Genomic DNA, 57,671 nt, shown 5'->3' with positions numbered 1-57,671 from the left:
AGTAATTGTACGTATATTTGTTCTGCACTTAAATCCTTTGGTAATTTTATCAATTCCTGGTTAAGTTCATTCATTTCCTCTGATGAGAGTGCCCTTTCCTTTGCGTATTTACCTGGTCCTTCTTGTGTCATTAACGGGGCATTTGTAGCAAATAACGATTCATATGTCTTGATATCCTCTTTTTCAAGTTCTTTTTTGCTGCTTTCCTTTTCAACTACTTCACTTTTTGGTTCATTAGATTTAGAAGACGTAGTATCTGATTTTGAACACGCAGTAATAAATACACAGAACCCCAGTGTTATTCCAATTACATTAAATAATGCTTTACCCACTATAAAACCTCATTTCTTCCCTTGAACCACTAATTTCACTACTACATCCTGAAATTATAATAAAACAGGCGATTAGAACCCAAACTAATTTCTTCCCCATATTTTCCCCTCACCTCATATTATCTATCTTTCATATTTTAACATCACAAACGATGTTATTTAAGATTTCAGGTAGGGAGTACACGTATTACGCCCTTGTATGAAGAATCTGCATTTATTAAGCTAGGTAAGCGATACACTAAGGCGTAGCTCCAACAAAACGCGAATTTCGTACGCTAAGCAAAATTTTATAAAGAAATAGCCAATTTCCTATACGTTAAGAAATTGACTTTTGGGATTTCTTTTAAATTAGAATTCTACAATTAGTAAAATAATCATTATTTACCCAATGGTTTGAATTGGTTTTCAGCTACATCAATAAAGTTAGTTTTAGCACGTTCAAACAATTCTTGGTTTCCATTCGAAATGTTTTCAGATAATGTTTGTGAGCAGTAATAAAGCTTTTCCATGATGTTGTAATAACGGTTATAATCATTTTGCTTACCTTCAGCTACACCCCCATTAGGCATATCAACAACTAATCTTTTAAGGCTAGCTAAATTGGCGTGCATACCTTGTCTCCAAGCTGAGTCTTTTAAATCTGCACGTGTAAATTCGTCTTCAATATATCCAACAATTACAGCTACTTTTGATTTATGAATATTCAATGAATCATCTAAAGCAATAGCACTTGTTTTTACGTCTTCTTTTTGTTGCTTTTGTGCTTCTTGTTGTTGTTTAGCTTTTTCCGCTTCAGCTTTCTTTGCTTCTGCTTCTTGTTGTTGTTTAGCTTTTTCCGCTTCAGCTTTTTTTACTTCTGCTTCTTGTTGTTGTTTAGCTTTTTCCGCTTCAGCTTTTTTTGCTTCTGCTTCTTGTTGTTGTTTAGCTTTTTCCGCTTCAGCTTTTTTTGCTTCTGCTTCTTGTTGTTGTTTAGCTTCTTCCTGTTGTTTATCCACTTCTTCTGATTCTTTAACTTCTTTCTTAACTTCTTGGGATTGTTTAGTCTCTTCCTTCTTAACTGGTTCTTCACTACTACAACCAACTAATCCAACAGATAACACTGCAACAAATCCGAATCCTTTAACTGCTTTAACTGCTACTTCTTTAACTGTATGTAATTCCTTTTTCATTAATGGCTCCTCCTAGATTGGGTTACTTAACCTTTTTTTTAAGTAAGGCGGTTCCTTACTCAATAGAATTTGATACAATTTTTTCACTTTATCTTTTGGAAGTGTTTTAGAAAGTAATTTGATATTGTTTTGCGCTCCGTAAATCCTCTTTGCATCTTCGAACTCGACTTCGAAGTTCTTTTTTTATCTCCTGAAAAGTGTGGCACCATACGCCCATTCAAAAACAAAAAGCTACCATCGAATTAAGATAGCTCATCCATTTCTACATTCTGATTTTAGCCGAACGTAACGCCTACAGCTGGTAAGAAGTTTATTTAAATGGTCTTAATCATATCCCAAGCTAAATTTTTTTACCGCAAAACATAATGCTATAAAAATAGCCAAGTTACCGGAGCGATTATGTTGGAACCCGCTAACGCCGGGCTAAAATCAGAATTGTTTTGCCATATTTTTATTATGCCATTAAATAATCAGATTTTTCTAAATAACATACTATATACTTCTCTTATTTTTATAGTTTCCTATATATCTGTGAATGTATACCTTTATAAACACCAATTTACTTTCCATAATTTTAAATAAGCATTTCTTCAATTAGCGGGCGCAATTATTGAACAACATAAGTAAAAAAGGATCAATCTTTTTTATAAAAACCAATCTTAAATCTACTAGAAAAGCATCCGTTTTGATTAATCTTTTTTCAAAATGGATGCTTTTTATTTATTGTAAAGTGCTGGCTTGTGGGGTATTTTTGATCAAACTTTATTTTAAAGCTACACTCGCCACATAATAAAAAGGTAGGAACATTTTGTACATATCAAATATGTTCCTACCTTTGATTTTATTGAGTTTAACATCTATGACCTAAATATAAAATGATTAACTCCTTTAAATAATGGTGAGCCTTGTCAAAAGTGCGCCAACTGTAGTGATATCAACAATATTGAACTCCCCCCACTTTCACTTCGTTTAGAAGTGAAAGTGGGGGATTCCTAAGTAAAGAGTTCTATCGAACTCTAATTTATTAGGCTAACCCCGCAGTCCTTGCGGTTAGAAGCCTTATCGCTTCATTCTTTAGATTGATACTTGCGTTAATATCCCTATCATGGTGTGTATGGCAAGAAGGGCAATCCCATTTACGTAGGTTCAGATTTTTAACGTCTTTGTTTTGATATCCACAACAAGAACATAATTGGCTTGAAGCAAATGTTTTCGATACGACAATGACTTGTTTACCGTACCATTTTGCCTTATATTCCAACATAGTTCGAAACTGTGACCATGATACCTCACTAATCGCTTTTGCTAACTTATGATTCTTTAACATATTAGATACTTGCAAATCTTCTATACCGATAACATCGTGGTTTTTGATGATTTCAGTTGAGATTTTGTCCAAGTAATCTTTTCTAGCATTTGCCATGTATTCATGAATTCTAGCTACCTTTACTCGTTGTTTATTCCAGCGAGAAGATCCTTTCATTCTTCTAGAAAGAACACGCTGTGCTTTTACCAACTTCTCTTCTAACAATCGAAAAAACTTCGGATTTTTATAGGTTGTTCCATCTGACAAAATGGCGAAATCTTTTAGTCCTACATCTATTCCAATGTAAGAATTTGTTTTCGGAAGTTCTTGCACTTCTGTTCCAACTAACAATGAAACAAAGTATCTACCAGAAGGGTTCCGTCTAACCGTAGCATTTAAAATACGTCCTTTTACTTCACGACTTTTGGCAAATCGAACAAGACCTAGTTTTGGCAATTTAATTTTGTTTCCTATAACGGCAATATTTTCATTTGTTTGTTTTGTGGTATAAGATTGTACGTTGTTTTTCTTAGATTTGAAACGCGGGGCATTGTTTTGTTTTTTGAAAAAGCGTGTATACGCATCCGCAAGGTTGCGAACAGACGACTGAATCGCAATACTATCCACTTCTTTTAGCCAAACAAACTCTTTCTTCATGGCAGGAAGTTTGGCAGAGCATGTACCATATGCCAGACCTTTTCCTGTTTCTCTGTATGCATGACCCCATAGAGATAGGAAGTGATTGAATACAAAACGAGAACAGCCAATCGTTTTATTGATTAGGGTCGCTTGTGCTTTATTTGGATAGATACGAAATTTATATGCTTTATTGATCATCATTCATTTCATCTCCATTTCGATATGTATCTATTATATAACAAACATACATTCGATAGGTAGTGAAGTAACAATTTATATATATCGAACAATTAAGATGGCTTCCTGCCATCCCTTGTCCGAAGCCAATTCATCTCCCACATACTCACTTAGCATTCCTTGAGGAAGGAGTCCTCTTGGCTAAAATGATAAATTCGCGGACATTCTAGAATTTGATGCTGCAAGTAATAATGGAGTGGAAGAAATACGGCAGATACAAGATCAGGTACATTTAACACCGGTTACAGGAAAATATAAAGTGTACATTATCGATGAAGTGCATATGCTTTCAAATTCTGCATTTAATGCTCTATTAAAGACATTAGAAGAGCCGCCAGCACATGTTATTTTCATACTGGCTACAACAGATCCACAAAAAGCACCTAAAACTATCATTTCTAGATGCCAACAATTTGAATTTTGAAATATACCTCTTCAAGCAATGATTGAAAGGTTAAAATTCATCTCCCATGATCAAGGGATTCGGATTACAGACGAGGCATTACATTTAATATCTCAATTAGCTGAAGGTGGTTTAAGAAATGCTCTTAGCATAATGGACCAAGTAATCGCATACGCAACATATAATGTAATCCCCCTAAATATTTAAATGTTATCCGATTTTTTTGCTACCTGCTCTAAATTCACTTTTAAATGTAACCCAATTTTTCGTTATCTATTACTCTTTATTTTATATATACTGTTCTTTAGCTTAGGCTTCTTGTGTAACCGTACTTTGGTCCCATTAATATCTAAGTCAATTTTTTCTTCCTCTAAAGCCTCAATTTTCTCTTTATGTTCCTTTTCAATTCTATCTCTTTCTTCTTTTCTCTTAGTCGCTTTTGGACCAATTACGAACAGAATTAAGAATATACTCACCATGACAACAAAAGTAGTCACTAGTACCTCTCCCCCTTTGCCAAAACTTCGTACCATATATTTTTTTAATCTATTAGATTTAACCTTGAAATCTAGTGGAGAACGAGCACTAGCATAATTACACAGAAATATTATAGAAATTACTTGCACTATTCCTCCTTCTCCTTTTATAAATCGAAATTATAAATGACGCAGTAAGGCCGGTACTAGCAATGTCATTACAAATATAAAAATGGAACTATATCTCAAACTTGAACTCCATTTTCCATATTTGGGATGTTCAAATTTCTTATAAAGCATACCTAATGCTAAAGATATCAAAAACATTAATACAGCTGTTCCTAAAATTATAGAAGTAATTAAGCCCACCATATTACTCATAAAGGTTTGAAAATCAAAAGAACGTGTCGTCAACATTAACACTGGTAGAACCCTTATTAAAAGTATGAGAATAAATGAACCTACTCCAAAATAAATAGATCTTTTTTTCCACTTTATATGTTTAAACCATAACGAAGCCCCAAAAACTAATAATGATATTAAAATTACTACAGAAAGAATAAGGAAAATAACATCAAAAAATGCAGGCACACTCGCATGAATTGCACCATCTACTTTATTTCCCCCATCTTTTATTACATCACTGCTGCCATTAAACAAAGAACCAAACCAGTCTACAATCCAATCAGTCATCCACGAAATATCGAATGGTAAATCTTCGGTTTTTGTTTGCGTAGGAGCAACTGAGTTGAAAATTTTCAAATTCTCCTCCCCCTTCATTAAAAATTACCCCCTTTACTTTAAGTATATAAGTTTCCTTAACCAAAACTAAGAAAGTATTAAATCATCCTTGATTAAATAGAAGAACCACACTTATGAATAGAAATTTCATTTGTTACATTTGTACACTCGCTTTTTTATAACTATCCATTGCATTTAGCTTTGTCCCTATTTTGGAATAAGTAAAAAAGTACCCATCCAATTGTGAGACACATAATAATTGGATGAGTACTTCATTACACATTCTTTATTCTATTTTTATTGATATAGAAGAGGTTTATACATTTCATGGTGATACAAACTATAGTAACCAATTAAATAATTTTTAAATATTACTACGTAATTCAATCGATTTAAGAAAATAAAATTTCACAAACCTTTGATGATAGCTTCTTGGTTTATCGGATAGAACATATGTATGAAAAACGCAGCATAATATCGGTTTTTCTAACCTTGTAAATGACTTAATATATATCTTTGCGTATTTATGTCTTGGCGTTTTAATGCCGTTACTAATTCTCGATTAACATCTGATACAGGTAATGGTTCTCCATATATATCAAATAATCTTATACCGAACTTACTTAAAATCCGTATATTATTAAGATTCCTACTCTCTTGTGTATAACTAATAATATGGCGTAAATTAATCCCAAAACTTATCATAAACTAACGCTCCCTCTTCAATGTAAATAGATATGGATATACTTCTATTTATTCTCGAGGAATCCCTTGAAGCTTAATAAGCCCTATATATTTCTCAATACCATAACAGTATTAGCTCTCTCTTTTTCTACTATAGTGCTACGCCACTTCTTATAAGAAGTATTCAATAGACAACAGTTAATAAATCAAAATCAAAAAAAGCATTAACGAAACTTGTACTGTCTTAACTATACTTTTTCAAATTTAAAAGCATGTACATTATTATAATTCAGAATATTCTGTATATTAGTGAAAAAAATCGTAGTTAAATTTAATTTATCTAATTCCTGTTATTATCAGAATAAGCCTTTACAGAGAAATGGGGGATATTATGACTGTTCAAGAAAAAAGTAATAAGCAATTGATGGAATTATTACATGAATGGTATGAAGAAATTCGTTTATATCATGTAAAAGAAGCAAAACAGACATATCTACAAGTAAAAGAACTTTTAAAGGAAATAGAAACAGACCAATATGTATCATTCTATTATTCCCTACTGAATTTTAGATATAAAGTCTTGGTAGATGGAATGAGTATTACAAAAGATTCTTTTAATCAAATAGAAAAACTCCCTAATATCAAAGAAGAATTTTCATTATTAGCTTACTATTATTATTTCTTTAAGGCAATCCACTCTACAATTTTAGCAAATTATACTGAAGCGAAAACACACTATGAAAAGGCAAAAGAACTTTTAATTGATATACATGATGAAGTAGAAAAAGCCGAGTTTGAGTATAGATTTTCAACTTACTGTTATCAATCTTATCAACCATTTGAAGCGATTCAACATGTAGTAAAAGCCAAAGAAATATACCGGAATCATGTAGGCTATGAAATTAATATTGCTTTATGCGACAATGTATATGGGCTGGCTTGTATAGATCTAAGAGAATTTGAAAGAGCGGAAGAATGTCTCAATACGGTTATTGATGTTTGTAAGAAGTATGATGAAGAACAATTATTATTACGAGTACGATCTAATTTAGGCTGGTTATATAATATTCAAGATTTATATCCATTGGCGATTAGACAGAGTTCTGAAATTATAAATACCATACCGAACCATTTTAAAGCATTATTTGTCTTAGCAAGAGCATATTATAAATTAGAAGGCGTTGAAACAGCAAAAGCATATATCGAGCAAGGAATAAAGTATTCAAATAAATCAGGAAATGAGGAATATAAGCATCGTTTCGCAGTTTTAAATGAACTAATCACAGAACTACCTAGAATTAAACTAGAAAAAGTAGTTACTGATGCAATTTCTTATTTTGAAAAAGAGGACATGTGGGATTGTGTAAAAGAATATGCAGAGATTTTAGCACTCCAATTTTACGAAGCAAATAATCATGTTAAAGCGAGCAAATATTTCTATATTAGTAATAATGCTGATAAGAAACATTTGAGAAAAGGAGCGTTAAAGTAATGAAAAAAATAAAAAAAGTGTTATTGAGTATGGTAGTAGTAAGTGCATTAGCATGTAGCATGATTAGTTTAAATGTATCACAACACTCTTCGTTTAATGGTGGAGATACGCCAGCACCAACAAAACCGATTGTCTCTAGTGGCGTATCTATTGATTAATGTAATACATTTTTCTCGCTTTAAAAATCAGAAAATTCAGCCTCTTAATCTTTAAAAAATGTTAAATAAATAGATAAAATATAGAATCTCTAGTCCGAAACATATTTGTTTCGGACTATTCACGTTCTTCTTTCAACTTTTCTATATAATTAGTTGATTGTGAAAAAGCACTGCTAAAATCTTCAGCAATGCTTTACGATTAGACGTAATATGATAATGAACGTCTAATTTTTTCTACTCATGAGTTCTGTAGACACATATATTTTTATTTTAACTTCAAGATACGCTCTATTTCCTTCAGACTTAACTTACTTGCTTTTGCAATAGTTTCAAGCGGTACACCAATTTCATGTATCCCTCGAATCATTTGCATCTTACCTCGCTCAATACCTTTTTCCATACCCTCTTGTTCTGCATTCGCTAGCTTTGCTTGTTCATCTAGAAGTAGGTTCTCTCGAGCTTCATATGCTGTTCGGAAAGAAGAATCATGGCTCATGTTTTCCCCATCTCCTTTTCAAAATAAAGAGGACACCAATTCTTAAAACACCTTTTATGGCTGCTTTAATGAATTAGTGTCCTCTAGTTTTTTAGCCAGACTATATCTTATTTCTTTTTTTCAAAAATTAAAATTTTCAAAAACACCCCTACACATTTTTAACTTTTAATTAACTTGAAACATGTATTTTTTATAATTTTTATGCACCGATAAAATAAGCCCCATCATTATCATATTTGAAAATAGCGAACTCCCTCCATATGATAGAAAAGGTAGTGCAATTCCTTTTACCGGCATTATCCCAACAATCATACCAATGTTTTGGAAGATTTGTAGTGTTAAAACACTACTTGTCCCAGCACATAATAATGTACCAAACAGATTCTCTGCTGAATAAGCAATTATAGTTATTCGATATATAAGAAGTAACAAGACCAATACAACGATAGCTGCTATTATAAATCCACCTTCTTCAGCGATAGTAGCAAAAATAAAATCAGTATGTTTTTCAGGAATATATACACTACCTTGACCGAATCCTTTTCCATGTAATTCACCACTTCCAACAGCTAAAAGAGATTGTTGCGTTTGATATCCTTGATCTGCATTTTCAGCTGGATTTAGCCAACCTATAATGCGTAATTGTTGGTGCGGTTTTAACCTAGTAACTAATTCTTTAAAGAAAAAATCTGGATATTTTTTATATATAAATATTAATGTAGATAATATAGTTACCGGGATGACTGTACAAAATGCAATTAATTTCTTTTGAATCCCTGACATAAATAAAATACATGCTATAGATGCTGCGTATAAGAACACCATACCTGTATCTGGCTGACTGTATACTAAAGCAATAGGAGGAATTGAAACTAACATAATTTTTCCGACCAATATGAAATCAGTTTTGTATGTCCGAATCATATATTTGGCGTTATGATTCACTACTAAATTGGCGACAAATATAATTAGTGCAATTTTGAAAAACTCCGATGGTTGAATTTGACCGATAACAGGAAATTGAAACCATCTTTTTGCTCCTAATTTAACGGGAGTAAACGTTGACTCCGGTAGTATTTTTAAAATAACAATTGCCACAGAACCAACAATATACAATGGCCAAGAGAACTTTTGCCATTGATCCCAATCAATACTTGCAACAAATATTAACAGTACAAAACCAATTATATAGTTCCTACCTTGCTGCAATGCAAAGTTTGTGTTTCCATACTGACCAGTTTGTTGACTACTATAAATTGCAGCGGTACTAATAATACAAAACATGCATAAAATTAAAATTAGTTTTGTATCTAGACTCCTTAATAATACTATTATTTTACTCATGAAACCCTCCTGTAGTACTCAATATATTCCACGCTCCATAATAATTACTAGTACCCTTTTTATAAGATTTTTTGTTATTCAAATAAAAATTACATTATTATGTTATAACGCGAAATTTTATTTTATCTAAACTTTCTCTTAAGGTTTCACTTTAAATAGTTAAAGTAATAATAAGTAAATCTTAATTTTTCCTAAACTAAAATGAACAAGCCCTTTTTATCCCGAATTACTTTTCTTCTTTAAAACTTCCTCATTTCTTTTCGTTCCAAAGAACTGTTTAAAAGCAAAATCAATACGTAAATTTACTAATTTAGTGGACATGGATTTTCTCTCCCTGTCTATATCATTTCTTATTGTACATAAAAAAAGGTAGTACATTTAAACAGGCTCTTACGTTACCTCACATAAGAGCCTGCCTACATTGACAAAAAATTAATGGTTCTGAGCAAAAACAATTGCAAGTGACATCGTTTTTGTCCAGAACCTTTATGTTCATCTATTCTTTTTCTGGCCAAATTTTCGCATTTGGTTCTAATAACCACTTGTGTTCTTCCTCCATGATACGATCATTCCATGGGTTATTCTCAAGATGTCGAATCATCCAACAAAAATACATTGCATATCCAGGTGCCGTTGCTTGCGGGTGGTCTAGCTCACCTGGAATTGTAATAAAACTATTATGTATAACGCGATAAGCATCCTCACCTACCATTGCACATCCAAATCCCTGTGGCTTGTTAAAGCGATAATAATATACCTCCGGTTGATCATGGTGATGCGGTGGGTAACTCGACCATCGCCCGGGATAAGAAATAACTTCTCCTACTACCATGTTAGAATATGCTGCATTATTATAGTCAAAAATTGTACGAATAACACGCTGCGCTGTTCCCTCCCATACTCCATCTCCAGCTACAACACTTTGACACTCATTTGGAGTATACAACTTTGACGCAAATTCTTGGTCATTATCTGTTTTTTGAACAAGCACTTCACTATCTGAAAGAGCAGTAATTGTAACCTTCACATTTTTAGCCACATGTAAACACCAAGGGTTTTCTTCAAAAACAGACTGCCTTTGAATAACTTTTTCCATTCCATCCCACTCTAAACGTATTGCCCCTTCTAGTAAAAGTACTGCCGTTTCATTCTTATTATCAAATAGCACCTCTTCTTTTCCATTAGACATCTTATATATGCCTATATCCATTAACATATCACTGCATTGACCGTTCATTTCTGTTAATACATTATACCCTTCATTTAATTCACCTAATTTTCCTAACACGGCTTTCTCCCCCTTTTAATTAATGGCTACTCTATCATTCTCTATCTTTGTCAGCTAACTAAATTATGAGTTCCTTCTATTATTTAATGAAGAAAGCTTTTCTGGTTATGCTTTGTTTTCACTTCCGAATATACGCATATGATTTTTAACGTTTTCGTACGCGGCCTCAATTACATCTTGATGGTACGTAAAGTAATCTGAATAAGGAGTATTTAAGGCCGCAGTGTTAATTCTAGTAATTACATTCTGAAACGTGGCTGTTGCTACATTAATTTTTCGAACACCATGTTGAATACATTGCTTGAAATCCTCTGGGCTAATGCCAGACCCACCATGTAATACTAAAGGAATATCGACTATCCCATTAATCTCCTGCAAGCGGTCTAATCGTAAATCAGGGTCTCCATCGTACATCCCGTGCGCATTTCCAATCGCAACAGCTAACGCATCAACATCTGTTTCTTCTGCAAATCTTTTTGCTTCTTTAGTACTTGTCAGCATCATTTCAATATCTTCTGATCCGTCCTCACTACCACCTACTCTGCCAATCTCAGCCTCTACTGTCGCTCCGTACTGTTTCGCAAGCTCCACAACTTCTTTTGTCCTTTGGATATTCTCTTCTAACGGATAGTGAGATCCATCAAACATAACCGAACTAAAACCAATTTCTAATGTCTCTTTAATTTTTTCAAACGTCATACCGTGATCAAAGTGAACTGCTACTGGAACAGTTGCTTTTTTCGCTGCAGCTACCATCAAAGGACCAATCATATGAATGGGCGAATGATTCAAACGAACTTCCGCAATTTGTAGAATGAGCGGGGAACGTAACTCTTCAGCTGCTTGAATAGCTCCCATTACCATTTCCATATTAGCGACACTAAAAGCTCCAACCCCATAATTCTCTTGATTTGCTTTAATTAAAATATCTTTCATTTGAACTAATGGCATTACATACTCCCCTATTTCAATATTATTTATTAAATGTAAAATCAACCGTCACGTCTTTTAACCCCTTTTGTAAGAAGACATGTTGATTACCATACCATTTACTTAGGGATAATCTTAAAATGCTTAAATTACAAACCTGCTTTTTCTTGTATAAATTTTCGAGCTTTTAATGCGTATTCAAAAGGATTCGCTAAAGCTGGGTCTTGCTCTGCTTCTACCACAAACCACCCCTTATATTCAGAGTTTGCAAGAATAGTAAACACTTCATCAAATACAATTACACCATCCCCGGGAACTGTAAATGCACCACTCTTCACTGCCTGTAAGAAGCTTAAATCGTTATCCTTTACAGCATCTACTACTTCCTCACGAATATCTTTTAAATGTACATGTTTAATGCGAGGTAAATATTTTTTTAAAATATAAAGCGGCTCTTCTCCTGAAAAAACAAGATGACCTGTATCAAAAAGCAGGGATACAAGCTTTGGATCAGTCATATCCATTAACTTTTCAATTTCTGCCGTTGTTTGAACACCCGTACCCATATGATGATGGTATACAATATGTAGCCCCTTTTCCTGAGCTAATTTACCAAGGTGATGTAACCCATCCGCAAGCTTATCCCACTCTTTTTCTGTAAAAATAGGCTTGTTTTGAAATAGCGGTACATCCATTAAACCTTGAATACTATGTCCTTGCTCTGATACAACAATGACTTTTGCACCCATTTCATACAAGAAATCTCTATGTTTAATAAATGCTTGTACCGTCTCTTCAAGCGGCTTCGTTGTCAAGAACGCACTAAACCATGCGCTAGCAATCTCCAGGTTTCGTAATTCCAATGATTTTTTCAATACAACTGTATTTCTCGGATATTTATTACCTACTTCACTTCCATTAAATCCAGCTAGTGCCATCTCACTAATACATTGTTCAAACGTATTTTCTGCTCCTAGCTCGGGCATATCATCATTTGTCCAAGCAATTGGTGCAATCCCAAGCTTAATCGTGTTTTCTTTGAACATCCCCTTGTCTCTCCTTTTTGTAAAATATTATAGAATTTCGCCAACTTCTCTTATCTGTTCGTTAAAAAGAGAGCTTCCTAAACAATATGCATGTAGATAAAAAACTCTCTTTGTGCCCTAATCTAATAAGATCTTGCCTTTTGCAAGTAACGTACTTTACTCTCATACGAAGCTTGTACACTTGGACTATTAGATACTTCTGCAACACCTACATGCCACCATGAATCGTATCCATTTGTCATTGTTTTTGGTAATACTTTAATATCAATCAATGTAGAAACTGTTTGTTTTTTCGCATCCTTAAGCGCTTCCTGTAATTGTTCTATTGATGTAACGCGATACGTTTTTACACCATATCCAGCCGCACTGGCTGCAAAATCGATTTTCATAATAGCCCCGTTTAATTTACGAGTTTTCTGGTTTCGGTAGCGAAACTCTGTTCCAAAGCTCCCCATTCCATTGCCCATTTGTAAGTTATTAATGCAGCCAAATCCGGAGTTATCAAATAATAAGACGTTAATTTTTTTGTTTTCTTGAAGACTTGTGACAAGCTCCGAATGAAGCATCTGGTAACTACCATCCCCTACCATTGCATATACTTCCTTCGATGGTTCAGCTAGCTTTGCCCCCAGTGCGCCGGCAACCTCATAACCCATGCAAGAGTAACCATACTCCATGTGATATGTATTAGGTTTTTTTGCTGCCCACATTCTTTGTAAATCACCAGGAAGACTTCCTGCCGCACCAACGATAATTGCATCTTCATCAAGTAATGTATTGATTTGTCCAATGACTGCGGTCTGTGTTAATTGTGTACCAAGTGCGTCTACATACTCATTTAAATTCTCATCGAAATGACCTTCAACTTCTGGTTTAAAATCTTGATCTGTAAAGCAAACATTATGTAGACGTGCTAATTCTTTTTCCCAAGCCTCTTTTGCATCAGCGATTTCTACTGTGTAACTAGATTGATAATCAATTGCTTGCAGTTCATCTATTAGAGCAAGAAGTGCTTCTTTTGCATCTGCTATAATCTTTAATGCATCAAGCTTATTCGCATGGAATTCTGAAATGTTAATGTTTAAAAACTCAACCTCTTCATTCTGAAACAATTGTTTAGATGCAGTTGTAAAATCAGTAAATCTTGTTCCGATTCCAATAACAAGATCCGCTTCCTTTGCAATTGTATTAGCTGCTAAATTCCCAGTTACCCCAATGCCGCCCAGATTATATGGATGGCTACTTTCAATCGCACTTTTCCCAGCTTGTGTTTCTCCAAATGGAATGCGGAATGTCTCAGCAAACTGTTTAAGTTCCTCTGCTGCTTCTGCGTACCTTACACCACCACCGCAAATCATAACTGGCTTTTTCTTTTTCTTAATCATTTCTACCGCATCCGCTAAACTGGCTTTTGTAGGTAGACGACGTTCAATACGATGAACACGCTTTTGGAAGAAGTAACTTGGAAAATCCCAAGCTTCCCCTTGGACATCTTGTGGTAAACAAATTGTTACAGCTCCTGTATCTGCCGGATTCGTTAAAACACGCATGGCTTGAATCATAGCTGTCATCAACTGTTCAGGACGATTTATCCGATCCCAATACTTACTTACCGCACGAAAAGCATCATTCGTAGAAATAGATAAGTCATGCGTTTGTTCAATTTGTTGAAGAACAGGATCAGGTTGCCTCGTTGCAAATACATCACCTGGAAGTAGTAAAACGGGAATATTATTTGCAGAAGCTGTTGCAGCAGAAGTAAGCATATTTGCTGATCCAGGACCAATAGAAGACGTACATGCCATAATTTGTTTTCTATGTTTTTGTTTTGCAAAGGCCATCGCAGCATTTGCCATTCCTTGTTCATTTCTCCCTTGATATACTTCTAATTCCCCTGCGTCTTCTTCTAAAGCTTGACCTAGGCCAACTACATTTCCATGACCAAAAATCGTAAAGATTCCCTTAATAAACTTTTGTTGCTTTCCATCAAACTCTACGTATTGCTGATTCAAAAATTTCACCAAAGCTTGTGCCGTCGTCATTCTAATAGTTTGCATATTGTTTGCTCCTTTCTATCTCTATCAGTCATTCTGCATATGAAAAAGGAGTATCAGGAATTTGGTAGACTCCTAATACTTCCTTCTTATGTTTGACTACTTCCGTTACCTTCGCTTACAAGCAACTAGAGAGATTCTACTTCTCTCTTAATGATTATTTTTCCCAGCGAGATGTAAGCATTTTCTTTCTTGTATAAAACTCAACGCCGTCAGTACCATTCGCATGAAGATCACCATAGAAAGAGTCTTTCCAGCCAGAGAACGGGAAGAATGCCATTGGCGCTGGTACCCCAACATTCACACCTAACATGCCTGATTCAATTGTTTCACGGAATTGACGTACACTTGCCCCGCTATCTGTATAGATGCAAGCTCCATTTGCAAAGCGAGACTCATTCGCAATTTCAATTGCTTCATCTAATGATTTCACACGAACAATGGATAAAACAGGAGCAAAAATCTCATCTTGCCAGATTTTCATTTCTTTTGTCACATGGTCAAAAATTGTTGGACCAACGAAGTATCCGGCTCCTTTTACAGCTGTATCTTCGCGTCCATCACGAACTAATGTAGCGCCCTGCTCTACACCTGAATCGATGTAACCAATTGTGCGCTCTTTATGGTTATCACGAATAACTGGTCCTAAAAATACATCTTCATCAAGACCATTTCCGATTACAATTTTATTTGCTTCTTCTACGAGTCTTCCAACTAATTGATCTGCAATTTCTTCTTCTACTGTAACAACAGAAGCAGCCATACAACGTTCACCAGCTGAGCCGAATGCTGCACTAATAATTTGCTTTGTAGCTAGTTCAAGATTCGCATCATTTAATACAATGGAATGGTTTTTCGCACCTGCTAATGCTTGCACGCGTTTTAAGTTTTCTGTTCCTTTTTTATATACATATTCTGCAACTGGCTGGGAACCTACAAATGAAATTGCCTTCACTAATTTGTGTTCAAGAAGACCGTTTACTACATCGTGTGCGCCATTAACGATATTTAATACACCTTTAGGTAAACCAGCTCCTGCAGCTAATTCAGCTAATTTTGCTGCTAGAAGTGGTGTACGCTCTGAAGGTTTTAACACAAATGTATTACCGCAAGCAATCGCAAGTGGGAACATCCAGCATGGAACCATCATCGGGAAGTTAAACGGTGTAATCCCGCCTATAACACCAATTGGGTAACGATACATACCAGATTCAATACCTGTCGCAATATCAGGAAGCTGTTTTCCCATCATTAATGTAGGAGCACCCGCTGCAAACTCCACGCACTCAATACCACGAAGAACTTCACCGTAAGCTTCGTTATAGCTTTTTCCGTTTTCAATCGTAATAAGTTTCGCCAACTCTTCCCAGTTATCTACTAATAATTGTTGATATTTAAATAGAATACGAGCACGTTTTGGCACAGCTGTTTTAGACCAAGATTTGAAAGCTTCATTTGCTGCTAATACAGCTTGTTCAACATCTACTTTTGTTGAAAGAGGTACCTGGGCGATTACTTCTCCTGTTGCTGGATTGTATACCGCTTCCATCTTAGTTGAAATAGATTCTACCCATTCGCCGCCAATGTAGTTTTTTACAATTTGTGCTGTTTGTACTGTCATATTCATTCTCTCCCTTTTATGTAATGTAGAAGCGTATATAAGATACGCACTTACTTGATTACTCATTTATGATATTTCTATACAATTTCCTCAGCCGTTTCCATGAATGCAGAAATCTCTGCCCTTGTTGGCATTGCATCTGAACAGCTATGTTTAGAAATAACAATCGAAGCAGAAGCACCACCTAATCGCATCGCCTGAGGAATTTCAAGCCCTTGCATTAAGCCATAAATAAACGCAGATGCATACGAGTCGCCCGCGCCAAACGTCTTTAACACCTTTGTTTTAAAGATACCTCCGCGGTGAGATTGACCGTCTCTCGTATAAGCGATTGAACCCTCCCCGCCGTGCTTAATTACGACGATTTTCGCATGATGTGAAAACCATCTTTCAGCCGTAACTTGATCATTAGATTGTTCGTAGTTTAATAGTTTTTCCATCATATCGAATTCTTCACGCGTTCCAATAATGACATCAGACTTTTCAGCCGCTAGATTATAATACACAGCCGTTTCAGCTTCTGACTGCCATGTATAAGGACGGTAATCAACATCAAAAAATACGACTACATCATGCTTACGCGCATATTCTAGCGCTAAAAATACCGCCTCGCGAGAAGGACTTTTCGCTAAAGCTGTTCCTGAAATTAAGAGAGCTTTTGATTGTTTAATATAGTCCTCAGATACTTCTGTTGGATCAAGATTTAAATCTGCGACATTGTCGCGGTACATTAAAATACTGCAATCTTCAGGGCTTTTAATTTCTGTAAAAGCTAGACCTGTCACTGCACCAGTGCGATCAATACATATCTGATCCGTATTAATATTGTTGTCCTTTAGGTACCCTGTAATAAAGCGGCCCATTTGATCATCGGACACCTTACCGATAAACCCTGTTTGTAAACCAAGACGTGCCGCACCAATCGCGATATTCGCAGGAGATCCCCCCACATACTTAGTAAATGTTCTTGTTTCTTCCATAGGACGTTGTGTTTCATTGGCATTTAAATCAACGCATAAACGTCCAACTGCAATTAGATCTAATGGACAATTTTCTTTAAAAACAAGTGGATTCATTGTTACTACCTCCCGTGCTATATGTAAAAGGTAAATGATATGGTTCAGAAATTTTATGGCCATACGATTCACCACTCTTTAACTATCTAGAAGTAAGCGTTCTCTTTATTGGTTTAATGCAGGCTGTTTATGTTCAATTTGAACAGGTTTTCCAGTTAGTAACGATTCCTTCGCAGCTTTCGCAATTCGTTCCGCTTGTAACCCATCATTACCACTGCAAATAACAGCTTGTCCTTCTATAATTGACTTTGTAAATTGTGTTACTTCTTCAATGTAAGCCTGCGTATAGCGCTCTAAGAAGAAATAAAGTGGCTTGTCTTTTACAACACCTTCTGTTTTTGAAACTTGTACTGTTGTCGGGCAACAATTATCCGCAGCGACCGCTCCTTTTTCACCAAACACTTCAAGACGCTGATCATATCCATAAACCGCTTGGCGGCTATTATCAATTACCCCTAAAGCTCCATTCGCAAATTTCAATGTGACAATTGCTGTATCAACATCATTTACTTCCTGAATGGACGGATCAATTAATGTTGTTCCATATGCAAATACTTCAACAACTTCACTATTCATCACATACCTAGCCATATCAAAATCATGAATCATCATATCCATAAACAATCCACCTGAAGAACGAACATATTCTATACTTGGCGGTTGTGGATCTCTAGACGTAATTTTTAAAATATGTGGGTGTCCCACTTCTCCTTGTTGAATAAGATCATAGACTTTTCTGAAGTTAGGATCGAAACGGCGGTTAAAGCCTACTTGAAGAGATACTCCTTGTTCCTTTACTACTTCTAATGCATCTAATGTTTCTTCTACCGAGAAACTAACAGGCTTTTCGCAGAAAATATGTTTTTTCGCAAGTGCCGCTTCTTTAATAATTTGCGCATGTGTATTTGTTGGTGAACATATAAAGACAGCATCAATTTCTGGATCTGCTAATAAATCCTGATAGTTTGTAGTCAGAGTGGAAATCCCTTTGTCCTCAGCCCACTTTTCTAGATGACCAATCACTACATCTGAAACCGCTTTAATTTTTACTTGTGGCATCAGCTGCAAATTATCAACATGCAGTTTCCCAATTCGTCCAGCACCAATAATCCCAATCGTTAAAACATTCATATGATTTCTCCCTCTTTATTAAAATTTAAGAAACGAAATGAAAGTCTATAAGGTTTAGCGTAATAAATTTAGTTAAGCGCTTTCCCTATTTTTCTTCATTATACACACTTGATTCTAAATTGAAAACATTTTTATTTTTTTGAATACTTTTCTTTTTACTCGAATTCCAAATTTCGTAAGTAAACGTACTACGTCCATATACAAATTAATAATTAGAAACAAATAATCTAAACAGCTACAAAAATAATCTTTTAAAATACTGATATAACAAAGAAAACGAAGCCTTTTAAATACTAAGCTCCCATCTATAAGGTATTTCTTTGTTTTCATATTCATTATTATTTTATTGTCCGATAAGTAAATAGAATGCTCCTATAAATGAAAGTTGTAAATTGTCAAAAAATTTCATTGACGACCTTATTATGTAAGCGTATACTTTTTTTATCGAAAAGAATTAAGCGCTTAACCAAAAAACTTATCGGTGGTGGGAGAATGAACGCAATGAGTTCAAACAAAACATTTATGGACAAGATTGGTATCCCTTCTAATTTAACTTGGGGATACATAGGGATTATTGTTTTTATGATTGGAGATGGTTTAGAACAAGGATGGTTATCCCCTTATCTCGTTGAAAAAGGACTAACGCTAGAACACGCTGCTTTTCTGTTTACGATTTACGGAATTACTGTATCTGCTTCTTCCTGGTTTTCGGGGGTATTTGTACAAATGTGGGGACCAAGAAAAGTAATGACGTTTGGTTTAGTATCATTCATTCTAGGCTCCATTGGGTTCATCGGTATAGGAATTCAACATATGAATTATTCGGTAATAATAATTTGCTACGCTCTACGAGGATTTGGTTATCCCTTATTTGCTTATTCCTTCCTAGTTTGGGTATCTTACAGCACTCCTCAGCAAATGCTTTCAAGAGCAGTTGGCTGGTTCTGGTTTGTATTCCAGCTTGGGCTTAGTGTTATCGGGGCCTTTTATTCTAGTTATATGGTTCCTAAAATCGGAGAAATCGCCACTTTATGGAGTGCTTTAATTTTTGTTGTCGTCGGGGGATTATTCTCAATTGTTGTAAATAAGGACAGATTTAAAGCACAAACCGTAAGTGCTAACAAATCAAGTGAATTACTAAAAGGCATTACCATCGCATTTGAAAATCCTAAAGTTGGTATAGGTGGTATTGTTAAAATTATAAACTCGGCAGCTCAGTTTGGGTTTGTTGTTTTCCTGCCTACTTATATGATGAAATATAATTTTACGATGACTGAATGGCTTCAAATTTGGGGCACTCTATTCTTTGTAAATATGGTGTTTAATATTATTTTTGGTATTGTTGGAGACAAGTTTGGTTGGGTAAATACGATAAAATGGTTCGGAGGAGTCGGTTGCGGAATTGTAACTCTTGCACTCTATTATGTACCACAAATGGTAGGACATAATTATTGGGCAATATTATTTGTTGCATGTTGCTACGGAGCAACACTTGCCGGTTATGTACCTCTTACAGCATTAGTCCCATCTTTATCTCCTGAAAATAAAGGAGCTGCAATGTCTGTCTTAAATTTAGGTTCAGGATTATCAGCATTTGTTGGACCATTAGTAGTTACTGCTTTCATCGGTCCATTAGGTGTTGGCGGCGTGATGTGGATCTTTGCTGGCTTGTACTTCTTTGGTGCATTTCTAACTCATTTCCTTACTATTCCAAAGGAAAATGAGATGAAGCAGGATTTAAATACGAAAAGCGGCGAGCGATTCTCAATATAAACTCTAATTAAAAAGAAGGTCATCATAACTGCACATGGTTATGATGACCTTCTTTTCGTTACATTCAAATAGGCTATTAAAAAAGCTATCATGTAATATCCTTTACTGAGGAACGCTCTACTAACTGAGGAATAATTGTAATTTTTTGCTTAGCATGCGCCTTCATTTCCATCGTTTTTAAGAGTTGTTCAAACGTACAGGCTGCCATTTGTGTAATTGGCTGTTCAATTGTTGTTAACCCTGGATCTGCAATTTCAGCATAGATGGTATTATCAAATCCGATAATTGATAAATCTTCTGGTATCGAAAGTCCTTGTTTTCTTGCTTCATTCATAAGACATATAGCAATCAAATCTGTACAAGCAAAAACCGCTGTAGGTCTGTTAGGTAAATTAAGTAACTCTTTACTTGCACGTTTGCTATCTTCCACTGTCGAATAGCAGCTAATGATAGCATCATCATCTAATGAAATTCCTGAATCCATAAGAGCTTGCTTGAAACCATTCAGTCTTCCTACGCTACTTTTTCTATCCTTCTCCATCATAATCGTTAAAGATGTATGGCCTTTCTGCGTTAGATAATTCCCAGCTAGATAGCCTCCCCTCATATCATCAGTTGTCACAACATGCGTTGTGATGGAAGGATGATCTACGGTGAATAAAACAAGAGGCAAATCTCGATTCACGATTTTTTTAACAAGTTTATAATCATTTAACTCCGTCGCAATAATAATGCCATCTACTTGCTTTTTAAATAATAGATCAATGTATTCGTGCTCACGTTTTGTTTGATGATCCGTACTACACAAAATAAGTGTATATCCCGATTCTCGTGCACTATTTTCAAAGGCTCTTGCCACTTCTGCAAAAAATGGGTTTGAGATATCTGGGACAAGTACTCCAATCGTATATGTTTTTTTACCCGTCAACGCTGCTGCTACACTACTTGGCTGATAATCTAATTCATCCATTACCTGATTTACTTTGTTTATTGTTTTTTCACTAATACGCCCTGTTTGATTAATTACCTTAGATACAGTTGCTATTGATACACCTGCTTTTTCCGCAACATCATAAATTGTTGGTTTCACGTTAATTGTCCCTTCTTAATCATCTTTTACTATATTTTATCATAAATAGATTTCGCTTCTTGGTACACAAACGGAAATCTTTTAAAATTTGTAAGCACTTGTATTCTCAGGCATAGTTCCTCTCATTAACATAACTGCCTGTTCCAAGTGAATAGTTCAAATATAAACATGCCCCTGTATTAAAGGCTTTTTACAAGCAGCATGCTTTGATAAAATAGAAAAAAAAACGTATTCCAGTCCTTTTCTCTATTTATACGTTATTAATCCAAAAACCTTTAGCCTATTCTTCTTCACTTTAGGTTGAACCTATCTTCTTAGTTTAATAGGCATGGTGCTTTTTCCTTTTTACTCTTACCGCTTATTTCTTATCTCCGAATCTGTCCATTTCCACAAATCACATATTATGAATACATTTATAAATCACCCTTACAAATAAAAAAGAATAAGAAGATCCATGCGAATAAACGCTTTAGAATCTTCCTATTCCTCCATACACACCCTTAAAAATATTTGGCTTATTGCTTTGTATTAGATAATCCCCTTTTTCAATAAACTTACATAACTATTATCTCCTATGATGACATGATCTAGAAGAGGGATACCAATAATAATTCCACATTCTTTTAATCGCTTAGTTACTTCAACATCTTCTTGAGATTCCATACTATGGCCTGAAGGATGGTTGTGAAAACATACTATTGAAGATGCATTGTTTAATATTGCCGTGCGGAAAGTTTCCCTTGGATGGACTAACGATGAATCAACAGTTCCTTCGAACACAATACTACAGCCAATAATTTCATTCTTTGTATTTAAGTTAAATACACCAAAAATTTCATTTGGCCTTGATTCTATATCAAATATAATCTGTGCAAAGCGTACAGCATCCGCTGGACAAGTGATTTTCTTTTTCTCAATATCATAAATACGATTACTGTCTTTTACCAACTTTACAGTTTGAACCATAATTTTCTTACCCATGCCCTTCTCCTTTCGAAATAAAAAAGACGAGACTGCACCTCTCATCTTTTTTCACCTACTTTTGTATTTTGAAATCCAAAATTCTTATTTCCCCACTACAATTCTTAATAATTTAAGATAATCTATCACATCCTTGTTAGTCGATTACTTGTCCTATTCCCACAACGCAAAAAAACCTTCCAGGAATACATTCGTATTACAAATTAGCGTATATGTTATATACACTTCCTTGCAATGAATCGTAAACCCGAAAGGTTTGTTGTTATTTAGGAATGATTAAAAAGGAAAAATTATCTTTACGTTATTGTAAAATATATCGAATAATCTGTCAAATTAACGAAATAAGTTTAATTGACTGTGATTAGGTCTTCCCTCTAATAGTTACGTAATTGATTTGTAAATAGAAAACATGGTCTTGATCTTAATAATGGAAGTTCCCTTTAATTTAGGTATTTTATTTCTTCATTAAAACTAAAAATAAACACTAATAAGTAACTTACATTTAATTTACTACTTTTTACTATAATCTTTATTCCAAAAACGATAGAGCGAACGAAATTCATCTGTTTTAGAAATATCGATTTTCTCCTTTTTTCTCTTATCATATAGTTCATCATTCTCTATCCCAAATATTTCTCCCACCATTGGCTTCTTCCCCTCTTCATACATAATAAAATCAGGAATGAATCCCCCATAACCCTCAATTGGTAGATATGGTTTTACAAATAACTTTTTCTGATGACAGAGTTCATTATATATAACCTTTTCATAATTACTTTCAACAAATAATCCTCTTCTTGAAATTGGAATCAAACAATAATTCCCTAACGTCAATTTCCTATGATGGTATTTACTTGCCCTATATACAAATCCAGCAAGAATATATCTATCACTATGGGGTTCGCTTTTTAGCTTAATATCAAATTCTTCCCAATTAACATAAAACCCAAACTCTTGATCAAAAGCATTTTTGCAAACAACGTATCCTAAAGACTCCTTTCCTATTTCCTCGGACTCCCTTCCCCTCTCAGGAAGGTATTCCATATAAACAAAAGCCACGTCTTTTTTTACTTCTAAGCCGCTAATATTTTTACCTCTCAACATTTGTTCAAAGAACATTTTCTGTAATATTTTACTCTTATTACTCAATCTAATATCCTTTGAAACTCCAAATACATGTTGAGATACTTCATTTGAATTTGTCGGAAGTCTTCCCTTTTTACCTGTGACAATTCTTTCCCATGACATCATATTAAGTTTGGTAGCCAATCCAAAGACAGTAGCTTCTCCTTTTTTTGTAGAGTTAGGATATTCTATATAGATCTTGGTCTTTCGTTCCTCTTCTTGCTTCACATTCTCTTTTCCTATCTTTTCTTTTGAAGGGGGTATCAATGCTTCCATTCTTACAACATGTTCGCCTTTTTCTTCATCATATTTCCACGCTTTTTCATAAGCACTTATCCCTTCATATTGAGGGCTTCTAACACAATTAATAGAATGTTTCTTTTTTCTAGTGGCAGGATATAGATAAGGAATCGCTGTCTTGGACACCTTCATCTCAACATGGTTTAAACAAGAACAGTATAAAGAAATTATTCCCTTCTCTTGTTTTTGTTTTAGAGTATTCAGATAATACTCGTTAGCAGATTGATAACTCTTTTTTTCTAGTAACATACCTGTTTTTTTATCAAAAATTTCAAATGAACGTGATGTAATCAATTTCATATCCCCCTACTCATATATAATTTATATATCTTACATGTAATCCTATAAGAAAAAGATGTTTGATAAACGATATATACCCTCCTCTAAGTTGAGAAGTTCTACTTAGCAAACGCTCAAACCGTTCACCCTTAAATACCCTTGATTTTTCAAAAATAAATCCTCTTATTCAAAATATCTCCTAATATTTTATCATTTTTTATGCAGTAAACCTTTTAATTACCACCTTCAATAAAACAAAAATTATATGTATTCAGATCCTTTTCTGTACTTTAAATTTCCCAACTTCAAAAATGGCACTTCTATACTTTTCAAAAATTATTTATTCGTCCTTCTCACTTATACATTCTTCTACTATGAATTTAAAAAAAAGCAATTTAGAATGTTCTTTTTTTAGCGAACTTACTGCCTTAATAGAAACAAAAGTATAAATCAATAATACGAATAAAAAGGTAATTGCTGTAATTATAACCCCATTCTGTTTAATCAACCCTTCACTAAAAAAATAATTATTCCCAAGAACAATTAGAAGGGTAGTAATAAACGGGACGATAAATTGAATCATCTTATATCCATCATATTGTTCTTCTATGCTAGATACACGATTGAAGGTATTTTTTAAAGTCTTTTTTTCTAGTAACATTAATGCACTTGCTTCTTTTTCTAATTGTTTTTTAGAAACTAACCCTTTTTCATAATTAATTGAATGTGTTACAAACTTTCCAAAGGATTTATTATCTAAACATATTAACTTACTATCTAATTCCTCAGTTGTTAAGTCACTAAACTTAGCAATCGTCTCTTTATTTCTAAACAACATACTCCCCCCTCAATTCCTAATATTTACAAGAATTATATCATTAAGAAACTTAAAGACAAATGCGCTTACTTACTACAAATTTAACAAAATCGTAATTTATCATAGTAGTTTGCTTCATTGGCATTACGTCCATTCTACAAGAAGAAGGAATTGGCGAATTACCACTATCTATGAAATGACAAACGAATATTTCAAACAATGAATTAAAGAAGCAATTTGATGATGATACATATTTTCACCGTATTACTGAATCGCCTTCTAATAGTTTTTACATTTATCCCATCAACACTCCACAAATACATCGCAACATTTTTATAAGAAGATTACTGCGCACGAATTTATAAAATAATACAATTAATAATTTTTGTTCTATACCTAATCTACTAATTTCCTTTTCACCTGAATATAAACCCGTTTGCAAATACCTATTTTCACCTCTAAAAAGGTATCTTTAAGATTCAGTAATAACCAGGAATGTAAAAAAACAGACCGATTTTTAAATCAGTCTGTTTTTACCTCAATAATACTTGATTTTATATTAAAAAATAATCCGATTTAACTATTTCTTTTTATTTCACCCCAACTTTACTGACTAAATTTCGTCCTAAAACATTAGTATAATAATCTTCAGCCATTTTCTTAGCTCTTTCCTCTATTAATTCTTTAGTAAATTCATGAAAATCATCGTAATCTGTTACGAACTGTGAAACATATGAATACTTAGATTCTTCATACTTCACCCTTTTCTCTTTAAATTCTTGATTATCAATTTCGTTGTTAATCTTTTCTTCTAATAAAATTAAATTCCCTATGCTTAAACTATATTTTTCATTTTTATCTTCAGAAAGTATGTGCTCGACAGAGCCATCTTGTTTTGAAATGCTCTCCTCGGAATAATATTTTTCTAAATTGTTTAGTACATACTTACTTAACATATTTGATTTATTTTTCCCCTTAGAAAACTCTAACTTAATAAACTCTTCCTCAAATTCGTTATAATTTGGAAATATCTCATCTAGCGTATTCTTTAATTCGTCAATAATCTTATTTGCATCTTCCTTTGATTCAGCAGCATTTAATTGGATAGCAAACTTCGAATATTTAAGCTCCAACATTATTCCATTTTTTCTAACAGTATATTATACTGTTAATTGCTAAGGGTAAGTTTTGGTATTTCATGGTAACTATTCGGTTTTTCGGACCAAATAAAGATAGAAAAGTCCTAATTGAAGTCCAACAATACTTAGAAGATATATATATTAGAAAAGGAATTTCAGGAGATCTTATCCTATATAACTAATACATATAGCGTTGTAGCTTTAAATCAATAAATTTGTCGATAAGCTAGTTAAAGATTATTAATTTTAATCTTTTGATAGAGTTAAAAAAATCAACTTTATATTCTAATTTGGAAATTATCAGGTGGTGTCGGTAGTGTTTGAGTATCTTTTAGTTAAAGCTTTATTTACTATTTTCTTAATTAGCCTAATCGTGTTAATCAGTGTAATATGGACTAAAATAGAAAAAATTCTGGACGAAACTGTATTTAAAAACGTTTCTGAAAAAACCAGATATGTAGTAACTATGATAATTGTTATGGTGGGAGAATTTGTTCTCATAGTCATTACTTCATTAAATTGGAAAGCTTCAATTATTGACACACTCTTTTTTGGTAGTATTATTTTGTTCTGCTGTATATGGCTAATACCTTATTTTGTTAATCAACAACAAAACGTCGCTAAAGTTATGGATAAGCATTTTAGTGGAGGGGTAGATTTAGGTGAAATTCAAGTTCATCGTGCGAAACTTTCTGCATTTAATTTAGGAAGTATTGTATTTTCTATAGCGGGAATTATTATACCTATTTGTTACTATTTTAAATACTTCTTATAACAGTTTATTGGTTCTGTTGCAAATTTTTTTAGATACAGTAATAGGAGAGATTACAGATATTTTATGTAGAAACAACTTAGATGTATAAGACAATCCATTTGAGCGAAAACAGTAAAATACCCTAAAAAATGATACTTATTTCCAAAACATCCACCAAGACTTTTTCTTCAACGGGGCTGCCGCTATTTCTTCCTGAGCTGATACAATAGTACGCTTTGCATCTTGAATCTCTCTGACCATCTTCATAAGATTATCATCTCTTAGTTCTAACCTCTTTTCTATCCTTTCTTCACGTTCTTTCCGATCTTTCATATCTTCTCTTATTAATTTATTTCTTTCTTTAATATCATCTTCGATTAATTTATTCCTTTGATCCATACGATCACCAAGTCTCTTTTCCATTTCTAAAAGGTTTGCTTGCTGCACCTTATTAATTTCTTCTATCATAGCGCTATATTGTTGTTGGAATTGATACTGCATTTGATAAGGAACTGGATTTGCCCCCTGGGACTCTTCTTGCTTATTATGGATTCCAAACTGCTTCGCAATCATTTTCGCAGCCTTTTCTAAAGTCATACCATCTTGCTTACTCAACTCTACTAACTGTTCAATAAGTACAACATCAAACTCTGTATATTCCCTTCTTCCTCGACTATTCTTTCTTACATCATATCCCTCACGCTCAAGAACATCCGAATACTTTCTAAGGGTGCTGCCACTTACCCCTAAACGACCATAGACCTCATTGCTGGTATATACTATCTCTGCTTCTGACATAGCGCTACGCCACCTCCTATAAGAAAAATTCCATACTAAAGGAATAATCCCTTTTAGAATCCATCGACGAAGCTCGCACGGTCTTTGCTGTGTTTTGTCAAAAATAAGCGAATCTATAATACAAAACCAAAATTTTTTTGAAATAAAATGTTGAGAAAGTTTATTTACCGTCGAAACACATTGTATTTTCTAAAAAATGTAAGATAATGTAATAGTATTACAAATATTCAGAAAAGGGCGAACTTTATTGAAAAGCAAAATTGCAACGCTAACTGTTACAGGCGCACTATTGTCCACAGTTTTTGTTCCTTTTTCCGATGCACAAGCATCTGAAAACACAAAACAAACTGTAGCAAATCATTCAGAAGCAATACAACCACAAGTCATTTCAAATGAATTAAAGGCCCCATACAAGGAGCCTATTCAACCACAAATTATTGAAGGTGAAGCAAAATCTCCATTTAAAGATCCTGGTATGTCTGTGAATCAAAATGGAACGTTAATGATTCAAGATGGTGGCCAAAAAGTAATTGTTGCTGATGGTGGCTTTAATTGGCAATGGTTAGGAAGTTATGATGGTGATAATGTAGCTTGGAGTACATTCGATAAACACATGTCGAGCGCTTTAATGGCTGGATTAGGTGGAAGTATTGCAGGTATAGTAGTTTATAATTTTGCAAAAGGTGTTGCAGGATATATTACTGGTCAACTTATTAACACTATACACAAAAATGCAAATGAAAAAATTTGGTATACTGTTCATAAGTTTTATGATTACGATGCTGTTAATGTATATGTCAAATATCGTGTTTGGGTATATTCTGACCCATCCAGATCTAGAGGCAGTATAATAAAATTCTATGAAGAAATTCACAGAACATAATAAAAAGGTTGTTCCCAATGGGAGCAACCTTTTTATGTAAACCAAGAATTAGTTATATACACAAATGATATAAAAGCAATAAGTGATAATGTATTATAAAAAGCTATTTTCTTAGTAACTCTTTTAAAAATAAAAGGTGCTAAGAATATTAACACACCCATTATATAAATCCAAATTAGAGAACTGTAACCTAGAAAAAAAACGAGCGAAAAGAAAATCACCATGTTTATATATTTTTTTTCTTGTTTTTCCACAAAATCACTCTCCCGTTATAGGAATCCCTTTGTATTTGAGGTAAATAAGCCAGTGTCCTTTAATATAAAATCATAAATAGTAAAATTTATTATATCACAACCATCATTTATTTATGTTGAGAAAATTCAGATAAAAATAAGAAGTATTAATTAATTGTTTAACTTCTACTATACGAATAGCTTAAAACCTTTAAGAATTAATCGACGAGACTCGTACTGTCTTTGCTATGTTTTGTCGGAATAGAGGGGTTTTTTATCACAAGTAATCTTTCGTGATATTATTTGTCTCAAAAAAAATCATATTTTTTAGAAATTACTCTTAAAAAACAGGGAAAGAATTCTTATAATACGCAACGTAGGCTTCTATTGAGCTATGCATTTATATAAAAGGAGGATGTTTTAACTATGAAAAAAACAAAGGGAAGAAAGAAAAAATTAGATGTAGAAATTCGTTTTTGGGGATTCAAGCTTTTCGTTAAATACTCTGCTTAACAAAATATTTATATTCAAATTTTATTTGTAAAACCTCTTCATAAAAGAACGTGAGTTCGTTTATAATAAGAACAAACGTTCTTTTACTTTAGGAGGAATCAAAATGTATGACTATTCAATCCTACCGAATAGAATCATCTTATGTGTTGATTTACGCAGCTTTTACGCTTCAGTGAGTTGCATCAAAATGGGACTTGATCCTATGCATACAAAGTTGGCTGTAGTCGGCGATGTAAATAGAAATGGTTCAATCGTTCTTGCTGCAACACCACCTTTAAAAGCCCTGGGCGTAAAGAAGATGGCAAGGCTCTACGAGATTCCTCGAAGAAGAGATATTCTTGTTGTGAATCCGACTATGAGTACTTACATAAAATGCTCTAATTACATAACAAAGTTAGCTTTACAATACGTTCCTTATGAGGATTTCCACCAATATTCCATCGATGAATTTTTTATGGATATTACCGATAGCATTCATTTATTTGCTAACGATCCATATGAATTTGCTATGAAATTTAAACGTGAAATATATCAACATACACGCATTGAATGTACCATCGGAATTGCTCCTAATCCTTTAATGAGTAAGGTTGCTTTAGACATAGAAGCAAAGAAGAACAAGGACGGAATTGCTCTTTGGAAGTATGAAGATGTCCCTACGAAATTATGGGGCATACGACCACTTAATAAGTTTTGGGGCATTTCGTACAAAACAGAAGAAAAGTTGAATCGCAAGGGAATACACTCCATCGAGGATTTAGCTAATTATCCTCTAAAATATTTAAAACAGAGTTTCGGAAAAATCGGAGAGGAATTGCACTTACATAGTAATGGCATCGACTTCAGCCGTATTTCGGAGAAATACGTCCCTGCTACAACTTCAATCGGAAAAAGCCAAATTCTAATGCGTGACTATACAATAGAAGAATTTCCGATTGTTCTACTGGAACACATTGAAGAAGTCTGTTATCGCCTTAGGAGGCAAAACAAACTTGCTCAAACCGTTCAATTCTCTGTTGGTTATAGTAAGAGTTATAACGGTGGCATTAGAAAAACACATACTTTAAGTCGTCCGACTAACCTAACAATGGATATTTATAAGATTTGTACTTACTTTTTGCATCAACAATATACTGGAGAACCTATCCGCAGCATAAACATTTCTCTAACGAATTTAATTCGAGAAGGGGAAGAACAAATTTCTCTTTTCGATAATGTCACGCAACGAGAACAAGAAGTAAAACTAACAAAAGTAATGGATGAAATACGCACAAGATTTGGGAAGAACAGTATTTTGCGGGGGATTTCCTACACGCATAGCGCTACAGCTAGACATAGAAATACACTAATTGGAGGCCACAAATCATGAATAACGCTAATATGCCAAAAGGAAGAAAAATGGTCAAATGGACTCCGTTCGCCGCATTGACATCTCAATTTGACGGGATACGTGAAATGATTAAGGAACAAAACAAGGTAACCCGTCCGATCTTAACAACTGACGAAAAGGAACGAATTGAAAACATGTTATTATGTTCCTTAGTATCTGAAGAAGAAATAATGATTACATATTTTGAAGATGGTTATTTACTCTCTGGTTATATGACTATTGTTGATATTGACCCGTCAAATAGCGCTGTCATATGTACGGATGCTTTTTATAACAAGATGAAACTGTAATTCTCTAATATAATAGATGTTAAATAAAATAAATTGATGTTATCAAGTTTAGATCATTTAAAGGAGTGTAAAAATGCAAGGGAATCAGATAAGAAAGAACGCAGCAGGATCAGTTATTCATAATGATATTAATAACTATCCCTTTCTAAATATACCTATGATTATTAATGAGAAAAACGGAATGATTTACGAAGTTTTTAGCGCAGGGTTTCATATTAATGATGCAGCAACAATGATAACAACAGACGGTTTTGCCACAACTAGGATAAATACACCCATTGTAAGAATTAAAAACAATGTTGGTATTATTCAAACATATCGCTTACCTTTAGAGCTGGAATACTGGGTACTTTCTTGTATGCGTTCTGCTTCAGCAGGAAAAAATCCATTCCCATGTAAAGTTGCTTTTGGAATTATTGACACTAAATTTCATGTAGAATTCAGATAAAAAGAAGCAATTTCATTTGAAATTAAACACCTTTATTATCACTTCTCGTAAAGTTTAATCAAAAAGAACTCTTCAAAGCATGAAAGAGTTCTTTTCCTATTTTACAGCCCAAACAAATACACCACAGCTTTACGTACGCTACTTGATGTAGCATTAAACACTGAATGACTAATCCAACTAGCTAAAAATCCATACTTCACAAACAAAAAACTGTACACAATACCAGGTATAAGATAAAACCAAACATTCATTACATTAACCCCATGAAATAGAGCAAAAAGAAAACTTGATACTAATCCCCATACAATTATAAACTTTTTCTTTTTATCTTCAGAACCATCATAAACTCTTCTAAATGCCACGAATTCTTCCTTGATCCTATTTAAAATCCAAAAGAAAGCAATATAAGTAACATATCGGAAAAACAATTCCTCAGCAAATGGACTCAGTAGGAAAACAACCACCCTTTCACCTATGAAACTAAAATGCTCAACAGAAACATATTGATTAGAACCAACAGCTATCAAGCTGCCTGTTAACCAATATACAAAACCACGACAAAGAGACAGTAGCGTTTGTAAGGTGAGCCCAAGTGCAATAGCCCATCCTATAATAAGATACACTTTTCTTTGTTTAATAAAATGCCTTGCAAAGCATCTTCTTGCTGTCTTAAAAATTATTAGCGCCCCTAAGAAGAAACTTAAAATGAATAAATAGTCAATTCTACCTGGTTTCGAAAGCCCCCATTCAAGAAAACGCTCACCCCTTAGCATCAGCCCTAGTAATACATAAGATAACATTATGAAAAGGCACCATTTTAAAATCAACCATAGATGCCTACCATCATAAGACATTAAAACACCTCCTCATTTATTTTTAATATTAGTATAATTAAAATCTTCCATCTCATGTTGTTAGTTCTTATCAACATGAGATAATATTATAAATTTATACCAATTCAAAAGGAGCAATTTTTACTTTTTGTAACGTGACGCCTATAATATTATTAACAATCTATGTTCTACATAATAGCTGCTACACTACCAAACTTATAGAGGTGTAAATATGAAAATATTATTAGAGGGCAGAAGAATATTTGAATACGAAACTGATGAAAATACAAAGTATTTGATCTTTTCGGATGAAAGTCTAAAAAAATACGTGTATAATGCTGCATCGATATTTATTAAAAAAGGAAATTTTCCTTATCCTCAGAAATGGCTCATTAGTGACAATTTTAAAACTAGAGAACTATTAACTCCTATAGATGATTTTGATTCAAGTATTTATGAATATATGTTTCATATTGATTGGCCACTAGTAGAAAGGATCACCCAAATTCTAAAGCCATATGGCATACAAGTTGCTGAAGAACCTAATGGAGTACGAATGCGTGATTTAAATGGTTTGTTGCGTTTAGAAGAGATACCTCAAGAAGTTCAAGATGAAATTAGGGATGCTTTAGCAGAGGAGGATTTAAGGACATACGAGGAGTTTCAAGTATTCGAGTGTTACTCTTGTAAAGAAAAGGATAATGAAGAATTCTTCATCATAAATGGAGATAATGACATAATTTTATCCGATATTTCTTACGATCAGACAGATTGGTTTTCCGATAAATATATAGTTGAAACATATCGAAAAAAAACTCATTCAAGCACGGAGTATGTATTTAAAACAGATAGAGACGAATGGTTTATATACTCCCCTGGAGATTCAGATAGTAACTATTGGGTTTTAGAGCATATATATGACGATGAATTGGAGGACTTTCCGCTTTCTTCATATATAAAAGTTGAAACAGAAAAGAGAGAGATTCCCGAGCGAGAAGATGAAATCGATTTTCAGCGTTATTATAATAAGGATACTCCTTACGACTTTTATTACTCAGATAAGATGTTTGCACTAAGAATTTTACAAGACGAAGGTCGATTCAATATGGCAAACATTAATGGCAAATGGGAAAGGTATACAGAAATGGTTTTAAAAGATCAAGAACCGTTCTGCAAGTGGGATGATATGATATATGTTGGTTCAAGTATTTTCGGTGATATTAAAAAAGAAAAATTAACACAGGAAGAGATTATGAACTTTGCTGTTGAAGTGAGGGAAAAGAAACAGAAGGACACGACTATACAATGAACAAATTCTAGAAGATACGAAATATTAAAAAATGAACTCCCTCATAAAGAACATGTGGTAATTTCTATATGTTCTTTTTTTATAAAAATGAAAGTAAACCTTTAAATATTAGTTTAATGAAAAAAGCTTTAGAAAATTAATTCTAAGACTTCTGTTTTAATCTTATTAATTTGTCCGTGAAATAAAAATGGGTATCTATCTATACGTTTAGGATAAAAGTACATAAGATATTTAAGCTGGAGTCCATATACACGTAATTTTGGGCCAAAGTCTATATTTTATTTCCACTATCAGATTTTGTTGTAATAAAAAGGTAATTTACTAGTTGTTAATTTAGTTTTATATGTATCTTGTCTGAATCCTATTGAAGGATTTTATTAATGTTTATTTTTGGAAAGGTTGATGGAATTCTATGTATGATCCATACAGACAACAGTATCAATTAATTGAAACACAGTTTAATCGTGGGTTCATGAACGGAGCGGGTGGTGGACCTGGAACTCCAGAGCCAACACCTATAGATCCTATTGGGCCGCATTTCCCAACTTACTATACACAACCTTATTATGTGCAGCCATATACACAGCCTTATTATGTACAGCCATATGTACAACCGTATGTACAGCCATATATGCCATTTTTATACACAACTTGGTAGATGATTAATGTTAGTTATACTAATCACCGATTAATCGATAATTTTGATGAAAAAATAACTTTCATCAACTAATTTAGTTCCGGTTCTTTATTTTTTAAAAGAACCGGATTCTTCATATTATTAGCCAGCCCCCATGCCGATCAAGCAAATATTTTTAACTACCCCCATTATGAAAATTTTATTTTTTCGTAAATAAAGGAAAAATAAAAAAGACCCTTAACAATTTGTTAAGGACTGCGGAATAAAACCACAATTTGGGTTGAAACCCAATCAGTTTGTAGAAAATAAATTGCATTTATGATAGCAATTGTATTCCCAAAAGCAATGTTTCAAATGGATTTTATCATCCCTGTAACTACATTGGTATCAATAAAAGATGGATTGGATTACAAATAGTGGTTTCGAATATTAGAAAAAGTTTAAAAGTTAATTACTTCTCATAAAGAAAAGATGTTACGAAGAACTTGTAGCGATAAATTTTTAGAGGAAGCATCCATATTAATACATAATATGGCGTAAACCATAGAGTGCAGAAAGTTTATTTTGACAGCATATCATTGCATAACAAAAAGGCAGCATAAACCTGCATTTTGTGCAAAGTTATGTTGCCTTTTATAAGGTGTGAGACTTTAAGACTTAAACTCCTATTAATATAAGTTCTCCTTAGCTTACAGTTGAACCTCCTGAACTAGCTAAATTTATTCTCTCATGCTCATCTGCATATTTTTTATAATCATAAACACATAAAATTTTTCTATAATTCGTGGATTTCTTGTCATCATAATTCCTTAAATACTCTTCAACTGTATCTAGTGGAATCCTTTCATTAATTACCCCTAACATTATAGCTAAGTTCTTTTTCGTTTGTGGTATATCCTCATCTTGTAAAATCCCATTAATACTTGTATGCTGTCTTGCAAAATCTGTTGAATTATCATTTATTTTAGTTATTTTTTTATTTTGATTCTCTTTCAAATCCTTAGAACTTTCAAGATCTGTTTGGATTTTACTAAATGCATATATAGGAAAATGTTGAGTCTTTTGAATTCTAAGTTTGTCAATTAACTTTAATAATTGATGGTTAGATTCATCTATAATCTTAAAATAATTTTCCATTAGCTCTGAAGCTGTTTGAAAATCATAAGTAATTGTCTTTAATGATCCTATGGCTAAGACCTTTTCTTCATTTTTTAATGAATCTACATCCTCTGTAATACTAACTTGTATATTCCCTCCTGCATAAATCTCCTTAACTATATTTTGTACTTTTCTGATATCCATCGCAGATACAGGTAAATTTAAATCTGCTAGGTGTTTATAAATTTCTAAAAAATTATCCGTTTTAATTTTGTTAATACGGATTGTAGAAAATCCGCTCATATCAATATCATGATCAGTAACTTCTGTATTCTGCGATCCTTCAGCATATTCTACGAGCAAAAAATTTTTCCTAATCTTTTCTGCTTGTTCGGTATTAGGTTTTATATATGTAAAAATAGTTTTAAGAATTCCTTTAATGTTAATATCACCTATGTTATAACCTAAAAATATTATTGGGTTATGAATAAACAGTGATAATAACTGTGCCCTAATAAGTTCGTATTTATCATCAAAATCCTTATAGTCACTATTTGTAATAATAATTTTATTAGGGTCATTAACACATCCATGTATTTTATAAACAGAACCATAGGGATTACTCAACAAAATATCGTTACCAATCAATTGTTTAAATTCAAATATATCCTCTATAAAACTATCATAATTTGTAGTAATCACTGAACCAATATTTTTTCTTACTTTTTTCAGCTCAGAAATCTCATGTATTTGGCTATCCTTAACCTTATAATTAGATAATAATTGTGAAATATATAATTTAAAACGACTAATATGAATCTGCTTTGCCATATTCTCGTAAAATTGATCATTAATTTCCTTAAACTCACCATCACGATCACTCGTTAATACTTTGTTAAATTCTATTTCAAGGTCTTGTGCAATTTTAGTATAGTCATATTCTCCATCTTCTTCATATTTTGACTTCAGATCATAATAAAATTCATTTGATCCTTTAATCTTATTTGAAATGTATAAAAGTAGACTATCCCATGTAAAATAATTTTCTAAATACCTAAGGCTTAGCCCAGTACCTACAAACAGTACTGGATGATTAGTAAAATTTTTAATGAAATCACTAATATGCATTTAATTACCTCTTCTCGTTTTATTGATTCAAAATAAAATTACAAACTCAGTATTTACCTTGATTTTCAAAAATCAATATGTATTTAAATGATCAATTAAATTATACCATTTAATATAAAACTAAATGTTCTATTGTATGAATTCTTTCAAGATATAACATCTTAATATCTAATGATTAATGACAATATCATTTCATTCTAAATTAAAATTCCTATAAAAACTTAATGGAAGCATATCCATGTACATCAAGGAAGGAAGCATAAACCTTTTTTTATGCAAAGTTATGCTCCCTGTTATACATAACTTCATTATCGTATGATAAAATCAAGATTTTCAACTTGAAAGTTCCTTCTAATAATTCCCATCTTTCTTTTTCTTTATAATTATCAATTACTTTTATATTTTCAATTAAGTGTTAATCTACTTTTATTTCTAAGAATATATTATTAAATAATTTAAAATAAGCATATAACCATAAATAACCATCCCATAAGGTACACTTTTTTTGATATAAAGCTTAATTTCCTTATGAATTAAGCTTTATCCCCTTTTTCGAGAAAACACCCGAAAGGAGCAAATGAACTTAAAGTGATAACAAACCATTCGCAATTTAGCCCTTGATTACAACAACGCTGACATCAGGCTAAATGGTTTAGTTATAAGAAACTTTACCTTATCTAAAATTAACACCACTTCCTATTCAAAAAAACGGATTGAAATATACTTTTCCTAAAACATTTGCAGCACTACATATATCAAATAAGAATAATAACGAATTATCTGAATGTTTTATTTTTTATTTATCAAGCTGGAATAATTGGAAAATATTACATTAACTTTGGTAATTAATGTAATATTGATTTGTACCAAAAAAATTACAAAGGGGAGAATATTTATGAAAAAATCAAATTTAAAAATCAAATTAGCTACTGGGATGTTAAGCTGTGCCTTATTAACTACATTAATTCCAGCCAGCACCTTTGCACAAACTCAATATGAAAAAAATACAGATTGCAAATGCGAAAAACCTTTAAATGAAGAACAATTTAAAAAGTTAAATTCAAACTTTGGAAATCCAATTACCTTGGCTGAAACCGACAATGATCTTAGTATAGGTTTAGAAATTGCTAAATCCGACCTTGAGGAAAAAGCTATTATCACAGAAAACGGAACTATTAAAAACTTCTATAAATCTGCCTTTGAGGCTGGTGTAAGCCAAACAGCATTTAGTAGTTTCGAATCATTAATTAACGAACTTAACAAATCCATCGGAAAAGGAGAAATTTCATTCGGGAATAGCCTTTTAGATATTAAAATGACCAAAACCAACTTATCTAATATAACTAATCAAGCAGAAATTCAATCCGCGGCAGTACCTCGTGCTACATACAAAATTACACATAACCAAGCAGTTAAAGCTCAAAAGTTATTATGGAATGGAGCAGGAGTAGCTGCTATTGCTTCCGAGTTAGGGGTACCAATGTTAGTAGCAGGAGCTTTATCTGCTCTAGCAGCTGGAGCAGGATTTTGTGATTGGAATGATAGAGGATTTTTATTAATACATATGGGCGGTACACTGGCTACATGTGTTCCTCTATAAAAATAAAAAAAGGTGATTCATATAATATGAATCACCTTTTTTTATTTTTTACTAGTAACAGCTTTATATACATTAAGAATCCCATAACCAAAATTATTATTTTTATCTACACCATGTTTATAAAGGAAATCTATTGCACTATATGGATTGTTTTTCAAATGATTTTTATCAATAATGAGAGCCAACGTTCCAGCGACCTTAGGTGCAGCTAAGGAATTACCTGCTTGATAAATATAATCCCCATCCGGCGCAGTTGTTAAGATTTGTTCTTTTTCGTACATTTTATTTTTCGACCAAATTTCTGGCCCGTAAGTGTTAAGTAATCTATAATCTCCACCTGGCGCAACAATATCAACAAAACCATCACCATAATTGGAAAAGATAGAAAATTCATCTGTAGAACCTATAGATGAAACTGTAACCACACCCGATAAATCAGCGGGGATATCCTTGATTTCACCAAAAAAATTAGTGTTTTCAATAGCATTAGATTCTAAGTAAGATTTAAAGAAGTGATTCATTTTTAGTGTATCTTTGACGTTAAGACCATCATTACCAGCAGCAGCAACCACAACACTACCAAGCTTCATTGCAAAATCAACCGCACGTTGATATCCTTCTATTTCAGGTATATCAGATGATATATATTTACCATTTGAAAAATATTTACCACTTAAAAGGTAATCTCCTAAACTTAAATTAATAACATCAACATCATCTTTAGCTGCTTCAACAATTGCTTTTATTATCCAAATCGACTCAGCCTCCCGTTGTCCGAAAACCCTATAAGCCCTAATTCCGACTCCAGGAGCTACCCCCTTTAGCGCACCATTTGCTGCGATTTGTCCAGCAGTATTAGTTCCATGTCCCGAGAGATCATTCAAATAATTAATATTACCACTTTCATATAATTCTTCCCCCCTGAACCCCTTATAAGGAACGAAGTTTTTAGAGCCACTAATAATATTTTCTTTTAAATCGGGATGCTCTACATCTAAACCAGTATCAATTACACCAACACTTACATTCTTAGTTCCAGGGTATATTTTATAACTTTCACCATCATTTGTTATTTTTTTCATATCCCATTGATAATCAAATTTATTATTGCTATCTGACGAATTAATTTCCAAAGTATCCTTTACTGTTCGCAATGATTTTCCATATGATTTCACAAACGGAGTGAGCCCTATTTTTTCAATTTCACCTTTATTAGTTTTAATCTGCATCATCCCAACTTCTTTAACAGAGTAAACTATTTCCGCATCATACTTTTCTAAAAGTTTTTCGAATCTTCCAAAATCATCATTTGTTTTTAATAATACAGTATAATAATCCCCCTCATTCTCAGAAGCACTAACAAAGTTAATAGGGATACTACATAAAAATATACCTATACATATAAAGCATTTCAAAAATTTCACATTAAATCTCCCTTAAACAAAATAGATATAATAATTTAGGGTTGTTACTGTTGCTTATTTTTTTCTAAAGTCACAGAAACAATAAGCAACACAGTTAATATAATAATAATTTTCAAATCTTTTTCATCCTTGGCGAAAAAGGAATATATACTATACGCCGAAAGCAACAATCCATAAACAACATTAATAATTTTATGCAATATTACCCCTCCTTTATATACATATATTTCTAATTTTATCACACATTACAAATAATGCGTTTCTTAACGGTTGAAAAAATAACGACTGATTATTCAGAATTAAAATATGAACTATTAATTTAAAGAAGCATTCAAAAGGAGCTATAAAAAAATCCTTCCTTAATGTGAACACCCTTTCAAAAGGTACACTTTTTGGGAGTATAACTAAGCTACTAAAATCCCCGTTTCAAAAGGTATAAAAAATATTTTTGATACACTTCAAAAGTTACGTATACCTTTTGATCTTTTCTAATAATGTATCATTTACATCTACTATTGAATAATACTCCGTAGTTCCGTCAAAACTGTAAATAACCAAGTCTCCAATTCCCCTGGAGCTGCGCAGTTAGTTCAATCTAACTGCTCTTTTTACTTTGCCAGCCACTAAACCTATAATGAAGTGAGATTTTAACTTATGAATAACTTACGGAATCCTTTCCAATAATACGAATAGATTGGTAACAGCCGATCTGTATCCATAATGAATCTCTGATTTTCTTGAATTTTCCTTGAGGCAAGGTAGCTATTTTTTAGCTACCTTCTTATCTGAACTGCAAACATATGCACATACTATTAACGGAATGCTTGAATCATTGTCATTGAAAATGTTCAGCACTTCCGCTCCTTAAGAGAACAGTCCACGCAACTGCTCTCTTTTTTATTTTATTTTTCTATAAATATCAAATAAAAAAGCATAATTGACTCCTCAACGATCAATAGCATTGCAACATTCTCAACGTTTCCTCAACAATTTTTCAATATTTTTTATGGACAATAGCACACTTTCTCAGCAGTTTTAATATCTTAATATTAAATACTGCAAGGAGGTATTGAAAATGACTTGGTTTATTATCATAGGATTTATGCTTATTTTAAGTATAAGCGGTTTTCATGCACGTAGTATTCATATCATTTTCAAGATAGGTTCAGATACAAAAGCTGTGCCAAGTTGGTCTTTCATTAATAGAATAAACTTCCAAACATTTAAAGAATTAACAAAAAGACCGAATAAGGATAAACTCAAAAGCCTTACAATAGGAGAACTTGTTATTCCTTTAAGTTTCTTTAACAGATTATTTAGCAAAACATTAATTTTTCTATTCCTATTCTTTTATTCCCAGTACTTAAACTAAACGCAATATGAGATGAGTTAAAAACTAACAATCACTAAACGTAGCAAACAACCGACCGAATATTATGAACTGAAACCAAAAAGTTAAACACAAACTTAAGTGCCATTTGAATGTGAGTCCGGTATTGTACTGGACTCATTTCTTTTAACTTCACTTTAATTTTTTTGTGATTATAATAATCTATATAGTTATCTGATTCCATCTTATAATGTTCCATACTTCGTATTCTTTAAGATACATTACGCTTACTCTTGTTTTGTAATTTCTTCTCTTTTTGAACTAAGGCCTTTAACTTTTTTAAATAATCAATTTCCATACGTAAACGTTCATTTTCTTCTAATGCTTCTATATCCCCTTCAATAGCTGCATTACTTAACTTAGATCTTGTATTTTCCATAGCTGGGCCCCCTTTCTTCTTGTCATATAGGAAATCCACGCCTTTTAAATCAAATATTTCCTTCCACCTACGAACCAATAAACTCCTTAACAAAAACTGTTTATTTATTTCATTTATCGTCATTCTATTTCTAAAAATTTCAGATACATTCTTTGAAAAGTCCTCTTTGTATTCATTCCATATTTATCTCTCGCAAATAAATCGTAGTACATCTTATATCCAACACATTTATAGGTCTTAATAGTATTTTTAACAAAAGCTTCTTGAATTTAAATAGACATACCACTTTAATCTGTCAACTCCATCTATATTGATAAATATGAAACACCTAATATATTTGACATTTCAATGACTTATAACAGGAAAATATATACATATAATGAATCCTGATGTATCTTTGCTTTGTAAGTCATAGTTAGTTGGCCAACTTTCAATGCAATTTAACAAAAAAAAAGTAAGGGGGACCTAAAATGAATCAAGTATTAAAGAAAAGTAAGAAAAAAATGATGTATCTAGTTGGTTCACTTCTAATTTCTCTATCAATGTTTTCAACTACAAGCTTTGCAGCTACAGAAGGTGCTGTAAAAAGTGTTACAAATAGTAACTATACCGGGATTGCAGCCGATATAAATCTACCAAAGTCAGTTGTTGTTAAGGATGGATATGTAAATTGGTATTTAGGTATTGGAGCATCTAAAGTTGAGGGTGGTATTTCGAAAACACCAAGTGGATATAAAGTATTTCTTAATTCAGGATATAATGAATCAGGTCAAAACAGTAAGTATTGGAATACACAGTATGATACATCAATTAAAGATGGTGATCGAGTAAATCTTAAATTAGTTAATAACGGAAATGGTACGGTTACTATGTATGTAAATGGAAGCCCTAGATACGCAAATCAGCCTGTATATGGTACATTTTCTCAATATGAACCAGTAAAAATGGTTCAGGGTGTGGAGGATACTGGACGTAATTCTTTTAGCCAATCTAGCTTTTCAAACGTGCTACTAAGAGCAGATATGTCTGGATCTACCTACAAAAGTTGGAACAGTTCAATTTCTTCTTCATTCTCTAGACACGGTACTTATGGTAGCAATTTCAAAGTTTATTCACAAGTACCATTAAGCGCAAGTTTACGTTAAGTATGCTATTTGCATAATAATGTTTTTGAGAAAAAAGTAGCTGTACTTTTGTGCAGCTACTTTTTATATGCAATAAATCAGTAATAGATATTCGAGCTGCAATAAATGCCCCTTTTATACTTTGGCTTCCTCGAATTTAATAGCACTTTATCGCGTGCCCTATCATTAAACTTAACGTATCGAGATTAACCTTCTACTTACTTCAATATGTTTTACCATTATTGGATTATACCTTCTAACGATTAAGATAACCACAATATGTACACGCATTAGGAACTAAGAATCATAATATAGAGCATTGCCACCTAATTGTATGTTGTATCAAAGAAGACAGGCCTTTCAAACATGATTATCTCTTTAAAAGGCATAGGTTCTAAAAATATTTTTTTAATACAGTATGTAATCAACTTTATAGACCCCATGAAAAAACACATAATTTTTGATAAAGGAAGTAAAGCCCATGTTACCTTGCCAAGGTACGTGCAATCAACATGTAGATTTTGAGGTTTTAATTACAGCTCCTGAAGAATATATAATTAATGATACGAATTACACCGTTGCCGTTACATGGAATACAGAGCGATTCAAATGTACATTTGAACCATGTACACTGCAAACACCGAACCCTTGCCTACTACAAACCAATTCACCAGATGCTTCCTATCCAGTACACAGTGTTCGTATATATGGCGTACTATTTCTCCTGTTCAAAATCAATATGGACAAGGACCAGCAGCTTTTTCTAAATGGCACAAATTCTCCATTAATGAGATTGTTTTTTACACAACTGATTCTAATTGCTGCTTTAATTTTAGTGGGTTTAAACTTAAGAGTTTAACAGTCACGCCACAAGATGAAAATACATTTATCTTAAATGCAACCCCTTCTCTTTCACCTAATCAACCCGTAGCATTGCTAGGAAACAAAACAACCAATGAAATCAATATTATTGATACAGCACAACAACTATCCACAGGAACGATTTCCATCAACAATCCAGCAGACGCTACATTTACACCTGATGGGCAATTCATCTATATTGCTCAGCCGGAACAATATACAGTTACAATTCTTAACTCCGTTGACTATACCGTAAATACAGTAATAACAGTTGGAAAATCACCTATAAGCATTGCAATATAAAAACTCTACCAAATCACTAAAGGAATCTCCTTTTCCCTATCGAATTATTATAGAGGAAAGGAGATGTATGCATGGAAATCCTAGGACTAGATACCCGCGCATTAGCGACGTTAGGTGCACTTGAATACACAAATCGTCGCAATAAATTAATAGACGACTCAGAGAATAGCATATACGAGTGTAAAGAAATGAAAGAAATACTTCAATCACTTCCTAAAGAGAAACGGATTGAGGTTCTTGAGAATCAAGCATACTTTGAAGCAGTGGCAAAGATGATTGAACAAAACAATTTAATTCTTTTAGAACAGATGAAAGCTTTACAACTAATTCAGAAATAATAAACTAATGATTAATTAATTTTACATATATTCCTATAATAAATGTACCTTTATCTATACAACCAGCCCCTACTTTTCAGGGGCTTTTGATAAGTTCTATTGAAAATAAATACGTAGACCTTATTTAATTACACTTCTTTGAAATGTACAGAAATTATATGAGCAATATTTTCTTATCTACACAGTAATTCTTACAAAATGAAATTATTATATATAAATAAAAAAGTTCCTTACTTTATAAAAGGAACTTTTTTTGCATATTATTAACCTACAAACCTAAAATTTCTACAATCCGACGAGCTTTAGCATTTCCAATATAATAATATACTTCTAATCCTTTTCTTTCTGTATGGAGTACAGTTCTTCTCAATTTTGATAAATGCTGTGAAACAGTAGATTGAGGGAGCCTTATTATTTCCGTTAACTGTGTAACATTGTATTTTTTATGATGCATTAATTCATTTACAATTTGTAATCTTACTGGATGAGCCATAACCTTTAACAAATCTACATTCTCTTCCGAAATTTCTTTTATATCCCAATCATTTTTTAATGCTATCATTTCACATTCCCCTTTATTATTTATTTCTATTTTCCTATTATCCTTATACATAGTACTTATAGATGAATACCTTTTATCCTGTTGAGAAAATATTTCTTATCTGCTTTGTAGCCTAAATAAGAGATTATTTTTACAAAAATAACAATAATAAATACTATTTAAACCAAAATTAAACCGAATTTAATTAATAGAATATTCCGTCTTATATTGAAAAATGCTGTTTGATAGATTTTAATAGAGGAAAACTCTGCTATGATACTAATTGCTATATAGTATCTATGGAGAGGATGAGACTGAACAATGAATGTTCAATTAAAGGGACACGAACAAATAAATCATTTATTAAATGAATGGTATCAGGAAATTAGATCCAGACATGTAGATGCCGCTCAATTACTGAAACAAGAAATTGAAAATAAAATCCAAGATATAGAAGAAAATCAAACCATACTATTATACTACTCACTTCTTGATTTTAGACACCAATATCTAGTTGATAGTTTAAGTATTTCTAAAGATAGTTTTAAACAATGTGATGCTTACGAGACTCCTACAGATGACTTCCTTTCATATTATTATCACTTCTTTAAAGCAATACATTCGAATGTTACGGGTAATCATAGTCTTGCAAGAATGCATTTTGATAAAGCTGAAAGTTTATTATCAACAATACCTGACGAAATTGAATACGCTGAATTCCATTATGAATTGGCTGTTTTCTACTGTCATACACATAAATCGATCTTATGTATTAATCATGTTATAAAAGCTAAAGATATCTTTTCAACACACATGGGATATGAATTAAAAGTTGCTTTTTGCAATAACTTATACGGGCTGGCATGTACTCATTTAAGAGAGTGGGAATTAGCCGAAGAACATTATATTTCAGCGATGGATGCATTCCAAAAAGAAAATTTAGAATACAATATTTTAATTGTCCGTCACAATCTAGGATTTATGTATGCTACACAAAACCTTTCTGAGTTAGCATTACGATATTTATCTGAAGTTAATCAAAAACTACCAAGTGATTATAAAGCTTTATTTATTGAGGCAAGAGAACATTATAAATTAGGAGAAAACCAATTAGCTCAAGAGCTAATTGAAAAGGGACTACAACTTTCCACTCAGTTATGTATTGAAGGTTATATACATCACTTTAATATTTTAGAAAAAATGAACCTTAATAGTTGTGCAAGTGATGTAGAAAAAGCCATTTTAGAAGGAATTTCTTATTTTGAACGCGAAGAACTATATGAGTATATAAATGAATATACTGAAAAATTAGCAACCCAATTTTATAAAGAAAATAATCATGTGAAAGCAAGCTATTACTTTTATGAAGCTAGCAAAGCCAGTGAAAAAAAGTTTAAAAAAGGAGCATTAAAATGAGAAAATTAGCAGTTAGCTTACTTGGTATCTTAATTGTTGTCACAGTAACTTTTGGATCGAGTTCTTCAACAGGTACTCAAAGTACGGTAAATATTATCAAAAATTCACATGGACATACTGGATAAGAAAAGGAAGGATTACACCTTCCTTTTCCTTGTATATTCCCTTGATAAGCCCATTAAAATTGGGGATATCAAAACAAAGACATTAAAAATCTAAACCTGCGTAAATGGGACTGCCCTTCTTGTCGTACTCACCATGATAGGGATATTAACGCAAGTATTAATCTAAAGAATAAAGCGATAAGGCTTCTAACCGCAAGGACTGCGGAGATAGCCTAATAAATTAGAGTTCGATAGAACTCTTTACTTAGGAATCCCCCTCTTCTAAATGAAGTGAAAGTGGGGATAGTTCAATAGTCTAAGTATGAATTATAAAGTATGTTCGTTTAAAATTGTCACAATATAATTTTATATTAGACGTTTTTAATTACTCGTGAAACATTTGCAAACGTTTTAACCGTTATTTATAAGATAAATACCCCCTCTAAATATAAGATTTACTTATTTTAGATTCTTTCTCTCATAGTCATAATGTCGAATAAAGTCGAATTTTTATATTTTTTCTTTATTTCCTGGTTGTAAACGTTTTATTTTCATGTTACCATCTTAATCAAACATTAGATGGTAATAAAACTTAAAGTATTTCTTTCCCTTAGAGACATATAAACGTTCGGTAATACCATGAAAATAAGGCCAAAGAAATATGAGTTACCTGATAAAAGATTTAATAGGGTTTTTACCACCTTAATTTTCTGTTAATTCAGAATGTACAACTTTAACATTTTGTCCCTAAACAAAATTTAAATTTAAGTGTGGTAAACTTAAAAAGCTAAATCACCCACCCAAATTAATAAATGATATATCCTATTATATCTAGCGATCAGTCATGAGAAATAGATTTCTTCCTAAGAAAACTTAGCCCATTATTAAAAAGTGTCTGAATTTCTATCTTTATTACCATCTATTGTTGATAACATATTTACCAACTATAAAAAAGAACCTATTGAAGGTTCTTTTTTATTATAATCATTAGCATTTCAATTATTGATAATCATTGGTGATAAATAAATTATGGATGAAGCGCCCGGGCCATCGCATCAAAATAATTCTGACTGGCACGCTGACTCACTTCGGCTTCAGGCACAAGTATTTCAAAGCAATGGAAGCAGCCAGGGTATAGATGATATTCAACGTCTACTCCTGCTTGTGCAAGTCGTGTTACATATTCAATGGTTTCATCTCGGAATAAATCGAGTTGACCAACACATGTATAAGTTGGCGGTAGCCCTGCTAAGTTGTCTGCTCTCGAAGGTACGGCATAGGGAGATGGTTCGTTAGTATCGTTCTCCTTGCCCAAGTACATACCCCAAGCCGTCAAATTGTTTGCTCTATTCCATGTTGCGTTGTCTTCTATAATCTCGTAGCTTGATGGTGTTATGTTGCGGCTATCAAGCATTGGATACAGCGGCATCTGAAAAACAATAGATGGACCTCCTTTATCACGAGCCATTAACGCAAGTGCTGCTGTTAGTCCACCGCCTCCACTTGCACCGGCGATTGCAACACGATTCACATCAATACCAAGCGATTCTGCCTCATTTGTCATCCAAATCAAGCCTGCATAGCAATCTTCAATAGCCGCTGGATAAGGATGCTCGGGCGCAAGTCGATAATCGACAGACACAACAACGCATTCAGCAGTCTGAACAAAGCGTTCACACAAAACATCGTCCATATCAGGGTGGCCCATTACGTATCCACCACCGTGAATCCACAGCATAGCTGGAAGTTTATCAAGATTTTTCTCAACGGGTTCGTAAATTTTAACTAACATCTCGCCGGCTGCGCCAGGAATCATTCGCTTGGTCATATGTACAAGCTCTGATTTTTCCAAATGTGGATTCGACAAGAGACTTCGACTCGCCTCTAAATCCTCCTCTAATTGAAAGCCTGGAAATTGTGAGAAAGCCTGTTTTAATTCTGGTAATACTCGACTGTCAATTTTCATATCAATTCCTCCAATTAAATAATGAAACTTGATGCAATCCTTATGGAATAATTAACGGAATAGATGTGTATCCTGTTCTCCTTCAGCTTCCCATTTGGCAATTTCCTCTCTTACACGAGGGGCAACTTCTGTTCCAAGCAATTCTATGGCACGCATGACTTGATCATGTGGCATGGTACTTAATGGTACATACATCATAAAGCGTGTAATCCCTACATGCTTACGAAGATGGATGATTTTTTCGGCGACTGTATCTGGATCACCAACATACAACGCCCCTTCAAAACTTCGTGCAGCATCAAAGCTGGAACGATCATAATAAGGCCACCCCCGCTCTTTACCAAGTTTATTCATGCCTGCCTGAGTGGAAGGGAAAAATGTATCTGCTGCCAATTCCGTATTCTCTCCAACAAATCCAATCGAATGAGATCCCACCTGAAGTTTTGAAACATCATGACCAGCGTGAGCCGCCGCTTTCTTATATAGCTGTACAATTCGTGCAAAGTGCATTGGGCTACCACCAATAATCGCCAGCATAAGTGGTAATCCCAGAAAACCGGCACGGATAGCAGATTCCTGATTCCCACCGCTACCAACCCATATCGGTAAAGGATTTTGAACAGGTCTTGGATACACACCTAAATTATTGATTGCTGGTCGATGTCCGCCTTCCCAAGTCACTTTTTCGGACTGACGTATTTTGAGCAGTAGGTCCAAATGTTCTTCAAACAGTTCATCATAGTCCTTCAATTCATAGCCAAACAGTGGAAAAGATTCGATAAAGGAACCACGACCTGCCATAATCTCTGCACGTCCATTTGAAATGCCATCCAGTGTAGAGAAATCCTGAAAAACACGTACAGGATCAGCTGAAGAAAGCACGGTTACTGCACTCGCAAGCCGTATCTTTTTCGTTTGTGGTGCCGCCGCTGATAGAACCATCGCTGGAGAGGATGCTGCATAATCCTTCCTATGGTGCTCACCAACACCAAACACATCAAGTCCTACTTGATCAGCAAGAACGATTTCTTCAACAACTTCACGCAACCGCTGTGCGTGACTTATCACTTCACCACTATGAACATCTGGTTTCGTTTCTACAAAAGACGTAATACCTATTTCCATTTGTTATCTCTCCTAGTCCAATTAGATTGTAAGTCAAAAAAATTAATCATTTCCTTTATGGTAGTAACATGTTTCTCATATTGGATAACACACGTTTATTTCATAAAATCTTAACTCGTCTGGTCATAGCCCAAAAAAGAAGAGCGAAAGCACTGACAGAGGCTCCGAGTAAGGAAACCCCTCCCCAGCCAAAGTGTGCGTATATTTGAGTCGAAGCAATTGAACCACCAGCACTGCCGATAGAATAAAACACCATATATCCAGCAGTAAGTCGACTCCGTGCTTCTGTATGCAATGGAAGAATCATGGTTTGATTCGTGACATGTATTGCTTGTACGGCCAAATCAAGTAGAACTATCCCTATCACTAATGCGATTAATGACTGCTCCATATAGCTGATGAACAACCATGAAATCAATAATAGAGCTAAAGCAATGCCTGTCGTTCGTTGTCCGTAACCTTGATCGGCCAATTTCCCTGCCCGTGCCGCAGCTAAGGCTCCAGCCACACCTACAAGACCGAATGCGCCAATTGCACTATGAGATAGAGCAATTGGCGGTGTACTAAGTGGCAGTACTAGTGAAGTCCACAAAATGCTGAAATCAGCAAAAATCAGCATGGCTAGAACGGAGCGAACGCGTAACGTTCGTTCTTGAATAAATAAAGTAAGCACCGATCTAATCAACTGAGGGTAGGATAGCGATTTTACCTCGCGCTCAACATTGGGCAACATCTTTATAAACATAAAAACCATCAAAAGCATGAGCGCAGCAGAAAATAGATATACAGAACGCCATCCCGCAACATCTGTTAATATACCAGCAAAAGTACGTGCGAGAAGTATGCCAATAACTATCCCACTTGTTACAATGCCAACGACACGTCCCCTTTCTGTTGGGGAAGCGATGGTCGCTGCAAACGCCACGAGAGTCTGTGTCACAACTGCAAGCAGCCCCACCAAAGCCATACCTGCGAAAAGTACCATGCTGGAGGAAGCAGTACCAACTATAACCAGAGCTGTTGTAGATAAAAGCATTTGACCGACAATTAGACGTCGCTGGTTTAGCAAATCTCCAAGCGGTACGAGTAGCAGTAAGCCCACTCCATAAAAAATTTGTGTAACGGTAATAACAACACCAATAATGGCATGGTTAATACCAAACTCATTAGATAGTTGATCAAGCAACGGCTGTGCAAAGTAAATATTGGCAACAGACATTCCACAGGCAGCCGCAAACAATAATGCCAAAGCGTGAGACATGGATGGCTGTTGATTCAAATTAGGTTTTGTTATGGAAGATTTATGACTTACCTTAGTGTAGAGTGGATCATCATCTATATTTGTCTCTGTTTTGAACATACCTTACCCTCCAATCACATTAGATTTTTAATCATAACATACCGTCCAGTACAATATGATTACTGGTAAATATAACTTAGTCTTATTCATGATGTCAACGATTTTCGAACTAAAGTTTATGTTGCATTAAATGAATGCAGCTTGATTTGACATAAAGAATGGCTAATTATATAATAATTACATACTGTTTGGTAATAAAAAAACAATTGTATTTACCTACACACCTATCCTAAAACAATTAATAAAATCAAAGTTTGAGGAGGAGAATTCTTTATGGCAAGAACTCGTGAATTTGATGAGGATCAAGTTTTAGATGCAGCAATGCAGTTATTTTGGGAGAAGGGATATGAGGCTACCTCATTAAGTGATCTTACTTCTAGAATGGGCATTCAACGCCCTAGTATTTATTCGGCCTTTGGAGATAAGAAAGAATTATTTGAAGCCGCACTTCGTAGATATACAATGTCTCGGGCCTCTGATATACGAAATAGGCTTCAAAGTCACTCCTCTGTAAAAGAGTCATTTTCTATTTTCTTTGCCGATGTCGTCAATGAAGAATACGCAGGGGATCTTAGTAAAGGGTGTTTTTGTATCAATACAATGGTTGAATTAGCACCTCATGATGAGAGATTTGAAATTTTGACCAGAGAACATCAAATGTACCTCGCCGTCATTTTTCAGGAGACGATTGAACGAGGAATCCAATCAGGTGAGCTGGAAGTCAACACAGATGCAAAGTCTTTGGCACAGGCACTGATTGTAGCGTTAATCGGTCTAACGGTTATGATGAAATCTCGCCCCCAACGTTCATTTGTCGACAATGTAATAGCAGCGACGCTCACATTACTTAAGTGACATGATTGTATATGAAAGTACGAAAACTATACCTTTATAAGGGTAGCGTCACATCTCCATCAGGCTAAGAAATGCAAATACCCCAAAACGAAAAAATGAGCATTTTGTTACAATTTAGTACAAAATTTCTTTCTGGGGGTACTATAAAATTTTAGCTTGATAGCGATGTGGTGCTACCCCACATCCATCAGCTTAAGAAAAATAAACGCCACCAAAACAAAAAAAGCCCCAAATTTTTCTTGAAAATAAGTTGGGGCTTTTGAACCAGAAAAGTATATTTTCAACTATGAAAACTATGATAAATTTTTCCTTTTTTCCTACTTGCTAAATTCAGCAAGTAAAATATTTTTAAAAGGATTAGGACTGCCAGTTCTACCCAAACTATTCCAATTGACGACCAACGTATGCTTGCCTCCAAGTTTACCTCCAACTAGAGTTGTAAACCCTAGAATGCCACCTGAGTGTCCCCATATCGAGACACCGCTTGGAAGCTTAGTTTCATAGATTCCAAGACCATATCCATCGATTCCTTCTTTTCCTGTAGGAACTGTAGTAAGCATTTGTTTTAGTTGCTGTTCTTTCAGTAATTTGCCACCGAGCAAGTAAGAGAAGAATTTGTTTAAGTCGTCAGCAGTAGAAATCATATCTCCAGCAGAGCTACCTGCACTTGGGTTATAATAAGTAACGTCTTTTAGCTCACTTGCTCCGTCTGGCTGGACATATCCACGGGCATGGTTAGTGCCTGGAATAACACTTGAGTTGCCTGGTAGGAATGTATTCGGCAATTCAAGAGGTTCAATAATTCGATTTTCAACCTCTTCCGCATAGCTGTTTCCAGTTACTTTTTCAATAAGGATACCCAGTAATACGTATCCTGTGTTTGAATAAGACCAGCCCTTTCCTGGAGCAAAGTCTGGAGGCAGAGAAACCCCCATCTTCACTAACTCTTCAGCCGTATACGATTTTTTTGTATCCGTAAAATCAGCGTCTTTTGACCTTGAGTATTCAGCGATACCACTTGTATGGTTCAATATGTGCCGGATAGTAATCTTGTTACCATCATATCCATTTCCTTGAATGACACCAGGTAACCATTTTTCGATGTAGTCGTCTAGCTTCAGGCGATTCTCTCCAACTAATTGAAGTACAACTGTTGCGGTGAACGTCTTCGTCACACTCCCAATGCGAAAGCGAAAATCTGTTTTCATTGGTTTCTTGGTTCTCAGATCCGCTATTCCAGCGGCATACCCCCACGTTTTTCCACCCTCAGAAGTTTTAGCAAGTATCCCCGGGTATCCAAGTTGCAATGTATCCCGCATTGCTTGCTTGACGGAAGTATGATCTCGTTGAGTATTTGTTTGTAACGAACTAGATACATTTTGAGTGGGCTCTGCTTTTACAATTGAGGTTGGTGTTGTATATAACAGGGAACTTCCAGCTATTAAAAGGGCCAGACTTGCACATGTAATTTGACTACGTATTTTCATAAGGCATTCCTCTCCTCTATTCATATTGTATAAGTGTTTGCATACTGTTCCTTACTTCCTGACAAGACTTAGGGAAAGGCCCTCACGCATATAGATTAAAGCCCCAGTACAAAGGTATCTATTAATACCAACAATTTGAGCCAGTTAAATCTCCATCCCTTCTACAACAAAATTATTCAAAGGTATGAAAGCATATTATGTACCCTTAGTTATTGTTAGGATTAACACAACATGAGACATAACCCCAACCCATATTTTACTTTATTTATCCATAATATGTATTGAGAAAGAATGTAAATTCGAATCCTTTCCGTACCCCAACTATTGATCGTTTTTTTCACCTATTATAAACTCAACAGAAAACTATTCACTTACGCAAATATACATTAATATCATCCTTGAATTTCAAAATACTAATTATTAATAAAACAAGTAAAGTAGCTATATTAAGAACATTGAAGATATACCCAAAAAACAACACGCCTGTCAGTACATCAGATATAAATCATTCTCTGATTTTTTTGGAGACAGCATAACTTTCTCTAGTATAAATATGCTAATGCAAGAAACTCGTTTTATATATAGCAAACACGTTATATTGATTACTGAAATCTTGTTGAATATATAGGTATGAAGGATGAAAAAATCGAACTCATTAAACAAGAAACAAACTTAACTCAAAAGATGCGTTTTCAGCGATACAAATAGGATTGTACCAAATCGCAAAATGTTTATAACAAGGAGAAAAAGTACAGTTACTTGGTTTTTGAGGACATCCGAAGTCCAGGAACTTGCCGAGCGTAACGGTCATAATCCAAAAACAGGAGAAGCGATGAAGATTATCCCTTCAAAATTACCAGGTTTTAAAATCAGCTAAGAACTTAAATATATGGTAAAGTAAAAAAGTATTTCCCTACATATTAGGAAAATACTTTTTTTAAAGAAACCTCAAAACTCACACATACCCTATACAGTAAAGGAAGTTTGGTACATGCAATTTTCTATAGACGCGATTCGTAATTTCCTCATACATGACATGGAATCCTATCGTGAAATGCTCCTACAAGAAAATGATTATGACAATATGAAATGGAGTTACACTACATTCATTGATATGAATAATTACCTAAAGAAAACAGATATGGATCAAGAGGAAATTCAAGAGTTATTATCGGTAAGCCGTGAAGGGATCTCTTTTGGTTCGGTAACAAAACGTGATATGCTCTTTATACATTCTCTTACTAGTCCAAATCGATGTTTGGAACTAGTGGAAACCTATAAGTTGATGGAACGAACAAACGAATACGTTCCCAATATGAAAGAAGAATTGCAATGGCTCAAAGATCGATGGGAAAAAGGGTTTTATATTTTTGTTAATCAATAAATATGTTGTATTTATTAAAGCGCTTACCATAGCAAATGTAGAAGAGTCAAAGAATATGAATATAGCTTAGAAAAAAGCAAATCTTCTTAAAAGGGAAGCTTGCTTTTTTCTTATTTCCCCTTTTCGAGGGGATGAGCAAAAACCACCCTTAGTGAACTTTATTGATATTTTAAAATCATATTGTTTTAGTGTTTTTATCTGTGAAGAATGAAGACTGGTTTTTATTTAATATCTTCCGAGATAAAAAAGGAGACCTACTAAATAGGTCCCTTTTTTATTCTACATATAAGTTTCATTGCTTTTTGGTTTTGAAATTGTAAGGTATAAAATTGTATATGGCGTTTTCTTAACATTACTATCAATAGCTAATTCGTGGCTCTCAGGATTGCTCACTTTCTTAGCTCTATTATTCTGTTCTTTCGTTTAAAATTCCAATATCCCCATAACTTCTTTCGTAAATAGTTTAAAATCAGTTAAATGTTTTTCAATAATTTGACGAACAATATCTAAATTTACACTTTGATAATCATGAACAGCAATATTTCGAAATCCCACCATCGCCTTTAACTTATTTGCTAGCTCTGCGCTAAGTAATCCTGCTGTAACCAATAAATCAAAAGCCTCTCGACTAGATTGGGGTAATCCTAATTTTTTCCCAGCAACAATATGCATTGCTAAATCAATACTCGCTTCACAAGCTCTTTGTATATTCAATATTATTGAATCTTGCTTTGTGTAATCCTCCAAATTTTCAGGGTCATTTCCATATACATCTTGGATTCTTTTTATACAGCGCTCTATTGTGGAAATTTTATTTAAAATAACCTCATTCTTCATATATAGAACCTCTTTTCTTTATATCATCGAACACTATCTTGCGTTCCTCATTCAATTTTGAATACATTTTTAAAGTTTTCATTTCAAAAATAATTTTCCGTTCTTCATCAGAACAAAATATTGTCTTTCCTGTATGTATAATCTGGGCTTGAAAAACTGTAGAAGCTTCGGATAAATCAACTAAATCAACATCTCTATGAACAATGTTAGCTAACTCCTGTGCTAATAAAAAACGTTCATAGTTCCCTAAAGTTGTGTCACTTAAATAAGCTATATCAATATCACTATCTTCCCGTTCTCTGTTCTCAGCCGTTGATCCAAACACAATTATCCAATAGGGATTCACCGTCTCTTGTAATTTTTCTATAATAGCTGTTATCATGCTTTGAAAAATCATTTAATTAATCCCCCTTATTATACTTGAATTTTATTATATCATAACCATTACAAAATCCATTAAGCTACAACAAGTACATAAACAAAATTAAACCTTCTTAGTACTTAAAGCACCTCAAAATTACGTGCTTATCCCTGTAAAAGCAAAAGGCTTACAATAACTGTCAGTCTTTTGCTTTTGAAACTCTAAACAAATAGGGGCTATATTTCTCTAACAATGGCGTCTTTTATATGTTAATTCACCTTTAATTTTTCTTTTACTTTTGTAGGCAGTTCGTCTTTCTTAACCTCTTCCAACTTTTCATAAACGTAAATGACCTCCGTTGCTCCTTCTACATACTTACCTTTGGCATTTTCGGCTTTTCTATCAACTTGTAGCCTGGAATTTCTTATTAAAGAAGGAATCGAAAAAAATGAAACTAAAAATGATATAGATGTTATGTCACTTGCTTCTTTCCTATCTTCTTCAATGAAAGAAGCTATTATAGCTAGTCGAATATGAAAAAATAATATACACCATCATTATTTTATAGAACATATAAGACATCTTTTTAATTCATATTCTGCATAAAGAATGCAAAAGAAAACTCAAAAAAAATTAGACTCTTTTTTGAGCTCTTTTCTTTTCATAATGCAATTTATTATTTTAAATCTACGCAAATTCTATCCTTTAATGCAGGGTAGATTTATAGCCTGTGAAAATGTTATTTCATTTTTGAAGACCTCTTCACAAAATCCTTAATATCCTTTAATTTTTTTCCACTAATATTATCTTTGATGGTTGAATCTATTTCATTTTCAATATAAAAAGTTTTCTCTTTAACCTTTACCTCAAATTTATATTTATATTTATTTTTATCCCAATCTATTAAATTGCTTTTTAGTTGCGCAATATCCCTTAAATCAAACTGAATCATAAAAGGTTCTAAAGCTGGATAAAAATGTCCAAGTTTACTATTCTCTTTTAAAAAAACTATATATGTGTCACCAGATTTGGGTTTTATATACAATGGATCTTTATTTTTACTTTTTTTTGTAAACACTTTCGTAGCACCTTTCAGAATTATTCCATTGTCATCAATAACTTCATTACTTTCCTCTAATACAAGGCTTTCTGAGTATCTATGATTTATTAAAATTTTATTCTCTACAGAGTCCCCTTTTAAAATTTCTTTAACATGAAAATTAAACAGATGGCCTTCGACATCTTCACCTTGAATCTCATATGATGAATTGTTTGCCATATTCCATTTAGAGTGTAAACCGTCATATTTACCTAGTACAATTACATCTGCTTCTTCTACCATTTCACTTAAATGATTTGTAGTTTTGAATGTCTTACTTAATACTATAGTTTCAGGAATTCGATGAAACATTAGACACTTCTGCTATGTCTGTATTTGACCAAATTGTCTTACCAATAATAATTAAAAAAGTAAATATTAATAAACATAGACTCCATTTTATTACTTTATGTTTATACATTATAATAACGTCTCCTTAAAAGATATTTTATACCATTTTCTCAATATAAATATTCCGAATTTTTAAAAAATATTAATTCAAAACAAGATAATGATGCTATAATTCTCTTGTTAAAAATAATCTTTGGAGGGATAATATGAATTTTAGAAAAGGGATTACTGCATTTTTATTAGGTAGTGTACTTGTCTTTTCCAGCGTTGGAGTTTCAGAAGCTTATGTAAAAGAAGGATGGAAGCTACCTTCAAAATCAGCGACATATAAGTGGGGAGACAGATTAGACGATGGCTCCAGTATCATTAAATCCGGTTGGCAAGCTGCAGATTCAGCCTGGTACACTGCCTCTCGTATTAACTTTACAGTTTCTTCTTCTTCTGTGAACAAATTAAACTCTTGGTTTGAAAGTTCCTCTACTTATTATGGAAGAATGAACACAACTTATAATACATCCACTAAAAAAGTAACGAAATTCGCTGGTGATATTAATGCAGGGAATACAAATATTACAAAATCTAATGTTGCTAAAAGTACAGGAGTACATGAGTTTGGTCATGCAATAGGAATAGGTCACAACAGTGGCACTTCAATTATGAACAGCAATCGTAATCGTACTACTATGCATGTTCCTCAAACTGACGATAAGAATGGTGTAAATGCAATCTATTAACAGAAAAAAGGAGATGATTTCTTAATGTTAAGTAAAAAAGCAAAAACTATAGTAATTGCAATTCCCTTAGCTGCAGTGATTGGTTTCGGGGGATATTCAGCATATAATAGTCACTTCTTCAATGTTGCTGGCGAAGATAAGAATGCTGAAACTGTCATTCTCAGTAAAGATTTCCCTGCTACAAGTGATTT

The 57,671-nt window shown here is 33.5% G+C and carries 52 protein-coding genes and 8 pseudogenes (1 of these 60 running past the window's edge); 25 read left to right on the top strand and 35 right to left on the bottom strand.

Annotated elements, in window-relative coordinates:
• The 3 genes from F0362_RS27370 to tnpB form a co-directional block, all read right to left on the bottom strand.
• A protein-coding gene (locus F0362_RS27370) for a VWA domain-containing protein (protein ID WP_253265950.1) crosses the window boundary here: on the bottom strand, positions 1-332 show its 5' end (the start). The gene continues 736 nt to the left of window position 1, outside the view; 332 of the gene's 1,068 nt are visible here — the first part of the coding sequence; the start codon lies at positions 330-332; its stop codon lies beyond the left edge, outside the window.
• A 377-nt stretch (positions 333-709) separates the two neighbouring features.
• Positions 710-1,501 carry a hypothetical protein gene (locus tag F0362_RS27365; protein WP_053446171.1) on the bottom strand — a complete coding sequence of 264 codons (792 nt, stop codon included), beginning with the start codon at positions 1,499-1,501 and terminating at the stop codon, positions 710-712.
• 1,024 nt (positions 1,502-2,525) lie between these two features.
• Positions 2,526-3,647: an IS200/IS605 family element RNA-guided endonuclease TnpB gene (gene tnpB / locus F0362_RS27360; RefSeq protein WP_149890091.1), complete on the bottom strand. Its 1,122-nt coding sequence runs from the start codon at positions 3,645-3,647 to the stop codon at positions 2,526-2,528.
• 181 nt (positions 3,648-3,828) lie between these two features.
• Here tnpB and F0362_RS27355 point away from each other — a divergent pair.
• Positions 3,829-4,275: pseudogene (locus tag F0362_RS27355) on the top strand (AAA family ATPase); the annotation flags it as partial.
• Between the two features lie 80 nt (positions 4,276-4,355).
• On the opposite strand, the gene F0362_RS27350 reads toward F0362_RS27355, so the two are convergent.
• The 3 genes from F0362_RS27350 to F0362_RS30750 form a co-directional block, all read right to left on the bottom strand.
• Positions 4,356-4,583: a hypothetical protein gene (locus F0362_RS27350; protein ID WP_000206851.1), complete on the bottom strand. Its 228-nt coding sequence runs from the start codon at positions 4,581-4,583 to the stop codon at positions 4,356-4,358.
• A gap of 159 nt (positions 4,584-4,742) precedes the next feature.
• A complete protein-coding gene (locus F0362_RS27345; RefSeq protein WP_053446170.1) occupies positions 4,743-5,342 on the bottom strand; it encodes a hypothetical protein in 600 nt (199 codons plus the stop codon).
• Positions 5,343-5,789: 447 nt separating this feature from the next.
• Positions 5,790-6,008 (bottom strand): hypothetical protein, encoded by a 219-nt coding sequence (locus tag F0362_RS30750; RefSeq protein ID WP_000622779.1) that lies wholly within the window; start codon positions 6,006-6,008, stop codon positions 5,790-5,792.
• A gap of 370 nt (positions 6,009-6,378) precedes the next feature.
• Here F0362_RS30750 and F0362_RS27335 point away from each other — a divergent pair, with 370 nt between their 5' ends.
• Positions 6,379-7,479, top strand: a complete 1,101-nt coding sequence (locus F0362_RS27335) for a response regulator aspartate phosphatase (RefSeq protein ID WP_149890090.1) — start codon at positions 6,379-6,381, stop codon at positions 7,477-7,479.
• Positions 7,479-7,637, top strand: a complete 159-nt coding sequence (locus F0362_RS27330) for a Phr family secreted Rap phosphatase inhibitor (RefSeq protein WP_000721406.1) — start codon at positions 7,479-7,481, stop codon at positions 7,635-7,637. The genes F0362_RS27335 and F0362_RS27330 overlap by 1 nt, the downstream gene beginning before the upstream one ends.
• A gap of 265 nt (positions 7,638-7,902) precedes the next feature.
• Here the strand turns inward: F0362_RS27330 and F0362_RS27325 are convergent.
• The 9 genes and pseudogenes from F0362_RS27325 to iolG all read right to left on the bottom strand — a co-directional run.
• Positions 7,903-8,139, bottom strand: a pseudogene (locus tag F0362_RS27325) (ATPase); the annotation flags it as partial.
• A gap of 159 nt (positions 8,140-8,298) precedes the next feature.
• The gene (locus F0362_RS27320; protein WP_149890089.1) at positions 8,299-9,477 is read right to left on the bottom strand and encodes an FtsW/RodA/SpoVE family cell cycle protein; all 1,179 of its coding nucleotides are present in this window, start codon (positions 9,475-9,477) and stop codon (positions 8,299-8,301) included.
• A 496-nt stretch (positions 9,478-9,973) separates the two neighbouring features.
• Positions 9,974-10,765 carry a 5-deoxy-glucuronate isomerase gene (locus F0362_RS27315; protein ID WP_149890088.1) on the bottom strand — a complete coding sequence of 264 codons (792 nt, stop codon included), beginning with the start codon at positions 10,763-10,765 and terminating at the stop codon, positions 9,974-9,976.
• A gap of 105 nt (positions 10,766-10,870) precedes the next feature.
• Entirely contained in the window at positions 10,871-11,716 is an 846-nt protein-coding gene (locus F0362_RS27310) for a class II fructose-bisphosphate aldolase (protein ID WP_149890087.1), read from the bottom strand.
• A 128-nt stretch (positions 11,717-11,844) separates the two neighbouring features.
• Positions 11,845-12,741 (bottom strand): myo-inosose-2 dehydratase, encoded by an 897-nt coding sequence (gene iolE, locus F0362_RS27305; protein WP_149890086.1) that lies wholly within the window; start codon positions 12,739-12,741, stop codon positions 11,845-11,847.
• Positions 12,742-12,863: 122 nt separating this feature from the next.
• Positions 12,864-14,798 (bottom strand): 3D-(3,5/4)-trihydroxycyclohexane-1,2-dione acylhydrolase (decyclizing), encoded by a 1,935-nt coding sequence (iolD, locus tag F0362_RS27300; RefSeq protein WP_149890085.1) that lies wholly within the window; start codon positions 14,796-14,798, stop codon positions 12,864-12,866.
• Between the two features lie 154 nt (positions 14,799-14,952).
• Positions 14,953-16,416 carry a CoA-acylating methylmalonate-semialdehyde dehydrogenase gene (locus tag F0362_RS27295; protein WP_149890084.1) on the bottom strand — a complete coding sequence of 488 codons (1,464 nt, stop codon included), beginning with the start codon at positions 16,414-16,416 and terminating at the stop codon, positions 14,953-14,955.
• Between the two features lie 77 nt (positions 16,417-16,493).
• Positions 16,494-17,492, bottom strand: coding sequence for a 5-dehydro-2-deoxygluconokinase (gene iolC, locus F0362_RS27290; RefSeq protein WP_149890083.1), 999 nt, complete (start codon positions 17,490-17,492; stop codon positions 16,494-16,496).
• Between the two features lie 105 nt (positions 17,493-17,597).
• Positions 17,598-18,623 (bottom strand): inositol 2-dehydrogenase, encoded by a 1,026-nt coding sequence (gene iolG / locus F0362_RS27285; RefSeq protein WP_149890082.1) that lies wholly within the window; start codon positions 18,621-18,623, stop codon positions 17,598-17,600.
• Positions 18,624-19,115: 492 nt separating this feature from the next.
• Here iolG and F0362_RS27275 point away from each other — a divergent pair, with 492 nt between their 5' ends.
• Complete coding sequence (locus tag F0362_RS27275) at positions 19,116-20,396, top strand: MFS transporter (protein ID WP_149890081.1); 1,281 nt, start codon at positions 19,116-19,118, stop codon at positions 20,394-20,396.
• Between the two features lie 88 nt (positions 20,397-20,484).
• Here the strand turns inward: F0362_RS27275 and F0362_RS27270 are convergent, their stop codons facing one another.
• From F0362_RS27270 to F0362_RS27250, 5 genes are all read right to left on the bottom strand, one after another.
• Positions 20,485-21,486 carry a LacI family DNA-binding transcriptional regulator gene (locus tag F0362_RS27270; protein WP_149890080.1) on the bottom strand — a complete coding sequence of 334 codons (1,002 nt, stop codon included), beginning with the start codon at positions 21,484-21,486 and terminating at the stop codon, positions 20,485-20,487.
• A gap of 528 nt (positions 21,487-22,014) precedes the next feature.
• A complete protein-coding gene (locus tag F0362_RS27265) occupies positions 22,015-22,467 on the bottom strand; it encodes a JAB domain-containing protein (protein ID WP_000516690.1) in 453 nt (150 codons plus the stop codon).
• A 510-nt stretch (positions 22,468-22,977) separates the two neighbouring features.
• Positions 22,978-24,192 carry a hypothetical protein gene (locus F0362_RS27260; RefSeq protein ID WP_016514176.1) on the bottom strand — a complete coding sequence of 405 codons (1,215 nt, stop codon included), beginning with the start codon at positions 24,190-24,192 and terminating at the stop codon, positions 22,978-22,980.
• Positions 24,193-24,511: 319 nt separating this feature from the next.
• Positions 24,512-25,009 carry a hypothetical protein gene (locus F0362_RS27255; protein ID WP_002109653.1) on the bottom strand — a complete coding sequence of 166 codons (498 nt, stop codon included), beginning with the start codon at positions 25,007-25,009 and terminating at the stop codon, positions 24,512-24,514.
• Between the two features lie 569 nt (positions 25,010-25,578).
• Complete coding sequence (locus F0362_RS27250; RefSeq protein WP_229198860.1) at positions 25,579-26,124, bottom strand: HNH endonuclease family protein; 546 nt, start codon at positions 26,122-26,124, stop codon at positions 25,579-25,581.
• 319 nt (positions 26,125-26,443) lie between these two features.
• Between F0362_RS27250 and F0362_RS27245 the strand changes: the two genes are divergently transcribed.
• Positions 26,444-26,902 carry a hypothetical protein gene (locus tag F0362_RS27245; protein WP_098803899.1) on the top strand — a complete coding sequence of 153 codons (459 nt, stop codon included), beginning with the start codon at positions 26,444-26,446 and terminating at the stop codon, positions 26,900-26,902.
• 135 nt (positions 26,903-27,037) lie between these two features.
• On the opposite strand, the gene F0362_RS27240 is transcribed toward F0362_RS27245, so the two are convergent.
• Positions 27,038-27,679 carry a DUF3967 domain-containing protein gene (locus F0362_RS27240; protein ID WP_149890079.1) on the bottom strand — a complete coding sequence of 214 codons (642 nt, stop codon included), beginning with the start codon at positions 27,677-27,679 and terminating at the stop codon, positions 27,038-27,040.
• Between the two features lie 247 nt (positions 27,680-27,926).
• Between F0362_RS27240 and F0362_RS27235 the strand changes: the two genes are divergently transcribed.
• From F0362_RS27235 to F0362_RS27215, 4 genes are all read left to right on the top strand, one after another.
• Positions 27,927-28,562, top strand: coding sequence for a hypothetical protein (locus tag F0362_RS27235; RefSeq protein ID WP_149890078.1), 636 nt, complete (start codon positions 27,927-27,929; stop codon positions 28,560-28,562).
• Positions 28,563-29,411: 849 nt separating this feature from the next.
• Positions 29,412-30,677, top strand: a complete 1,266-nt coding sequence (locus F0362_RS27225) for a Y-family DNA polymerase (RefSeq protein ID WP_149890077.1) — start codon at positions 29,412-29,414, stop codon at positions 30,675-30,677.
• On the top strand, positions 30,674-30,988 hold the full coding sequence (locus F0362_RS27220; protein WP_149890076.1) for a YolD-like family protein: 315 nt from the start codon (positions 30,674-30,676) through the stop codon (positions 30,986-30,988). Before F0362_RS27225 ends, F0362_RS27220 begins: the two co-directional genes overlap by 4 nt.
• Before the next feature lie 73 nt (positions 30,989-31,061).
• A complete protein-coding gene (locus F0362_RS27215) occupies positions 31,062-31,436 on the top strand; it encodes a hypothetical protein (RefSeq protein ID WP_001161881.1) in 375 nt (124 codons plus the stop codon).
• Between the two features lie 101 nt (positions 31,437-31,537).
• On the opposite strand, the gene F0362_RS27210 is transcribed toward F0362_RS27215, so the two are convergent.
• On the bottom strand, positions 31,538-32,290 hold the full coding sequence (locus F0362_RS27210) for a CPBP family intramembrane glutamic endopeptidase (RefSeq protein ID WP_149890075.1): 753 nt from the start codon (positions 32,288-32,290) through the stop codon (positions 31,538-31,540).
• A gap of 211 nt (positions 32,291-32,501) precedes the next feature.
• Between F0362_RS27210 and F0362_RS27205 the strand changes: the two genes are divergently transcribed.
• Complete coding sequence (locus F0362_RS27205) at positions 32,502-33,578, top strand: hypothetical protein (RefSeq protein ID WP_149890074.1); 1,077 nt, start codon at positions 32,502-32,504, stop codon at positions 33,576-33,578.
• 412 nt (positions 33,579-33,990) lie between these two features.
• Positions 33,991-34,236, top strand: coding sequence for a hypothetical protein (locus tag F0362_RS27200; RefSeq protein ID WP_253265949.1), 246 nt, complete (start codon positions 33,991-33,993; stop codon positions 34,234-34,236).
• Positions 34,237-34,899: 663 nt separating this feature from the next.
• Here F0362_RS27200 and F0362_RS27195 read toward each other — a convergent pair.
• The gene (locus F0362_RS27195) at positions 34,900-36,441 is read right to left on the bottom strand and encodes an SIR2 family protein (RefSeq protein ID WP_149890073.1); all 1,542 of its coding nucleotides are present in this window, start codon (positions 36,439-36,441) and stop codon (positions 34,900-34,902) included.
• An 895-nt stretch (positions 36,442-37,336) separates the two neighbouring features.
• Here F0362_RS27195 and F0362_RS27190 point away from each other — a divergent pair.
• A complete protein-coding gene (locus F0362_RS27190) occupies positions 37,337-38,041 on the top strand; it encodes a hypothetical protein (protein WP_098009213.1) in 705 nt (234 codons plus the stop codon).
• A gap of 41 nt (positions 38,042-38,082) precedes the next feature.
• On the opposite strand, the gene F0362_RS27185 is transcribed toward F0362_RS27190, so the two are convergent.
• The gene (locus F0362_RS27185; protein ID WP_149890072.1) at positions 38,083-39,465 is read right to left on the bottom strand and encodes a S8 family peptidase; all 1,383 of its coding nucleotides are present in this window, start codon (positions 39,463-39,465) and stop codon (positions 38,083-38,085) included.
• 44 nt (positions 39,466-39,509) lie between these two features.
• Positions 39,510-39,665, bottom strand: a complete 156-nt coding sequence (locus tag F0362_RS30660) for a hypothetical protein (protein WP_170958042.1) — start codon at positions 39,663-39,665, stop codon at positions 39,510-39,512.
• A gap of 875 nt (positions 39,666-40,540) precedes the next feature.
• Between F0362_RS30660 and F0362_RS27180 the strand changes: the two genes are divergently transcribed.
• Positions 40,541-40,837 carry a hypothetical protein gene (locus tag F0362_RS27180; RefSeq protein ID WP_052943648.1) on the top strand — a complete coding sequence of 99 codons (297 nt, stop codon included), beginning with the start codon at positions 40,541-40,543 and terminating at the stop codon, positions 40,835-40,837.
• A 115-nt stretch (positions 40,838-40,952) separates the two neighbouring features.
• On the opposite strand, the pseudogene F0362_RS27175 reads toward F0362_RS27180, so the two are convergent.
• Together F0362_RS27175 and F0362_RS30655 are read right to left on the bottom strand one after the other, a co-directional pair.
• A pseudogene (locus F0362_RS27175) lies at positions 40,953-41,057 on the bottom strand (IS3 family transposase); the annotation flags it as partial.
• 9 nt (positions 41,058-41,066) lie between these two features.
• Positions 41,067-41,234 (bottom strand): hypothetical protein, encoded by a 168-nt coding sequence (locus tag F0362_RS30655; RefSeq protein WP_172624229.1) that lies wholly within the window; start codon positions 41,232-41,234, stop codon positions 41,067-41,069.
• A 470-nt stretch (positions 41,235-41,704) separates the two neighbouring features.
• On the opposite strand from F0362_RS30655, the gene F0362_RS27170 reads away from it, so the two are divergent.
• The 3 genes from F0362_RS27170 to F0362_RS27160 all read left to right on the top strand — a co-directional run bounded on the left by F0362_RS27170 (position 41,705) and on the right by F0362_RS27160 (position 43,860).
• On the top strand, positions 41,705-42,379 hold the full coding sequence (locus F0362_RS27170) for a hypothetical protein (RefSeq protein WP_149890071.1): 675 nt from the start codon (positions 41,705-41,707) through the stop codon (positions 42,377-42,379).
• A 603-nt stretch (positions 42,380-42,982) separates the two neighbouring features.
• Positions 42,983-43,522 carry a YncE family protein gene (locus F0362_RS27165; RefSeq protein WP_253265948.1) on the top strand — a complete coding sequence of 180 codons (540 nt, stop codon included), beginning with the start codon at positions 42,983-42,985 and terminating at the stop codon, positions 43,520-43,522.
• Positions 43,523-43,593: 71 nt separating this feature from the next.
• Positions 43,594-43,860, top strand: a complete 267-nt coding sequence (locus tag F0362_RS27160) for a hypothetical protein (RefSeq protein ID WP_000404246.1) — start codon at positions 43,594-43,596, stop codon at positions 43,858-43,860.
• Between the two features lie 268 nt (positions 43,861-44,128).
• Here the strand turns inward: F0362_RS27160 and F0362_RS27155 are convergent, their stop codons facing one another.
• Positions 44,129-44,422 (bottom strand): ArsR/SmtB family transcription factor, encoded by a 294-nt coding sequence (locus tag F0362_RS27155; protein WP_046960297.1) that lies wholly within the window; start codon positions 44,420-44,422, stop codon positions 44,129-44,131.
• A 300-nt stretch (positions 44,423-44,722) separates the two neighbouring features.
• Between F0362_RS27155 and F0362_RS27150 the strand changes: the two genes are divergently transcribed.
• From F0362_RS27150 to F0362_RS27145, 3 genes and pseudogenes are all read left to right on the top strand, one after another.
• On the top strand, positions 44,723-45,817 hold the full coding sequence (locus F0362_RS27150) for a Rap family tetratricopeptide repeat protein (protein ID WP_149890070.1): 1,095 nt from the start codon (positions 44,723-44,725) through the stop codon (positions 45,815-45,817).
• Positions 45,814-45,942: a hypothetical protein gene (locus F0362_RS31280; protein ID WP_270793313.1), complete on the top strand. Its 129-nt coding sequence runs from the start codon at positions 45,814-45,816 to the stop codon at positions 45,940-45,942. Before F0362_RS27150 ends, F0362_RS31280 begins: the two co-directional genes overlap by 4 nt.
• Positions 45,943-46,005: 63 nt before the next feature.
• Positions 46,006-46,158, top strand: a pseudogene (locus F0362_RS27145) (zinc ribbon domain-containing protein); the annotation flags it as partial.
• 790 nt (positions 46,159-46,948) lie between these two features.
• On the opposite strand, the gene F0362_RS27140 reads toward F0362_RS27145, so the two are convergent.
• The 3 genes from F0362_RS27140 to F0362_RS27130 form a co-directional block, all read right to left on the bottom strand.
• Complete coding sequence (locus F0362_RS27140; RefSeq protein ID WP_149890069.1) at positions 46,949-47,887, bottom strand: alpha/beta hydrolase; 939 nt, start codon at positions 47,885-47,887, stop codon at positions 46,949-46,951.
• Between the two features lie 51 nt (positions 47,888-47,938).
• Entirely contained in the window at positions 47,939-49,012 is a 1,074-nt protein-coding gene (locus F0362_RS27135; protein ID WP_149890068.1) for an LLM class flavin-dependent oxidoreductase, read from the bottom strand.
• A 100-nt stretch (positions 49,013-49,112) separates the two neighbouring features.
• The gene (locus F0362_RS27130; RefSeq protein ID WP_149890067.1) at positions 49,113-50,372 is read right to left on the bottom strand and encodes an MFS transporter; all 1,260 of its coding nucleotides are present in this window, start codon (positions 50,370-50,372) and stop codon (positions 49,113-49,115) included.
• Between the two features lie 273 nt (positions 50,373-50,645).
• Between F0362_RS27130 and F0362_RS27125 the strand changes: the two genes are divergently transcribed.
• Positions 50,646-51,227 (top strand): TetR/AcrR family transcriptional regulator, encoded by a 582-nt coding sequence (locus F0362_RS27125; RefSeq protein WP_016089098.1) that lies wholly within the window; start codon positions 50,646-50,648, stop codon positions 51,225-51,227.
• A 317-nt stretch (positions 51,228-51,544) separates the two neighbouring features.
• On the opposite strand, the gene F0362_RS27120 is transcribed toward F0362_RS27125, so the two are convergent.
• Positions 51,545-52,714 (bottom strand): serine hydrolase domain-containing protein, encoded by a 1,170-nt coding sequence (locus tag F0362_RS27120; RefSeq protein ID WP_149890066.1) that lies wholly within the window; start codon positions 52,712-52,714, stop codon positions 51,545-51,547.
• Positions 52,715-53,454: 740 nt separating this feature from the next.
• On the opposite strand from F0362_RS27120, the pseudogene F0362_RS27115 reads away from it, so the two are divergent.
• A pseudogene (locus F0362_RS27115) lies at positions 53,455-53,591 on the top strand (HU family DNA-binding protein); the annotation flags it as partial.
• 114 nt (positions 53,592-53,705) lie between these two features.
• A complete protein-coding gene (locus F0362_RS27110; RefSeq protein ID WP_001160624.1) occupies positions 53,706-54,098 on the top strand; it encodes a hypothetical protein in 393 nt (130 codons plus the stop codon).
• Between the two features lie 423 nt (positions 54,099-54,521).
• On the opposite strand, the gene F0362_RS27105 is transcribed toward F0362_RS27110, so the two are convergent.
• Both F0362_RS27105 and F0362_RS27100 read right to left on the bottom strand, forming a co-directional pair.
• Positions 54,522-54,935 (bottom strand): type VII toxin-antitoxin system HepT family RNase toxin, encoded by a 414-nt coding sequence (locus F0362_RS27105; RefSeq protein WP_000787545.1) that lies wholly within the window; start codon positions 54,933-54,935, stop codon positions 54,522-54,524.
• On the bottom strand, positions 54,925-55,332 hold the full coding sequence (locus tag F0362_RS27100) for a type VII toxin-antitoxin system MntA family adenylyltransferase antitoxin (RefSeq protein WP_000577221.1): 408 nt from the start codon (positions 55,330-55,332) through the stop codon (positions 54,925-54,927). Before F0362_RS27100 ends, F0362_RS27105 begins: the two co-directional genes overlap by 11 nt.
• Before the next feature lie 387 nt (positions 55,333-55,719).
• Here F0362_RS27100 and F0362_RS31025 point away from each other — a divergent pair.
• A pseudogene (locus tag F0362_RS31025) lies at positions 55,720-55,902 on the top strand (TetR/AcrR family transcriptional regulator); the annotation flags it as partial.
• A gap of 133 nt (positions 55,903-56,035) precedes the next feature.
• Here F0362_RS31025 and F0362_RS27090 read toward each other — a convergent pair.
• A pseudogene (locus tag F0362_RS27090) lies at positions 56,036-56,816 on the bottom strand (hypothetical protein).
• A 136-nt stretch (positions 56,817-56,952) separates the two neighbouring features.
• On the opposite strand from F0362_RS27090, the gene F0362_RS27085 reads away from it, so the two are divergent.
• Both F0362_RS27085 and F0362_RS27080 read left to right on the top strand, forming a co-directional pair.
• Complete coding sequence (locus F0362_RS27085; protein WP_001011320.1) at positions 56,953-57,480, top strand: matrixin family metalloprotease; 528 nt, start codon at positions 56,953-56,955, stop codon at positions 57,478-57,480.
• A 24-nt stretch (positions 57,481-57,504) separates the two neighbouring features.
• Positions 57,505-57,671 (top strand): annotated as a pseudogene (locus tag F0362_RS27080) (cardiolipin synthase); the annotation flags it as partial.

It is taken from the genome of Bacillus sp. BS98 (genome assembly GCF_008432245.1).
GTDB lineage: Bacteria > Bacillota > Bacilli > Bacillales > Bacillaceae_G > Bacillus_A > Bacillus_A toyonensis.
The sequence above is the reverse complement of the archived record's forward strand: the minus strand, read 5'-3'. Positions and strand labels throughout refer to the sequence as shown.

Excerpts from the sequence above, each read along its gene's own strand:
- F0362_RS27365 (WP_053446171.1), bottom strand. The coding sequence starts at position 1,501 with ATGAAAAAGGAATTACATACAGTTAAAGAAGTAGCAGTTAAAGCAGTT.
- tnpB (WP_149890091.1), bottom strand. The coding sequence starts at position 3,647 with ATGATGATCAATAAAGCATATAAATTTCGTATCTATCCAAATAAAGCA.
- F0362_RS27345 (WP_053446170.1), bottom strand. The coding sequence starts at position 5,342 with ATGAAGGGGGAGGAGAATTTGAAAATTTTCAACTCAGTTGCTCCTACG.
- F0362_RS30750 (WP_000622779.1), bottom strand. The coding sequence starts at position 6,008 with ATGATAAGTTTTGGGATTAATTTACGCCATATTATTAGTTATACACAA.
- F0362_RS27335 (WP_149890090.1), top strand. The coding sequence starts at position 6,379 with ATGACTGTTCAAGAAAAAAGTAATAAGCAATTGATGGAATTATTACAT.
- F0362_RS27330 (WP_000721406.1), top strand. The coding sequence starts at position 7,479 with ATGAAAAAAATAAAAAAAGTGTTATTGAGTATGGTAGTAGTAAGTGCA.
- F0362_RS27320 (WP_149890089.1), bottom strand. The coding sequence starts at position 9,477 with ATGAGTAAAATAATAGTATTATTAAGGAGTCTAGATACAAAACTAATT.
- F0362_RS27310 (WP_149890087.1), bottom strand. The coding sequence starts at position 11,716 with ATGCCATTAGTTCAAATGAAAGATATTTTAATTAAAGCAAATCAAGAG.
- iolE (WP_149890086.1), bottom strand. The coding sequence starts at position 12,741 with ATGTTCAAAGAAAACACGATTAAGCTTGGGATTGCACCAATTGCTTGG.
- iolD (WP_149890085.1), bottom strand. The coding sequence starts at position 14,798 with ATGCAAACTATTAGAATGACGACGGCACAAGCTTTGGTGAAATTTTTG.
- F0362_RS27295 (WP_149890084.1), bottom strand. The coding sequence starts at position 16,416 with ATGACAGTACAAACAGCACAAATTGTAAAAAACTACATTGGCGGCGAA.
- iolC (WP_149890083.1), bottom strand. The coding sequence starts at position 17,492 with ATGAATCCACTTGTTTTTAAAGAAAATTGTCCATTAGATCTAATTGCA.
- iolG (WP_149890082.1), bottom strand. The coding sequence starts at position 18,623 with ATGAATGTTTTAACGATTGGGATTATTGGTGCTGGACGAATTGGGAAA.
- F0362_RS27275 (WP_149890081.1), top strand. The coding sequence starts at position 19,116 with ATGAACGCAATGAGTTCAAACAAAACATTTATGGACAAGATTGGTATC.
- F0362_RS27265 (WP_000516690.1), bottom strand. The coding sequence starts at position 22,467 with ATGGGTAAGAAAATTATGGTTCAAACTGTAAAGTTGGTAAAAGACAGT.
- F0362_RS27260 (WP_016514176.1), bottom strand. The coding sequence starts at position 24,192 with ATGAAATTGATTACATCACGTTCATTTGAAATTTTTGATAAAAAAACA.
- F0362_RS27255 (WP_002109653.1), bottom strand. The coding sequence starts at position 25,009 with ATGTTGTTTAGAAATAAAGAGACGATTGCTAAGTTTAGTGACTTAACA.
- F0362_RS27250 (WP_229198860.1), bottom strand. The coding sequence starts at position 26,124 with ATGTTGGAGCTTAAATATTCGAAGTTTGCTATCCAATTAAATGCTGCT.
- F0362_RS27240 (WP_149890079.1), bottom strand. The coding sequence starts at position 27,679 with ATGTCAGAAGCAGAGATAGTATATACCAGCAATGAGGTCTATGGTCGT.
- F0362_RS27225 (WP_149890077.1), top strand. The coding sequence starts at position 29,412 with ATGTATGACTATTCAATCCTACCGAATAGAATCATCTTATGTGTTGAT.
- F0362_RS27220 (WP_149890076.1), top strand. The coding sequence starts at position 30,674 with ATGAATAACGCTAATATGCCAAAAGGAAGAAAAATGGTCAAATGGACT.
- F0362_RS27215 (WP_001161881.1), top strand. The coding sequence starts at position 31,062 with ATGCAAGGGAATCAGATAAGAAAGAACGCAGCAGGATCAGTTATTCAT.
- F0362_RS27210 (WP_149890075.1), bottom strand. The coding sequence starts at position 32,290 with ATGTCTTATGATGGTAGGCATCTATGGTTGATTTTAAAATGGTGCCTT.
- F0362_RS27205 (WP_149890074.1), top strand. The coding sequence starts at position 32,502 with ATGAAAATATTATTAGAGGGCAGAAGAATATTTGAATACGAAACTGAT.
- F0362_RS27200 (WP_253265949.1), top strand. The coding sequence starts at position 33,991 with ATGTATGATCCATACAGACAACAGTATCAATTAATTGAAACACAGTTT.
- F0362_RS27195 (WP_149890073.1), bottom strand. The coding sequence starts at position 36,441 with ATGCATATTAGTGATTTCATTAAAAATTTTACTAATCATCCAGTACTG.
- F0362_RS27190 (WP_098009213.1), top strand. The coding sequence starts at position 37,337 with ATGAAAAAATCAAATTTAAAAATCAAATTAGCTACTGGGATGTTAAGC.
- F0362_RS27180 (WP_052943648.1), top strand. The coding sequence starts at position 40,541 with ATGACTTGGTTTATTATCATAGGATTTATGCTTATTTTAAGTATAAGC.
- F0362_RS30655 (WP_172624229.1), bottom strand. The coding sequence starts at position 41,234 with ATGGAAAATACAAGATCTAAGTTAAGTAATGCAGCTATTGAAGGGGAT.
- F0362_RS27170 (WP_149890071.1), top strand. The coding sequence starts at position 41,705 with ATGAATCAAGTATTAAAGAAAAGTAAGAAAAAAATGATGTATCTAGTT.
- F0362_RS27165 (WP_253265948.1), top strand. The coding sequence starts at position 42,983 with ATGTACACTGCAAACACCGAACCCTTGCCTACTACAAACCAATTCACC.
- F0362_RS27160 (WP_000404246.1), top strand. The coding sequence starts at position 43,594 with ATGGAAATCCTAGGACTAGATACCCGCGCATTAGCGACGTTAGGTGCA.
- F0362_RS27155 (WP_046960297.1), bottom strand. The coding sequence starts at position 44,422 with ATGATAGCATTAAAAAATGATTGGGATATAAAAGAAATTTCGGAAGAG.
- F0362_RS27150 (WP_149890070.1), top strand. The coding sequence starts at position 44,723 with ATGAATGTTCAATTAAAGGGACACGAACAAATAAATCATTTATTAAAT.
- F0362_RS31280 (WP_270793313.1), top strand. The coding sequence starts at position 45,814 with ATGAGAAAATTAGCAGTTAGCTTACTTGGTATCTTAATTGTTGTCACA.
- F0362_RS27140 (WP_149890069.1), bottom strand. The coding sequence starts at position 47,887 with ATGAAAATTGACAGTCGAGTATTACCAGAATTAAAACAGGCTTTCTCA.
- F0362_RS27135 (WP_149890068.1), bottom strand. The coding sequence starts at position 49,012 with ATGGAAATAGGTATTACGTCTTTTGTAGAAACGAAACCAGATGTTCAT.
- F0362_RS27130 (WP_149890067.1), bottom strand. The coding sequence starts at position 50,372 with ATGTTCAAAACAGAGACAAATATAGATGATGATCCACTCTACACTAAG.
- F0362_RS27125 (WP_016089098.1), top strand. The coding sequence starts at position 50,646 with ATGGCAAGAACTCGTGAATTTGATGAGGATCAAGTTTTAGATGCAGCA.
- F0362_RS27120 (WP_149890066.1), bottom strand. The coding sequence starts at position 52,714 with ATGAAAATACGTAGTCAAATTACATGTGCAAGTCTGGCCCTTTTAATA.
- F0362_RS27110 (WP_001160624.1), top strand. The coding sequence starts at position 53,706 with ATGCAATTTTCTATAGACGCGATTCGTAATTTCCTCATACATGACATG.
- F0362_RS27105 (WP_000787545.1), bottom strand. The coding sequence starts at position 54,935 with ATGAAGAATGAGGTTATTTTAAATAAAATTTCCACAATAGAGCGCTGT.
- F0362_RS27100 (WP_000577221.1), bottom strand. The coding sequence starts at position 55,332 with ATGATTTTTCAAAGCATGATAACAGCTATTATAGAAAAATTACAAGAG.
- F0362_RS27085 (WP_001011320.1), top strand. The coding sequence starts at position 56,953 with ATGAATTTTAGAAAAGGGATTACTGCATTTTTATTAGGTAGTGTACTT.